A 55,097-nucleotide genomic window follows, 5' to 3' on the forward strand; every position below is an offset into this window, starting at 1 on the left:
GTGGGACATTACCCCGGAGCAGGCCATTGAGAAGGCTTTGCTCTGTGAGGCCGCGGCGTTCGATGCTGATGCGCGGATCAAGAACGCCGACGGCACCACCCTCAGCACCCATCAGGGCTGCCGGGTTTACGGCAACAGCCACGGTTTCATAGGCGGCTACGCGTCGACCCGGCACAGCCTGAGTTGCGTGATGATCGCCGAAGCTGACGGGCAGATGCAGCGCGATTACTGGTATGACGTCAATCGCCAGGGCAGTCTGCTCGCCGATCCGGTGAGCATCGGCCAGCGTGCCGCGCAACGTGCAGCCAGCCGTCTGGGCGCGCGGCCGGTGCCGACATGCGAGGTGCCGGTACTGTTTTCCGCCGAACTGGCGGGCGGTCTGTTCGGCAGCTTCCTCTCGGCAGTATCCGGCGGCAGTCTGTATCGCAAATCGTCGTTTCTCGAAGGCACGCTGGGGCAGAAGCTGTTCCCGGAATGGCTGACCATTGATGAGCGTCCGCATCTGATGCGTGCCATGGGCAGTGCTTCTTACGACGGTGATGGCCTGGCGACTTACGCGAAACCGTTCGTCGAAAAGGGCGAGTTGGTCTCCTACATCCTCGGCACCTATTCCGGACGCAAGCTGGGCATGCCGAGCACCGCCAACGCGGGCGGGGTGCACAACCTGTTCGTCACCCACGGTGATGAGGATCAGGCAGCGTTGTTGAAGCGCATGGGCCGAGGACTGCTGGTCACCGAATTGATGGGCCACGGCCTGAACATGGTCACCGGCGACTATTCGCGCGGCGCTGCGGGCTTCTGGGTGGAAAACGGCGAGATCCAGTTCGCCGTGCAGGAAGTGACCATCGCCGGCAACATGCGCGACATGTTCAAGCAAATTGTCGCGGTGGGTAATGATCTGGAGCTGCGCAGCAACATCCGCACCGGCTCGGTGTTGATCGAGCGGATGACTGTCGCCGGCAGCTAAGCCACGAATCCGCCAACAAAAAAAGGCGCGCCATCCGTTCTGGATGCCGCGCCTTTTTTATTCGCTTCGCACAAATCCCCTGTGGGAGCGAGCCTGCTCGCGAAAGCGGTGGATCAGTTGTAAATGTGCTGACTGACACAGCGCATTTCGCGAGCAGGGTCGCTCCCACAAGTGAGCAGCGCAAAACTCGAGTGCTTGTGTTGGTTCTCATTATCATCTAATAATAAATCTCATCTCCGAACGAGTCCCGGATCATGAGTTCTGCCTTGCACGAGCAGCCCTACCTCGAAAGCTGGCGCTGGATGAGCCGCCAGATCCGTTGCGCGCTGGATCCTGACGAACCGCGCCTGATCGAACACTACCTCGCCGAAGGACGCTATCTGTCCTGTTGCACGGCCACTTCGCCCTGGACCGTCGCCGAAACGTCTTTCCGTCTGCTGCTCGATACCGCCACCGACATCGCGTTGCCGTGGCACTGGCGCAGCGTCTGTCTCGATCAAGCCTGGCGCCCCTTGCGTGAAATGGAGCGCCTGTCGCTATGCCAATGCCGCTTGCGGCGCTGGCAACGCTACACCTGGCAGCTCGCCACTTGCGAGTTGCAACCGTCGATTCCTCTCATTGATTTGCTGCAAGGACATTCGCATGACCAAGACACGTATTGAGCGCGACAGCATGGGCGAACTGCAGGTGCCGGTCGATGCGCTCTATGGCGCGCAGACCCAGCGCGCCGTGGACAACTTCCCGATCAGCGGCAAGCCGATGCCGACGCAGTTCGTCCGCGCGCTGATCCTCGCCAAAGCCGCCGCTGCCCGGGCCAACGTTGAGCTGAACCAGATCAGCGCGGCCCAGGGCAAAGCCATCAGTGATGCCGCGCAAGGTCTGCTCGAAGGCGATTTCATGCAGCATTTCCCGGTGGATATCTTCCAGACCGGGTCCGGCACCAGCTCGAACATGAACGCCAACGAAGTGATCGCCACGCTGGCCAGCCGCATGCTCGGCGAGCCGGTCAACGCCAACGATCATGTCAACTGCGGGCAAAGCAGCAACGACATCATCCCGACCACCATCCACGTCAGCGCCGCGCTGGCGCTGCATGAACAACTGCTGCCGGCGCTGTTGCATCTGGTCCAGGTGATCGAGCGCAAGGCCGAGCAAGTGCATCACCATGTGAAGACCGGGCGCACCCACCTGATGGACGCGATGCCGGTGCGCATGAGCCAGGTGCTCAACGGTTGGGCGCAGCAGCTCAAGGCCAATATCGGCCATCTGCAGGATTTGCTGCCAAGCCTGCAAGCGCTGGCGCAGGGCGGCACCGCGGTCGGTACCGGGATCAATGCGCATCCGGAGTTCGCCGCGCGATTCAGTCGGCATCTGAGCCAACTGACCGACGTGCAGTTCACCCCGGGCAAGGATCTGTTCGCGCTGATTGGCTCGCAGGACACGGCAGTCTCTGTCTCCGGCCAGCTCAAAGCTACTGCGGTGTCGCTGATGAAAATCGCCAACGACCTGCGCTGGATGAACTCAGGTCCCCTGGCCGGCCTCGGCGAAATTGAACTGCAAGCACTGCAACCGGGTTCATCGATCATGCCCGGCAAGGTCAACCCGGTGATCCCGGAAGCCACTGCGATGGTCGCTGCGCAAGTGATCGGCAACGACTCGGTGATCACCGTGGCCGGTCAATCCGGCAATTTCGAACTGAACGTGATGTTGCCGATCATCGCGCACAACCTGCTGAGCAGCATCGAACTGCTGGCCAATTCCAGTCGCCTGCTCGGTGACAAGGCAATCGCTACTTTCAAGGTCAACGAATCGCGCTTGCAAGAAGCGTTGTCGCGCAATCCGATTCTGGTCACCGCACTCAACCCCATCATCGGTTACCAGAAAGCCGCCGAAATCGCCAAGCAGGCCTACAAGGAAGGCCGCGCGGTGATCGACGTCGCTCTGGAACACACCGACCTGTCGCGCAGCCAACTGGAAGAGTTGCTCAACCCCGAGAAACTCACCGCCGGCGGCGTGTAAACCCCGCAACCGCTTTGGAGGCTCACCATGGAGCACTGGAAACGCACGATCGAACGGGCCAATCGCTGCTTCATGCTGGGCGAACTGATCGACGCCCGAGAGGCTTACCTGCAAGCCCTGGCTCTGGCGCAAGTGTTGTTCGAACGCTGGGCGGATGCCGACGAAGCGGTGGCGGCCTGCGTCGTCTCTCATCACAACCTCGCCGACCTGCATTTGCGCCTGAACCAACCGGAGGAGAGCGCCGAATACCTGTGCGCTATCCATCAACGTTTGTTGCAGACCATTCAGGACGAACGCCTGCGTCCGGCCCTGCGTGAGGCGGCGTTGCGCCAGAGCAGCAAGACCTACGTCGAACTGTTGAATTTCATCAGCGAGCACGGCGAGTACCCGCGCACCCAGCGCCTGCTGCATCCGGACACCGGCAATGCCCGCCGCGCCTCAACTTCTCATCAGTATGGAGTCCATTGAAATGGCTTTTACCTTGCCTGCCTTGCCTTACGCCTACGATGCCCTCGAGCCGCACATCGATGCGCAGACCATGGAAATCCATTACACCAAGCATCACCAGACCTACATTAACAACCTCAATGCCGCCGTGGAAGGCACCGAATTCGCCGAGTGGCCGGTGGAAAAACTTGTCGCCAGCGTCCAGCAACTGCCGGAAAAGCTTCGCGCGGCGGTGATCAATCAGGGCGGCGGTCACGCCAATCACTCGCTGTTCTGGGAAGTGATGGTGCCCAACGGAGGCGGCAAGCCCGACGGCGCGCTGGCCACGGCTATTGATGAGCAACTGGGCGGACTCGACAGTTTCAAGGAAGCCTTCACCAAGGCCGCGCTGACCCGTTTCGGCAGCGGTTGGGCCTGGCTCTGCGTGACACCGGAGAAAAAACTGGTCGTGGAAAGCAGCGTCAATCAGGACAGCCCGTTGATGAACGGCAATACCCCAATCCTCGGTCTCGACGTCTGGGAGCACGCCTACTACCTGCGCTACCAGAACCGTCGCCCGGAATACATCAACGCGTTCTACAACGTGATCAACTGGCCGGAAGTTGCTGCGCGCTATCACGCCGCACTGGTTTAAGCCTTCAATAAAAACAATCCAGGGCTGACTATGGGCACGGAAACACTGGCGATTGGCAGCGGGCGCATGTTTCGTTACGCGGTGGGCTCGCTGTTGCTGCTGGCGGGGATGACTTTGCTGGTCGCCCACGGTTTGCAGTGGCTGAATCTGGAACCGCGGCTGTTGCGCGCCTTGCAGGGGGGCGCCATCTGCGCGTTGGGCACGGCGCTTGGCGCCGTGCCGGTGCTGGTGATCCGGCGCATGCCGCAGGCACTCAGCGACACTTTGCTGGGATTTGGTGCCGGGGTGATGCTGGCGGCGACGGCGTTTTCGCTGATCGTGCCGGGCATTGCTGCGGCGGAGAGTCTTGGTCTTACGCCGTGGGCCGCCAGTGGCCTGATCTGCTTCGGCATCCTGCTCGGCGCGTTCGGTCTGTATCTGGTGGATCGGCGCGTTTCGGGTGCCTCGCCGGAGATGCTCGTCGGCACTATGGAGCATCCGGTGATTCCACCACGAATCTGGCTGTTCGTGTTCGCCATCATCGCGCACAACATTCCGGAAGGCATGGCGGTCGGCGTGTCTGCCGGCGGCGGGATGGCGGACGCCGACAGTCTGGCGATGGGCATTGCGTTGCAGGATGTGCCGGAAGGGCTGGTGATTGCGTTGGTGCTGGCCGGGGCGGGGATGTCACGGTTCAGGGCGTTTCTCATCGGCGCGGCGTCTGGGCTGGTCGAACCGGTATTTGCACTGTTATGTGCGTGGCTGGTGAGTCTGGCTCAGGTGCTGTTGCCGCTGGGACTGGCATTGGCGGCCGGGGCGATGTTGCTGGTGGTGACCCACGAAGTGATCCCGGAGTCGCGTCGTCATGGGCATGACAAGCTGGCGAGTCTGGGCCTGTTGGTCGGGTTTTGTCTGATGATGGTGATGGATACGGCGTTGGGGTGAATGGAGGCGAGGAACAGTGTCCCCGCCTCGAGGATTATTCACCTTCGTCGAAATACCTTTCGATCAGATCGACCAATGCGTCCATGGCTTCCTGAGCCTGTTCGCCTTCGGTGCTCAAATGGATTTTGGTGCCTTTACCCGCCGCGAGCATCATCATCGCCATGATGCTCTTGCCGTCGACAGTCGTTTCAGGGGTGCGTCCCACCCGGATCGTGCAGTCTGGATACTGACCGGCCACGCCGACGAATTTGGCCGATGCCCGAGCATGCAGACCCAGCTTATTGATGATTTCGATTTCACGAGCAGGCATCGCGGTGTGAATCCTTTAGGTGAGGTCGCGGTGGCGAACCTGGACGTTCTTCAGGGTTTTCTGCAGGGCCTGACCCAGACGTTCGGTCAGGTAGACGGAGCGGTGGTGCCCGCCGGTGCAGCCGATGGCAATGGTCACGTAGGCGCGGTTGCTGGCGGCGAAACGTGGCAGCCACTTGTTCAGGTAGGCGTAGATGTCCTGATACATTTCTTCGACATCCGGCTGCTGCGCCAGGTACTCGGCCACAGCGGCATCGAGGCCGGACTGAGCGCGCAGCTCCGGTTTCCAGTACGGATTGGGCAGGCAGCGCACATCGAACACGAGGTCGGCGTCGACCGGCATGCCGCGCTTGAAGCCAAATGATTCAACCAGAAACGCCGTGCCGGGCTCAGGCTGATTCAACAGGCGCAACTTCAGGGTATCGCGCAGTTGATACAGATTGAGGTTGGTGGTGTTGATTTTCAGGTCAGCCAGATCGGCGATCGGGCCGAGCAGGGCGGTTTCATCGTGAATCGCCTCGGCCAGCGAGCGATTGGCGTTGCTCAGCGGGTGACGTCGCCGGGTTTCGGAAAAACGCTTGAGCAGGGTTTCTTCGTCGGCGTCCAGATACAGCACATCGCACTTGATGTGTTTGGCACGCACGTCTTCGAGCAATTCGGGAAAGCGTGACAGATGGCTGGGCAGGTTGCGCGCATCAATCGACACGGCGACCAGCGGCTGCGCCAGTTCCGTGTGAATCAGCGCACGCTCGGCCAGTTCCGGCAGCAAACCGGCCGGCAGATTGTCGATGCAGTAGTAGCCGTTGTCCTCAAGGACATTCAGGGCGGTACTTTTACCCGAGCCCGAACGGCCACTGACAATGATCAAACGCATGATTAGTGCCCGTTCTGCTCGTCCAGTACAACCTGGTACAAGGCTTCGTTGCTCGCGGCGCTGCGCAGTTTTTCACGAACTTCCTTGCGGTCGAGCATGCTGGCGATCTGGCGCAACAACTCCAGATGCGCGTCGGTTGCGGCTTCCGGGACCAGCAGCACGAACAGCAGGTCTACCGGAGCGCCGTCGATGGCGTCGAAATCGATCGGGGCTTCGAGGTGCAGCAGGGCGCTGATCGGCGCCGTGCAGCTCTTGAGGCGGCAGTGGGGAATGGCGATGCCGTTGCCAAAACCGGTGGAGCCGAGTTTTTCGCGGGCGATCAGCGCCTCGAAGACTTCCTGCATCGCCAGATCCGGCACTTCGCGGTGGATCAGGTTGGCAATCTGTTCGAGGGCTTTTTTCTTGCTGCCGCCCGGCGCGTTCACTTGGGAACGGCCGGGGGTCAGGATGGTTTCAAGTCGGATCATGGGATAGGGGTGTTAACGACCGGTCGCGCCCTGGAGGAGGCTCTGGGTCTTTTCCTTATGCTTTTTGAGTTGGCGATCCAGCTTGTCGGTAAGTGAGTCGATCGCAGCGTACATGTCGGTATTTTCTGCGTTGGCAACTACTTCTCCGCCGGGTATATGCAGTGTGGCTTCGATCTTCTGCTGCAGTTTTTCGACGCACATCGTGACTTGCACGTTAGTGATTTTGTCGAAATGCCTCTCCAATCGGTCGAGTTTTTCCTCGATGTAGGAACGCAGAGGTTCGGTCACTTCCAGTTGGTGTCCACTGATGTTGACTTGCATACAGCTTCTCCTTCGTTGCCAGTGCATAAAGCGGCAGGCCGAAAAGCCTGCCACTGGAACGCTGTAACGTGGCTTACATCAACCGCTTGCGTTCGCTCGAAGGCGCGATTCCGAGGGATTCGCGGTACTTGGCGACGGTGCGGCGAGCCACCTGAATGCCTTGTGCCTCCAGTAAACCAGCGATCTTGCTGTCACTCAACGGCTTTTTCTGATTTTCCGCGGCGACCAGTTTTTTGATGATCGCGCGGATCGCCGTGGACGAGCATTCGCCGCCTTCGGAGGTGCTGACGTGGCTGGAGAAAAAGTATTTCAGCTCATAAATACCGCGTGGGGTATGCATGAATTTCTGCGTGGTCACCCGGGAAATCGTCGATTCGTGCATGCCGACCGCTTCGGCGATGTCATGCAATACCAATGGCTTCATCGCTTCGTCGCCGTATTCGAGGAAACCGCGCTGATGTTCGACGATCTGCGTGGCCACTTTCATCAGGGTTTCGTTGCGGCTCTGCAGGCTCTTGATGAACCAGCGGGCTTCCTGCAACTGGTTGCGCATGAAAGTGTTGTCGGCGCTGGTGTCGGCACGTTTCACAAACCCGGCGTACTGGGCATTGACGCGCAGACGTGGCACCGATTCCTGGTTCAGCTCGACCAGCCAGCGCTCGTTGTCCTTGCGCACGATCACATCGGGAATGACATATTCGGCTTCGGTCGACTCGATCTGTGAGCCGGGACGCGGATTGAGGCTTTGCACCAGTTCGATGACCTGGCGCAGCTCGTCTTCCTTGAGCTTCATGCGCCGCATCAACTGGCTGTAATCGCGGCTGCCGAGCAGGTCGATGTAATCGGCGACAAGCCGCTTGGCCTCGGTCAGCCACGGCGTCTTCGCGGGCAGCTGGCGCAATTGCAGCAGCAGGCATTCGCTGAGGTTGCGGGCGCCGATCCCGGCGGGCTCGAATTGCTGGATGCGATGCAGGACGGCCTCGATCTCGTCGAGCTCGATGTCCAGTTCCGGATCGAACGCTTCAAGAATTTCTTCGAGGGTTTCGTCCAGATAGCCCTGATTGTTGATGCAGTCGATCAGGGTCACGGCGATCAGGCGATCGGTGTCGGACATCGGCGCCAGGTTCAGTTGCCAGAGCAGATGGCTCTGCAGGCTCTCGCCGGCGGATGTGCGGGTGGTGAAATCCCACTCATCGTCATCGCTGCTCGGCAGGCTGCTGGCGCTGGTCTGGTAGACGTCTTCCCAGGCGGTATCCACTGGCAGTTCGTTGGGGATGCGCTCGTTCCACTCGCCATCCTCGAGGTTGTCCACCGTCGGGGCGGTTTCCTGGTAGGAGGGTTCCTGGATTTCGGCGGGCTTCTGTTCGGCGTTGTCGGCCAGAGGATCGGCATTGTCGAAGTCGTCGCCTTCTTCCTGGCGTTCGAGCATCGGATTGGATTCCAGAGCCTCCTGGATCTCCTGTTGCAGGTCCAGGGTCGACAATTGGAGCAGGCGGATGGCCTGTTGCAGCTGCGGTGTCATCGTCAGCTGCTGGCCCATTCTCAAGACTAGCGATGGTTTCATGGCAGGGGCTTAACACCTTATTCGCCGGCGCTTTGCGCCATCCACTACAGGGCGCCGAAGCGCCAAACTTAAGCAAATTATATGCCTGAAACTGAAGTGTTTGCCTAGAGCGCTGTAACAATTAAAGCGGATAAATGCGCCTTGAATCGATACAGCGCTGTCGCGCTTACAGGCGGAACTCGTGACCCAGATACACTTCCTTGACCAGATCGTTGGCCAGGATGGTCTCGGCATCACCTTCGGCGATCAGTTGACCGTCGTTGACGATGTAAGCGGTTTCGCAGATATCCAGGGTCTCACGGACGTTGTGGTCGGTGATCAGCACACCGATGCCCTTGGCCTTGAGGTGATGGATGATCTGCTTGATGTCGCCGACCGAGATCGGGTCAACACCGGCGAACGGTTCGTCGAGCAGGATGAATTTCGGCGCAGTGGCCAGGGCGCGAGCGATTTCCACCCGGCGGCGCTCACCACCGGACAGGCTCATGCCGAGGTTGTCGCGGATGTGGCTGATGTGGAATTCCTGCAGCAGGCTTTCCAGCTCCTTGCGCCGACCGGCCTTGTCGAGTTCAGGGCGAGTTTCGAGGATCGCCATGATGTTGTCGGCGACCGACAGTTTGCGGAAGATCGACGCTTCTTGCGGCAGATAGCCGATACCGGCCTTGGCGCGGCCGTGCATCGGCTGGTGGCTGACGTCCAGATCATCGATCAGCACACGGCCCTGATCCGCCTGCACCAGGCCGACGATCATGTAGAAGCACGTGGTCTTGCCGGCGCCGTTCGGGCCGAGCAAGCCGACGATCTGCCCACTGTCGATCGACAGGCTGACGTCACGCACGACCTGGCGGCTTTTATAGGCCTTGGCCAGGTGCTGAGCTTTCAGAGTTGCCATTACTGGGATTTCTCTTCGGTTTTCTTCTTCGGCTGGATCACCATGTCGATGCGCGGACGCGCTTCGGTGACCTTGCTGCCCGTGGCGCGACCGGCGCTGGCCAGTTTCTTCACGGTGTCGTAGACGATTTTCTCGCCTTGGGTGGTGTTGTTGTCCTTGTCGACAACCTTGGCCTTGTCGATCAGCACGACGCGATTCTGCTGAGCGTGATATTGAATCGTCACGCCCCAGCCTTGAACCGGTTTGGCGTCGCCCTGGGTCTGCAACTGCTCGAAGTAGGCCAGGTTGCCCACCGAGGTCACCACATCGATGTCGCCATTGGGCGCGCGAGTCATGGTCACGGTGTTGCCTTTGACGATCATCGAACCCTGGGTAATGACCACGTCACCTTTATAGGTGGCGATGCCATTCTTGTCGTCCAGTTGGGCGTCGTCGGCCTGAATGCGGATCGGCTGCTCCTGATCGTTCGGCAGGGACCAGGCGCTCGCGCTTCCCAGTGCTGCGCCCAGACTGAGCAAAATAGGGAGGGTTTTAACGAGCCTCATACTGTCCTCTTACGTTCGATTGCAGGTGTATCCTGCTGTCCTTCAGGTACGCTTTCATTCCGACGCCAGTCGATACACCGCCAGCGCCCTCGATTCTAACGGGTTGCGCAGTCTGCGCATATTCCTGCTGCGGGAACACGGTCATGCGGGTGCTGGTGATCAGGGTGCCGCGCTGTTTCTCGTCGGTGCGCTGTACGCGTACCGAGTCGATCAATTCCACTTCGGTACCGCCGGAATTCACTTCGCCGCGCTCACTGGTCACGTGCCACGGGAAGTCGGTGCCGCGGTACATGTTCAAATCAGGCTTGGTCACCAGGGTGACATCGGTAGCCTTGACGTGCTCGGCCTTGTCGGAAGTCATCTCGTACTGCACCTTGCCGTCGGGCAGGTACTGAATGGTATGCGTGTTGGTCGCGTACCAGTCGATCGGATTTTCGGCGGCCGAGACCGGCGGCTTGTCGAGGAAGCGTTCCGGGCTGATGTTCCAATAGCCGACCGCAGCGAAAATCGCCGCGATGCAGCCGAACAGCAGGAAGTTGCGAAACTTTTTGCTAAACATGGTCAGGCTCACAGGTACGCGGCGTTGGCCGCTTCGAGGCGGCCCTGGGCGCGCAGGATCAATTCGCAGAATTCACGGGCGGCACCTTCGCCGCCACGGGCGCGGGTAACGCCGTGGGCGTGTTCGCGGACGAAATCGGCAGCGTTGGCCACCGCCATGCCCAGCCCAACACGGCGGATCACCGGCAAGTCTGGCAGATCGTCACCGAGATAGGCGACTTCTTCATAGCTTAGGCCCAGTTGCGCGAGCAGACCGTCGAGTACCACCAGTTTGTCCTCGCGCCCCTGAAACAGATGCGGGATGCCGAGGTTCTTCGCGCGGCGCTCGACCACCGGGGTCTTGCGACCACTGATGATCGCCGTCTGCACGCCGGCATTCATCAACATCTTGATGCCCTGGCCGTCGAGCGTGTTGAAGGTCTTGAACTCGCTGCCGTCTTCGAGGAAGTACAGGCGCCCGTCGGTGAGCACACCGTCGACGTCGAACACTGCCAGTTTGATCGCTTTGCCGCGTTGCAGCAGATCGTTGCTCATTACATGACTCCTGCGCGCAGCAGATCGGAGAGGTTGAAGGCGCCGATCGGGCGATCCTCCTCGTCGACGACTACCAGGGCGTTGATTCGATGGTCTTCCATGATTTTCAGGGCTTCGGCGGCGAGCATGTCGGGCCGGGCGGTCTTGCCGTGTGCAGTCATTACCTGGTCGATGGTGGCGCTGCGGATGTCGATGGCGCGATCCAGGGTGCGGCGCAAATCACCGTCAGTGAAGATCCCGGCGAGCTTGCCATCGGCTTCAATAATAGCGGTCATGCCCAGACCCTTGCGGGTCATTTCCATCAGCGCGTCTTTGAGCAGGGTGCCGCGTTGTACCTGCGGCAGCTCCTGTCCGGCGTGCATGACGTTTTCGACTTTCAGCAGCAGGCGACGGCCAAGGGCGCCGCCCGGATGCGAAAAGGCAAAATCTTCAGCGGTGAAACCACGCGCTTCCAGCAAGGCCACGGCCAGAGCGTCGCCCATGACCAGCGCGGCCGTGGTCGAAGAGGTCGGTGCCAGATTCAACGGACAGGCTTCGTGCTCGACATGCACATTGAGATTGACCTCCGCAGCCTTCGCCAATGGCGACTGCGGATTACCGGTGACGCTGATCAGCTGGATGCCGAGGCGTTTGATCAATGGCAGCAGCGTCACGATTTCGTTGGTCGAGCCAGAGTTCGACAGGGCCAGAATCACGTCGTCGCGGGTGATCATGCCCATGTCGCCATGGCTGGCTTCGGCCGGATGCACGAAAAACGCCGGGGTGCCGGTACTGGCCAGGGTGGCGGCGATCTTGTTGCCGACGTGCCCGGATTTGCCCATGCCGACTACGACCACGCGGCCCTTGCTGGCCAGAATCATCTCGCAGGCGCGTACGAAATCGGCGTCGATATGGGCCATCAAGCCTTGGACGGCTTCCACTTCGAGGCGGATGGTGCGTTGTGCCGATTGAATCAGGTCGCGGGTTTTGCTCATGTCAGAATCGTATGGGCCGATGAAAAGGCGGCGATTATAGCGGTTATGTGGCAAAGCCTCACGCAAGTTCGACGTGCTTTGTCATTACTGGTTACCAAAACACTCTGAAAGTCGCTCAGGCCCTCTTCAGTCGGCGATCTTGACCGGGTTCTCGCTTGGGCGCTCAGCCTTTGCAGTGATATAGTTCGCCGCCAGTTCGGCCTGCCCGGGATGCAGGTGTTTCCGAGGAAAGTCTGGCATCCCAGTGAGAGGCTGCATCGCAAGGAGTTTAGATGAGTGCCGATAACGCCTACGCGGTCGAGCTGAAGGGAGTCTCCTTCAAGCGCGGTGCGCGGAGCATTTTCAATAACGTCGATATCCGCATCCCGCGCGGCAAGGTCACCGGCATCATGGGGCCTTCCGGCTGCGGCAAGACCACGCTGCTGCGCCTGATGGGCGCGCAGTTGCGGCCGTCCGGCGGCGAAGTCTGGGTCAACGGGCAGAACCTGCCGACGCTGTCGCGCAGCGATCTGTTCGATGCACGCAAGCACATGGGCGTGCTGTTTCAGAGCGGTGCGCTGTTTACCGACCTCGATGTGTTCGAGAACGTGGCCTTTCCGTTGCGGGTGCACACGCAACTGCCGGAAGACATGATCCGCGACATCGTCCTGCTGAAATTGCAGGCGGTGGGGCTGCGTGGTGCCATCGAGCTGATGCCGGACGAACTGTCCGGCGGCATGAAGCGCCGCGTGGCGCTGGCCCGGGCAATTGCCCTCGATCCGCAGATTCTCATGTACGACGAGCCCTTCGTGGGCCAGGACCCGATCGCCATGGGCGTGTTGGTGCGCCTGATCCGCCTGCTCAACGATGCCCTGGGCATCACCAGCATCGTGGTCTCGCACGACCTGGCAGAAACCGCGAGCATTGCCGACTACATCTATGTAGTGGGCGATGGTCAGGTGCTGGGGCAGGGCACGCCGGATGAGCTGATGAATTCGGATGAACCGCGTATCCGCCAGTTCATGACCGGTGATCCCGATGGCCCGGTGCCGTATCACTTTCCAGCGACGGATTACCGCGCAGATCTTCTGGGGAAGCGTTGATGCGCAGAATTTCATTGATGGAACGCCTGCGTCGGTTCGGCGAATCGGCGATCGACGCGGTCGCGGTGTTTGGTCGGGCGACCCTGTTCCTGTTTCACGCCCTGCTGGGCCGTGGCGGTATCAGCGGTGGTTTTGGCCTGCTGGTCAAGCAGCTGCATTCGGTCGGCGTCATGTCGCTGGTGATCATCGTGGTCTCCGGCATTTTCATCGGCATGGTCCTGGCGTTGCAGGGCTTCAGCATTCTTTCCAGCTATGGTTCAGAGCAGGCGGTGGGGCAGATGGTCGCCCTGACGCTGCTGCGTGAACTGGGGCCGGTGGTCACGGCGTTGCTGTTTGCCGGGCGGGCCGGTTCGGCGTTGACCGCCGAAATCGGCAACATGAAATCCACCGAGCAGCTGTCCAGCCTGGAAATGATCGGTGTCGATCCGCTCAAGTACATCATTGCTCCGCGCCTGTGGGCCGGCTTCATTTCCCTGCCGGTGCTGGCGATGATCTTCAGCGTCGTCGGCATCTGGGGCGGTTCGTGGGTCGCAGTCGACTGGCTGGGCGTTTATGAAGGCTCGTACTGGGCGAACATGCAGAACAGCGTGAACTTCACCAGTGACGTGCTCAATGGCGTGATCAAAAGTGTCGTTTTCGCCTTTGTGGTGACCTGGATCGCCGTATTCCAAGGCTATGACTGTGAACCCACTTCCGAGGGGATCAGTCGAGCCACCACCAAGACCGTGGTGTTTGCCTCGCTGGCAGTGCTCGGCCTGGACTTTATTCTGACCGCTTTGATGTTTGGAGATTTCTGATGCAAAACCGCACCCTGGAAATCGGTGTCGGCCTGTTCCTGCTGGCAGGGATCCTGGCTTTGCTGCTGCTCGCCTTGCGCGTCAGCGGCCTGTCTCCGACTTCGTCCACCGACACTTACAAGTTGTATGCATATTTCGACAATATCGCCGGTCTGACGGTCAGAGCCAAAGTGACCATGGCCGGGGTGACCATCGGCAAGGTCACCGCAATCGATCTGGATCGCGACAGCTTCACCGGTCGGGTCACGCTGCAAGTGGATAAAAAGGTCGACAACCTGCCGGTCGATTCCACAGCGTCTATCCTCACCGCGGGTCTGCTGGGCGAGAAATACATCGGTATCAGCGTCGGCGGCGAAGACACCCAGTTGAAAGACGGTGGAACCATCCACGACACGCAGTCGTCACTGGTACTGGAAGACCTGATCGGTAAATTCCTGCTCAATACCGTTAGCAAAGACGCCAAATGAGGAGCTTTTGAATGATCTCTATCTTGCGACGTGGCCTGTTGGTGTTGCTCGCGGCCCTGCCGTTGATGGCTAATGCTGCACCGGGGCAATCGGCTCATGACCTGATTCAGGACACCACGAACCGGATGCTTGCCGACTTGCAGGCAAACAAAGAGAAGTACAAGCAGGATCCGCAGGATTTCTATGCGGCGCTGAACAACATTGTCGGTCCGGTGGTGGATGCCGAGGGCATCTCCAAAAGCATCATGACCGTGAAGTATTCGCGCAAGGCTACGCCTGAGCAGATGCAACGCTTTCAGGAAAACTTCAAGCGCGGCCTGTTCCAGTTCTACGGCAACGCTTTGCTGGAATACAACAACCAGGGCATCACCGTTGACCCGGCCAAAGACGAATCGGGCGAGCGCACCAGCGTCAACATGACCGTCAAGGGCAGCAACGGCGCGATCTATCCGGTGCAGTACACGCTTGAGAAGATCAGCGGCGAGTGGAAACTGCGCAACGTGATCATCAACGGCATCAATATCGGCAAGCTGTTCCGTGACCAGTTCGCCGACGCCATGCAACGCAATGGCAACGATCTGGACAAGACCATCGATGGCTGGGCCGGTGAAGTGGCCAAGGCCAAGCAGGAAACCGACAAAGCCGCCGCGAAGCCAGCGCAATGAGTGAGGCGGCAGTTCGTATGAGTGATGTCGACGAGCTGGTGCTCAGCGGCGTGCTGGATTACCGCACCGGGCCCGACCTGCGCAAGGAAGGGCAGGCGCTGATCAAGTCGAGCAAGGCATCGGCGCTGGTCATCGATTGTTCGGCGGTGCAGAAGTCCAGCAGCGTCGGCCTGTCGTTGCTGCTGTGCTTCATGCGTGATGCGCAGGCGGCCGGCAAGGCCGTCAGCATTCGCGCGATGCCTGACGACATGCGTGAAATCGCTCAGGTCAGTGAATTGACCGAGTTGTTGGCGCAACCCTGAACCATCATCTATAAAGAAGCCCCCCGTCAGAGTCCTGCGTTGCGGGGTTCGCAGGCGCGGGGCTTTTTTGTATGATGTCCGACCCGTGCGCACAGGGCGCCGATTGAGGTTGAGCATGCAGGCCGTAGAAGTGAAGAGCTTCCTTGAAGGAAAGCTGCCAGGAACGCTGGTAGAAGTTGAAGGCGAAGGCTGCAACTTCCAGCTGAACGTGATTAGCGATGAACTGGCGGCGTTGAGCCCGGTGAAGCGTCAGCAGCAGGTCTATGCCCATTTGAACCCATGGATCACCGATGGCAGCATCCATGCGGTCACTATGAAATTTTTCAGCCGCGCGGCCTGGGCCGAGCGCACCTGAGCCCTAGGGCGTCGAGATACTAATGGATAAATTGATTATTACCGGTGGCGCTCGTCTTGATGGCGAGATCCGCATTTCCGGCGCGAAGAACTCCGCCCTGCCGATTCTGGCCGCGACCTTGCTGTGCGATGGCCCGGTCACCGTCGGCAACCTGCCGCACCTGCACGACATCACCACCATGATCGAGCTGTTCGGGCGCATGGGCATCGAGCCGGTGATCGACGAGAAGCTCAGCGTCGAAATCGACCCGCGCACCATCAAGACCCTGATCGCCCCGTACGAACTGGTGAAAACCATGCGTGCGTCGATTCTGGTACTGGGTCCTATGGTCGCGCGTTTCGGTGAAGCCGAAGTCGCACTGCCTGGTGGTTGCGCCATCGGTTCGCGTCCGGTCGATCTGCACATTCGCGGTCTGGAAGCCATGGGCGCGGTCATCGACGTCGAAGGCGGCTACATCAAGGCCAAGGCACCTGAAGGTGGCTTGCGCGGCGCGCACTTCTTCTTCGACACCGTCAGCGTGACCGGTACCGAGAACATCATGATGGCCGCTGCTCTGGCCAAGGGCCGCAGCGTGTTGCAGAACGCCGCGCGCGAGCCTGAAGTGGTCGACCTGGCGAACTTCCTCAATGCCATGGGCGCCAAGGTTTCCGGCGCCGGCACCGACACCATCACCATCGATGGCGTCGAGCGCCTGGGTTCGGCTTTCTACAAGGTCATGCCTGACCGTATCGAAACCGGCACCTACCTGGTCGCTGCTGCCGTGACCGGTGGCCGCGTCAAGGTCAAGGACACCGATCCGACCATTCTCGAAGCAGTGCTGGAAAAGCTGCGTGAAGCCGGCGCGGAAATCACCTGCGGTGAAGACTGGATCGAGCTGAACATGCACGGCAAGCGCCCGAAAGCGGTCAACGTGCGCACCGCGCCGTACCCGGCGTTCCCGACCGACATGCAGGCCCAGTTCATCTCGCTCAACGCCATTGCCGAAGGCACTGGTGCGGTGATCGAGACGATCTTCGAAAACCGTTTCATGCACGTGTACGAACTGCACCGCATGGGCGCGCACATCCAGGTTGAAGGCAACACCGCGATCGTCACCGGTATCGAGAAGCTCAAGGGCGCGCCAGTCATGGCTACCGACCTGCGCGCGTCGGCCAGCCTGGTGATCTCGGCGCTGGTTGCCGAAGGCGACACGCTGATCGACCGCATCTACCACATCGACCGTGGTTACGAGTGCATCGAAGAAAAACTGCAAATGCTGGGTGCCAAGATCCGTCGCGTTCCGGGCTGATCGCTGCATCGGGACACACGGACGTGTCCACTGAATTCGTTTCGAGTCAAGGGTGTGCGCACCCTCGATGTGTGTCCGGCGCCGATTGCGACCGGGCATGAGTACCTTGATAAGGACTGACGTTTCCCATGTTGACCATCGCACTGTCCAAGGGCCGCATCCTTGACGACACCCTGCCGCTTCTCGCTGAAGCGGGCATCGTGCCGACCGAGAATCCGGACAAGAGCCGCAAGCTGATCATTCCCACGACCCAGGACGACGTGCGTCTGCTGATCGTGCGTGCCACCGACGTGCCGACCTATGTCGAGCATGGCGCGGCCGACCTCGGCGTCGCCGGTAAGGACGTGCTGATGGAGTACAGCGGCCAGGGCCTGTACGAGCCGCTGGACCTGCAGATCGCCCAGTGCAAGCTGATGACCGCTGGCAAGATCGGCGCGGCCGAGCCCAAGGGCCGTCTGCGCGTGGCGACCAAGTTCGTCAACGTTGCCAAGCGTTATTACGCCGAGCAGGGCCGTCAGGTCGACATCATCAAGCTGTACGGCTCGATGGAGCTGGCGCCGCTGATCGGGCTGGCCGACAAGATCATCGACGTGGTCGACACCGGCAACACCCTGCGCGCCAACGGCCTGGAACCCCAGGAACTGATCGCCACGATCAGCTCGCGTCTGGTCGTCAACAAGGCTTCAATGAAAATGCAGCACGCCCGGATCCAGGCGTTGATCGACACCCTGCGCAACGCAGTGGAATCGCGACACCGCGGCTGATCTACCTGCGCGGCCCGAGGCCGCGCCGTCTATCCGCCTCATAGCCAGAATTCTCAGGTGCCCAAGCGGATCGAATGCTAGTTTCGGGCGCCTGAGTTATTTGCCATTCCTATGAGGCTCTCGCTATGACCGCAACCACTGCAATTCGCCGACTCAACGCTGCTGACCCGGATTTCGCGCATCATCTGGATCATCTGCTGAGCTGGGAAAGTGTGTCTGACGACTCGGTCAATCAGCGCGTTCTGGACATCATCAAGGCTGTGCGCGAACGTGGTGACGCAGCGCTGGTCGAGTTCACCCAGAAGTTCGACGGTCTTGAAGTCGCCTCGATGGCCGACCTGATCCTGCCGCGCGAGCGCCTCGAACTGGCCCTGACCCGCATCACGGTGCCGCAACGCGAGGCCCTGGAAAAAGCTGCCGCCCGGGTGCGCAGCTATCACGAAAAACAGAAGCAGGATTCCTGGAGCTACACCGAAGCTGACGGCACGGTGCTCGGCCAGAAGGTCACGCCGCTGGATCGCGCAGGCCTGTACGTGCCGGGCGGCAAGGCTTCGTATCCGTCGTCGGTATTGATGAACGCGATTCCGGCGAAGGTGGCCGGCGTGACCGAAGTGGTCATGGTCGTGCCTACCCCTCGCGGTGAAATCAACGAGCTGGTGCTGGCCGCTGCCTGCATCGCCGGTGTCGACCGCGTGTTCACCATCGGCGGCGCGCAAGCGGTTGCCGCCCTGGCTTACGGCACCGAAAGCGTTCCGCGTGTCGACAAGGTTGTCGGCCCGGGCAATATCTATGTGGCCACGGCCAAGCGCCATGTGTTCGGCCAGGTCGGCATCGACATGATCGCCGGCCCTTCGGAAATTCTTGTGGTCTGCGACGGCCAGACCGATCCGGACTGGATCGCCATGGACCTGTTCTCCCAGGCCGAGCACGACGAAGACGCGCAAGCGATTCTGGTCAGCCCCGACGCCGAGTTCCTCGATAAGGTGGCTGCGAGCATCAACAAATTGCTGCCGACCATGGACCGCGCGACCATCATCGAAACTTCGATCAATGGCCGTGGTGCGCTGATTCAGGTGAGCGACATGGCGCAGGCCATCGAAGTCGCCAACCGCATCGCCCCGGAACACCTGGAATTGTCGGTCGCTGATCCACAAGCCTGGCTGCCGCAGATTCGTCACGCCGGTGCGATCTTCATGGGCCGCCACACTTCCGAAGCGTTGGGCGACTACTGTGCGGGCCCGAACCACGTGTTGCCGACTTCCGGCACCGCACGTTTTTCCTCGCCGCTGGGCGTCTACGACTTCCAGAAACGCTCGTCGATCATCTTCTGCTCCGAGGCCGGCGCTTCCGAGCTGGGCAAAACTGCATCGGTACTGGCCCGTGGCGAATCACTGAGCGCCCACGCGCGCAGCGCCGAATACCGCATCAAAGACCAAGACTTTTTGAAAGGGCAGGGGAACTGAGCGATGAGTAAATTCTGGAGCCCGTTCGTCAAGGATCTGGTGCCCTACGTGCCGGGCGAACAGCCGAAGCTGACCAAGCTGGTCAAGCTCAATACCAACGAAAATCCGTACGGCCCGTCGCCAAAAGCGCTGGCCGCGATGCAGGCCGAGCTCAACGACAACCTGCGCCTGTACCCGGACCCAAACAGTGACCTGCTGAAAAACGCCGTGGCCCAATACTACGGCGTGCAAACCAGTCAGGTGTTCCTTGGCAACGGTTCGGACGAAGTGCTCGCGCACATCTTCCATGGTCTGCTGCAACACGATCAGCCGCTGCTGTTCCCGGACATCAGTTACAGCTTTTATCCGGTCTACTGCGGTCTGTACGGCATTGAATTCGATGCGGTGCCACTGGATGCGCAATTCCAGATCAACCCCGCCGACTATGCCAAACCGAATGGCGGGATCATTTTCCCCAACCCGAACGCGCCGACCGGTTGCCTGCTGGCGCTGGAAGCCGTCGAGCAAATCCTCAAGGCCAGCCCGGATTCGGTGGTCGTGGTGGATGAGGCCTACATCGACTTTGGCGGCGAGACGGCGATCAGTCTGGTCGATCGTTATCCGAATCTGCTGGTGACGCAGACTCTGTCCAAGTCACGCTCGCTGGCTGGCCTGCGCGTCGGTCTGGCGGTAGGGCATGCGGATCTGATCGAGGCGCTGGAGCGGATCAAGAACAGCTTCAACTCCTATCCACTGGATCGTCTGGCGATTGTCGGTGCGGCGGCGGCTTTCGAAGATCGCGAGTATTTCGACAAGACCTGTCGTCAGGTGATCGAGAGTCGTGATTGGGTCGTTGCGCAATTGCAGGCCAAGGGCTTTGAAGTCCTGCCGTCGGCGGCCAACTTCATTTTCGCTCGCCACCCGCAGCATGACGCGGCGGGGCTGGCGGCCAAGTTGCGCGAGCAGGGCGTGATCGTGCGGCACTTCAAGCAGGAACGGATTGCGCAGTTCTTGCGGATATCGGTGGGTACGCCGGAGCAGAATCAGGCGTTGATCAACGGCCTTGGCGACCTCTAAAAGCAAAAGCCCCTCACCCTAGCCCTCTCCCAGAGGGAGAGGGGACTGAATGGGGAATATTGGAGAGGCTCACCGACTTGAACGATTTGTATTGAATCCATAATCAACTCGGTCTTTCAGGTCGATGTATCCCGCAAGACAACTCGGTCGGCCCCCTCTCCCAGAGGGAGAGGGGGCTGAATGGGGAATATTGCAGAGGTTCACCGACTTGAACGATTTGTATTGAATCCACAATCAACTCGGTCTTTCAGGTCGATGTATCCCGCAAGACAACTCGGTCGGCTCCCTCTCCCTCTGGGAGAGGGCTGGGGTGAGGGTGTGCTTTTATTCGTGATGCGGCTCGCCAAGGAATGTCAGCGAACTGAACAACCCACGACTGTCCACATCCACACTGTCCTTCACCGGCACTTCAACCTGCGCCGCAATCACATTCAACCCTTCATTACGCACCAGCACCTGCGCACGCCCATCCTTGTCGGTCTCGGTGCTCAGGGTGTTTGGCGCGCTGCGATAGTCGCCAATCAACTTCACCCCGGCCGCCGGTTTGCCATCGAGCAGCACCCGCACCGGTAACGATTTACCCGGCCCGACGGTCAGCGGATCGACCTCCGGCAGGATCAGCAGTTTGATCTGCTCCAGTTTCGGCAACTTCGCCCCCGGCTGATAGATCGCCAGGCTGTACTTGAACGTCTGCGTGGCCTCGGTAGCGCCGGGCACTTTGCTGCGTCCTTCGTTGATCCACTTCTTGTCCGCCGTCTGCGACCACATGCCGTTGTTCAGCGCCACGGCCATCAGCGCCGGCGGCTTCAATGGTTTCAAACGGGCATGATCGGCCAGGCGCTCGACGCTGACCGGGATCATTTTGCCGCTTGCGTCATAAGCCCAGGCACCGCTGATTTTCTGCGCCTTGAAGGCGTTGTCTTCGGCGCCATGGCCGTAGATCACTTCGATGTTGCCGCGTCGCTCCTCTGTCCACAGGCCGTGGGCCGACACCTGACCGGTGAACAGCGCGGCGATGAGCAGAAGGGATTTGCCGTAGTGCATGGTGACGTCCTTTTACAGGTTGAGTGTCAGGCTGACAGTGAAATTGCGTGGCTCGCCGGGGTTGACCCAGTAGTTGCTGTAGGAGCGCTCGTAGTATTTTTCGTCGAAGATGTTGTTCAGGTTCAGGCCGACCGTGACGTTGTCGCTGGCCTTGTAATGCGCGAGCAAGTCGACGGTCTGGTAGGCCGGCAATTCGAAGTCGCTGCCGGATTCGCCCGAGCGATCGCCAACATAAGTGAACGCTGCGCCGACGTCTGAACCGCGCAGTCGGCCATCCTGGAATTCATAAACACCCAGCAGACTGCCGCTGCGTTTGGCCACGCCGAGGATGCGGCTGCCGGTGGGAATGGCCGCGTCGCCCTTGGTCACCTCGGCGTCGATGTAGGCGAAGGCGCCGATGACCCGCACTGCGTCGGTCACCTGGCCGCTCACTTGCCAATCGAAACCCTGACTGCGCGCCTTGCCCATGGCGCGGCTGGTGTCGGTGCCCGGATCGAGGGCGAGAACGTTTTCCTTGTCGATGTGGAAGAAGGCGAGGGTGCTGCTCATGCGCTCATCGAACAGTTCGTTCTTGATCCCCACTTCGTAACCGACGCCTTCTTCCGGGTTGAAGGATTTGCCGGAGGCATCCAGGCCGTTGTTCGGTTTGAACGAAGTCGAGGCGTTGGCGAACAGGCCGGTGTTCGGCGTGAGCTGATAGAGCAGGCCGGCGCGTTGAGTCAGCGCGTCGTGGCGCTGTTGGCTTTTGGCGTTGCGGCTGTGATCGTCGATGCGCTGATCGAAATGCTCGAAGCGCGCGCCGACCATGCCGCGCAACTTGTCGGTGAAGATGATCTGGTCCTGCAGATTCAGCGCATGACTTTCAACGTGTTCGAAGAAGTCGGTGCCCGAGCGTGCGCCGTTGGGTTTCGGCTGGCCGTAGACCGGCTTATAGATGTCGATGGCGTAGGGGCCGCCAGCAATGGTGGTGACGCGTTCGTCCTTGCGGTAGTTCTCGTACTCGGTGCCGATCAGCAATTCATGCTGCCACGGCCCGAGGTCGAACAGACCGCGCAGTTCCAGTTGGGTGATGCTGTCGTGCCAACTCGTGTCGCGTTCGCGCAAGCGGCGGTTGACCGTGTGGCCGTCGGCGTTCAGCGCGCGTTGTTCCGTGGCGTCGCCCCAGAGCTTGCCTTCCTTGTAGTGACTGGCCAGACGCAGCTTCCAGCTGTCGTTCAGATGGTGTTCAAGAGTGGCCTGGAGCAGGTTGTTGTGGTTGTCGATGTTGCCGTCGTTGGGCTCGCCCAAGAACGTCGAGCGCGATACGCCGCTCCATTTGTTGTTCGGCGCCACGACGCCACGATCGAACGTCGAGTTGTGACGGACGATTTCGCTTTCCACCAGCAGCGAGGTGTCCGGGTTCAACTGCCAACTGATCGAAGGCGCGACGAAGACCCGCTGGCTGTCGACGTGGTCGCGAAAGCTGTTGTTGTCTTCTACGGCGAAGTTGATGCGCGAGAGCACATTGCCCTGATCATCGAGGGGCGTGTTGACATCCAGCGCGGTGCGATAGCGGTCCCAACTGCCGGCGCTGGTCTGCAGGGTAGTGAACGCTTCAGGCTGCGGTTTCTTGGTGACGATGTTCACCGTACCGCCGGGATCGCCCCGGCCGTACAGGCTGGCGGCCGGGCCCTTGAGCACTTCGATGCGTTCTATATTGGCCGCATCTGGCGTACTCGGATAACCGCGATTGGCACTGAAGCCGTCCTTGTAGAACTCCGAGCTGGTGAAGCCGCGCACGCTGTATTCGTACAGGGTCAGGCCGCCGAAGTTGTTCTGCTTCGATACGCCGCCGGCAAAATCCAGCGCGCGTTCAACGCTGGTGCTGCCCAGATCCGAGAGCACACTGGCCGGAACGACGCTGATGGCTTGTGGGATATCGCGAATCGCCGTGTCGGTTTTGGTCGCACTGGCCGAGCGAGTCGCGCGATAACCGCTGACCGGGCCGGTGGGTGATTCGTAGTCGGAAGTGACGCTGATGGCTTCCAGCTCAACGGGCTGCGGCTCATCGGCGAAGGCGGGATCGCAGAGCAAACCCAGAGTCAGGCCCAACAGCGAGGCCTTTTTGCGAGACGACATGTTATGTTGTTCCAATTGCTAGAATTGAAACAATATAACATGCCTGTTGAGAATGTCTGTTATTCGCGCCACTGGCGCGAAAACATTTTTACTCTTCTTTTTCTTTCACCGGTGCCGGTGGGGGACGCAGGCCGATTTCAGCGGTCAGCTTCAGCTCCTTGCCATTGCGCATGACCTGAATCGTCACCTTGTCGGTCGGTTTGATCCGCGCCACCTGGTTCATAGAGCGGCGACCATCGCCGGCGGGCTCGCCATCGATGCTCAGAATCACATCGCCCAGTTGCAAGCCGGCTTTCTGCGCCGGGCCGTCACGGAAGATTCCGGCAACGACAATCCCCGGGCGCCCGGACAAGCCAAACGACTCCGCCAGTTCCTGAGTCAGCGGTTGTACTTCGATGCCCAGCCAGCCGCGAATCACCTGACCGTGCTCGATGATCGATTTCATCACTTCCATCGCCAGTTTCACCGGGATGGCAAAACCGATGCCTTGCGAGCCGCCGGATTTGGAAAAGATCGCCGTGTTGATACCGGTGAGGTTGCCGTTGGCATCCACCAGCGCACCGCCGGAGTTGCCCGGGTTGATCGCCGCATCGGTCTGGATGAAGTCTTCGTAGTTGTTCAGGCCCAACTGATTGCGGCCGGTGGCGCTGATGATGCCCATGGTCACGGTCTGGCCGACGCCGAACGGGTTGCCGATGGCCAGCGCGACGTCACCGATGCGAATGCTGTCGGAGCGGCCGACGGTGATTGCCGGCAGGTTTTTCAGATCGATTTTCAGGACAGCAAGGTCGGTTTCCGGATCGCTGCCGATCACCCGTGCCAGCGTTTCGCGACCATCCTTCAACGCCACAACGATCTGGTCGGCGCCGCTGGTAACGTGGTTGTTGGTGAGGATGTAGCCTTCCGGGCTCATGATCACCCCGGAACCGAGGCTCGATTCCATGCGCTTCTGTTTCGGCGAATTGTCACCGAAGAAGCGGCGGAACTGCGGATCCTCGAACAAGGGATGCGCCGGTTTGTTGATGACCTTGGTGGTGTACAGGTTGACCACCGACGGCGCGGCGATGCCCACCGCATCCGCATAGGACACCGGCCCCTGCTGCACGATCGTGGTCTGAGGGGCCTGTTGCAGATTGACGTCGAGGCTCGGCAGCCCGACCCACTCGGGGTAACGCTGAATAATCAACAGAGCGATAAGCACACCGGCCAACAGCGGCCAGCCAAAAAAACGCAGCGCCTTGAGCATTAAGCACGTTCCTGGAAAGGTTGCAGGCGAGGTCAGACCGCCCATAATGTCGCGCATTATACGAGGCCGCGCGCGCCTCTGAACGGGATATTTAGGAGTCTTTCATGGCCGTTGCCCTCAGCACCCTCGTCGAAGAAGCCGACCGTTACCTGGGCAGTGCGAAAATTGCCGATTATTGCCCCAACGGATTACAGGTCGAAGGCCGCCCGCAGGTGATGCGCATCGTCAGTGGCGTCACCGCCAGCCAGGCGTTGCTCGATGCCGCCGTCGAAGCCGAGGCCGACCTGATCCTGGTCCACCACGGTTATTTCTGGAAAGGCGAAAACCCTTGCGTCACCGGCATGAAACAGCGCCGCTTGAAAACCCTGCTCAAGCACGACATCAGTCTGCTCGCCTATCACCTGCCGCTGGATCTGCACCCGGACGTCGGCAACAACGTGCAACTGGCGCGTCAGCTCGACATCACTGTCGAAGGGCCGCTCGACCCGAGCAATCCGAAAGTCGTCGGGCTGGTCGGCTCACTGAATGAGCCAATGACTGCGCGGGATTTCGCGCGCAAGGTGCAGGAAGTCATGGGCCGCGAGCCGCTGCTGATCGAAGGCAGTGGCATGATCCGCCGCGTCGGCTGGTGCACCGGTGGTGGCCAGGGCTATATCGACCAGAGTGTGGCGGCGGGTGTCGATCTGTTCATCAGTGGCGAGGCCTCCGAGCAGACTTTCCACAGCGCCCGGGAAAACGACATCAGCTTCATCGCCGCTGGCCACCACGCCACCGAACGCTACGGCGTGCAGGCGCTGGGTGAGTATCTGGCGAAGCGCTTTGCCCTTGAGCACATCTTCATCGATTGCCCCAACCCGATCTGAGCTCACCGCAAACTCCTGTGGGAGCGAGCCTGCTCGCGAAGGCCTCAGACCTTCAATACAAGGTGCCTGACACTCCGCCTTCGCGAGCAGGCTAGCTCCCACGTTCGGCCCTGACGGCCGAACTGGTGGGCATATTCATATACCCTTTCGATCTAGTTGGCGTCCTGATTAGAAGAGGTCGCTGTGCTAGGATTCCTCGCTCGAACACGGCCCGCTGGCCGTTCATAAGAAAGCTTTCGTGAGTAGCCATGGTCGACAAACTGACGCATCTGAAACAGCTGGAGGCGGAAAGCATCCACATCATCCGCGAGGTGGCCGCCGAGTTCGATAACCCGGTGATGCTGTACTCCATCGGTAAAGACTCCGCCGTGATGCTGCACCTGGCACGCAAGGCGTTCTTCCCGGGCAAACTGCCGTTTCCGGTGATGCACGTCGACACCCGCTGGAAATTCCAGGAAATGTACAAGTTCCGCGACAAGATGGTCGAAGACTTGGGCCTGGACCTGATTACCCACATCAACCCCGATGGCGTGGCGCAGAACATCAACCCGTTCACCCACGGCAGCGCCAAGCACACCGACATCATGAAAACCGAAGGCCTGAAACAGGCACTCGACAAGCATGGTTTCGACGCAGCGTTCGGCGGCGCCCGTCGCGATGAAGAGAAATCCCGCGCCAAAGAGCGCGTGTACTCGTTCCGTGACAGCAAGCACCGCTGGGACCCGAAAAACCAGCGTCCGGAGCTGTGGAATGTCTACAACGGCAAGGTCAACAAGGGCGAATCCATTCGTGTGTTCCCGTTGTCGAACTGGACCGAGCTGGACATCTGGCAGTACATCTATCTCGAAGGCATTCCGATTGTGCCCCTGTACTTCGCCGCCGAACGCGAAGTGATCGAGAAGAACGGCACGCTGATCATGATCGACGACGAGCGCATCCTCGAGCACCTGTCCGATGAAGACAAAGCGCGCATCGTGAAAAAGAAAGTGCGGTTCCGCACCCTTGGCTGCTACCCGTTGACGGGCGCGGTGGAGTCCGAGGCCGAAAGCCTCACGGACATCATTCAGGAAATGCTCCTGACGCGAACTTCCGAGCGCCAGGGCCGGGTCATCGACCACGATGGCGCAGGCTCGATGGAAGACAAAAAACGTCAAGGCTATTTCTAAGGGGCTGTCATGTCGCATGTTTCTGATTTGATCAGCGAGGACATCCTCGCCTACCTGGGCCAGCACGAACGTAAAGAGCTGCTGCGCTTTTTGACCTGCGGTAACGTCGACGACGGCAAGAGCACCCTGATCGGGCGCCTGCTGCACGACTCGAAAATGATCTACGAAGATCACCTCGAAGCGATCACCCGCGATTCGAAGAAAGTCGGCACCACCGGTGACGACATCGATCTGGCGTTGCTGGTCGACGGTCTGCAGGCCGAGCGTGAGCAGGGCATCACCATCGATGTGGCTTACCGCTATTTCTCCACCGCCAAGCGCAAATTCATCATCGCCGACACCCCCGGCCATGAGCAGTACACCCGCAACATGGCCACCGGTGCGTCCACCTGTGACCTGGCGATCATTCTGGTCGACGCCCGTTACGGCGTGCAGACCCAGACCCGTCGCCACAGCTTCATCGCTTCCCTGCTGGGTATCAAACACATCGTCGTCGCCATCAACAAGATGGACTTGAAGGACTTCGACGAAGGCGTGTTCGAATCGATCAAGGCTGACTACCTGAAGTTCGCCGAAGGCTTGAAGATGAAGCCGACCAGCATGCACTTCGTGCCGATGTCTGCCCTTAAAGGCGACAACGTGGTGAACAAGTCCGAGCGCTCGCCGTGGTACACCGGCCAGTCGCTGATGGAGATTCTGGAGACTGTGGAAGTCGCCGGCGATCGCAACTTCACCGATCTGCGTTTCCCGGTGCAGTACGTCAACCGTCCGAACCTGAACTTCCGTGGTTTCGCCGGCACCCTGGCCAGCGGCATTGTGCATAAGGGCGACGAAGTCGTGGTGCTGCCGTCGGGCAAGAGCAGCCGCGTGAAGTCCATCGTCACTTTTGAAGGTGAGCTGGAACACGCAGGTCCCGGCCAGGCGGTAACGCTGACCATGGAAGACGAAATCGATATCTCCCGTGGCGACCTGTTGGTGCATGCCGACAACGTGCCGCCGGTCACCGACAGCTTCGAAGCGATGCTGGTGTGGATGGCTGAAGAGCCGATGCTGCCGGGCAAGAAATACGACATCAAACGCGCCACCAGTTACGTGCCGGGCTCGATCGCCAGCATCGTCAACAAGGTCGACGTCAACACGTTGGAAGAAGGCCCGGCGAGCGCGTTGCAGCTCAACGAAATCGGCAAGGTGAAAATCGCGCTCGACGCGCCGATCGCCCTCGACGGTTACGAAAGCAACCGCACCACCGGCGCGTTCATCGTCATCGATCGCCTGACCAACGGCACCGTTGGCGCCGGCATGATCGTCGCTCAGCCTGTAGCGCATGGCACTGCAACCCACCACGGCAAATTGGCCCACGTGGCGACTGAAGAGCGTGCCCAGCGCTTCGGCCAGCAACCGGCCACCGTGCTGTTCAGCGGTCTTTCGGGCGCGGGCAAAAGCACCCTGGCTTATGCGGTCGAGCGCAAGCTGTTCGATATGGGCCGCGCGGTGTTTGTACTGGATGGCCAGAACCTGCGTCATGACTTGAACAAAGGTCTGCCACAGGATCGCGCCGGGCGTACCGAGAACTGGCGTCGTGCTGCGCACGTGGCGCGTCAGTTCAACGAAGCGGGGCTGCTGACCCTGGCCGCGTTCGTCGCGCCAAGTGCCGAAGGTCGCGAGCAGGCCAAGGAACTGATCGGCAAGGATCGCTTGCTGACGGTCTATGTGCAGGCGTCGCCGACCGTGTGCGCCGAGCGTGATCCGCAAGGTCTGTACGCCGCTGGCGGCGACAACATCCCGGGCGAGTCCTTCCCGTACGATGTGCCGCTCAATGCCGACCTGGTGATCGACACGCAGTCGCTGAGCCTGGAAGAAAGCGTCAAGCAAGTGCTGGAGCTGTTGCGTCAGCGTGGTGCGATCTAAGGTGGAAGCAGCGACAAGCTTCTAGCTGCAAGCGGCAAGAAAAAGCCCGCCGGTGAGTGATCATCGGCGGGCTTTTTTTGGCCGGGTGATCGTTCCCACGCGCAGCAAAGGAATGCCTCATTGGACGCTCCGCGTCCGCTTCGGCAGGGACGCGGAGCGTCCCGGGCTGCATTCCCACGCGGAGCGTGGGAACGATCAATCCACCGCTTTCGCGAGCCTGCTCGCTCCCACAGGGGTCAGTGTTTGGGTGGATATTCGCGGTGCATCTGCTCCAGCAACGCATCCTTGTCCAGCCACAGTTGATTGATCCAGCCCTGAAACTGCAAACGGTACTCGCCGTCCTGGTCGTAGTTTTTGCCGATGAAGGCCGGCGGGATTTTGATTTCTTCAAAATGCACCACCACATCGCGCACATTGCCGCAGAGCAAATCCCAGAACCCCGGACGCCCGGCCGGGTAATGAATCGTCACGTTGACGATCGACTCCAGCTGTTCACCCATCGCATCGAGCACAAAGGCGATCCCGCCGGCCTTGGGCTTGAGCAGGTATTTGAACGGTGACTGCTGCTGCGCATGCTTGCCTTCGGTGAAGCGTGTGCCTTCGACGAAGTTGAAAATTCCCACCGGGTTATGGCGGAATTTCGCGCAGGTCTTGCGCGTGGTTTCCAAGTCCTTGCCTTTCTTCTCCGGGTGTTTTTCCAGGTACGCCTTGGAGTAGCGCTTCATGAACGGAAAGCCCAGCGCCCACCAGGCCAGGCCAATCACCGGCACCCAGATCAGCTCCTGCTTGAGGAAGAATTTCAGCGGTTGGATCTTGCGGTTGAGCACGTATTGCAGCACCAGAATATCCACCCAGCTCTGGTGGTTGCTGGTGATCAGGTACGAGTGCTGATAATCGAGACCTTGCAGACCGCTGACGTGCCAGCGGGTGCGCCGTACCAGATTCATCCAGCCCTTGTTGTTGCTGATCCACGCCTCGTGGGTGTGGCTCATCAGCCAACCGGCGATGCGCTGGGTAAAGGCAAACGGCAAAGCCTTGACCAGCGCCACACAGAACAGGAACGAGCAGAGCAGAATCGTGTTGAGCGCCAACAGCAGCGAGGCGATCACGCCGCGCACGGGGGCGGGTAGAAAATCCAGCATTTACACATCCATAGGTCGGTTGGCGGCTTGAATCGCGGTGAGCGCGATGGTGTAGACGATGTCATCGACTTGCGCACCGCGCGGCAGGTCGTTCACCGGTTTGCGCAGGCCTTGCAGCATCGGCCCGAGGCTGACGCAATCAGCGCTGCGCTGTACGGCTTTGTGCGTGGTGTTGCCGGTGTTCAGATCGGGGAACACAAACACCGTGGCGCGCCCGGCGACCTGACTGTTCGGCGCCAGTTGCCGCGCCACGTCGGCGTTGGCGGCGGCGTCGTATTGCAACGGGCCGTCGATCAACAGCGAGTTTTGTTGCTCATGAGCGAGCAGAGTCGCCTCGCGGACTTTCTCGACTTCTTCACCGCGCGCCGATTCGCCGCTGGAATAGCTGATCATCGCCACCCGTGGAGTGATACCGAATGCGGCCGCCGAGTCAGCGCTTTGCAGGGCGATCTCGGCCAGTTCGGCAGCGCTCGGGTGTGGATTCATCACGCAGTCGCCGTAGACCAGCACTTCTTCCGGAAAGAGCATGAAGAATACCGACGACACCAGCGTGCAGCCCGGTGCGGTCTTGATCAGTTGCAAGGCCGGGCGGATGGTATTGGCGGTGGTGTTGATCACACCCGAAACCAAGCCGTCGACCTCATCCAGCGCCAGCATCATGGTACCGATCACCACCGTGTCTTCCAGTTGCTGCTCAGCCATCGGAGCGTTGAGGCTTTTGCTCTTGCGCAGAGCGACCATCGGCTCGACGTAGCGCTCGCGGATATGGTCCGGGTCAAGGATTTCCAGACCCGGCGGCAGCACGATGCCTTGGGCGCGGGCGACCGCTTCGACATCTTCGGGTTTGGCCAGCAATACGCAGCGGGCGATCCCGCGTTCCTGACAGATCGCCGCTGCTTGCACGGTGAACGGCTCGCTGCCTTCGGGCAACACGATGCGCTTGTTCGCCGCTTGCGCACGCTGGATCAATTGATAGCGGAACACCGCCGGCGACAGGCGCATCTCCCGAGGCGTACCGCAGCGCTGATGCAGCCAGTTGGCGTCGAGGTGGCTGGCGACGAAATCAGTGATGATCTCCGCGCGCTCGCGGTCATCGATCGGGATTTCCTTGTTCAGGCCATTGAGCAGATTGGCGGTGTCGTACGAGCCGGTGCTCACCGACAACACCGGCAAACCGGCCTGCAAGGCGCCACGGCACAGGTCCATGATGCGCGGGTCGGGCAGGGTGTCACTGGTCAGCAGCAGGCCGGCCAGCGGCACGCCGTTGATTGCTGCGAGGCTGACGGCGAGGATGATGTCGTCGCGATCGCCCGGTGTCACCACCAGCACACCAGGCTTGAGCAGTTCGACGGTGTTGCGCATGGTCCGTGCGCAAATGATGATTTTGCTCATGCGCCGGGTTTCGTAGTCGCCGGCATTGAGCACTTGCGCGCCCATCAGGTCGGCGACGTCGCGGGTGCGCGGCGCATTGAGTTCCGGCTGAAACGGGATGCAGCCAAGCAAGCGGAAATCACCGCTGCGCAGCAACGGCGAATGCTCCTTCAGACGCGTGGCGAAGGCGTCCATGCTCTCGTCGGTCTTGACCTTGTTAAGGATCACTCCGAGGACTTTCGGATCTTTCGGGCCGCCGAACAATTGCGCTTGAAGCTCGACGCGGCCAGAAAGCTCGGCGAGCACTTCGTTTTCCGGCGCCGAGACCAGAATCACCTCGGCATCCAGGCTCTTGGCCAGATGCAGATTGACCCGCGCGGCGTAACTGGCGCTGCGCGTCGGCACCATGCCTTCTACCACCAGCACGTCTTTGCCGACCGCCGCCTGCTGATACAGGGTGATGATTTCTTCGAGCAATTCGTCGAGCTGACCGTCGCCGAGCATGCGTTCGACGTGCGCCAGCCCCAACGGTTGTGGCGGTTTCAGGCCATGGGTGCGCGCCACCAGTTCGGTGGAACGTTCAGGGCCGGTGTCGCCGGGATGCGGCTGGGCGATCGGTTTGAAGAAGCCGACTTTGAGGCCGGCGCGTTCAAGCGTGCGCACCAGCCCGAGGCTGATGGAGGTCAGACCCACGCCAAAATCGGTGGGGGCGATAAAAAAAGTTTGCATGGGAATTCTCTATGCAAGGGTGTCAGCCTATGTCTGGCCGACTACCGAAATTCAGTCGCCAAGGTTAGCGCTAACCGAGCCTTGTGCACACCAACCGCAGGCAAAGGGTTGACCTGTTTTTTCAATACGTTGCGCCGGATCCAGGACCCAGGCGCGGGTTTGCCACGGCGGCTGGTGGCGCAGGTGCTGGGTGTGGCCACAGGAAAGCTCGACCACCCAATGGCCATCTTCGTCCTGATGGAAGCCGGTGATGGTCGAAACCCGTTTGTCCGGGTTGTGGTCGCTTTCACGCGATTGCTTCGCTAAACTTGGCCTTTCTATATTCTTATGCAAAAGGTCTCGCCCCATGCTGATCGCCGCCAATAAGGCTGTCTCCATCGACTATACCCTGACCAACGACGCTGGTGAGGTCATCGACAGCTCCGCCGGCGGCGCTCCGCTGGTTTACCTGCAAGGCGCAGGCAACATCATCCCGGGCCTGGAAAAAGCCCTTGAAGGCAAAGCTGTCGGCGACGAGCTGAAAGTAGCCGTTGAGCCTGAAGACGCTTACGGCGAATACGCCGCCGAGCTGGTCAGCACCCTGAGCCGCAGCATGTTCGAAGGCGTTGACGAGCTGGAAGTCGGCATGCAGTTCCACGCTTCGGCGCCGGACGGCCAGATGCAGATCGTCACCATCCGTGATCTGGACGGCGACGACGTCACCGTTGATGGCAACCACCCTCTGGCCGGTCAGCGCCTGAACTTCGAAGTGAAGATCGTTGATATCCGTGACGCCAGCCAGGAAGAAATCGCTCATGGTCACGTCCATGGCGAAGGTGGCCATCACCACTGATTTTCTGCGCTAAGCTTCGAGTACTGGAGAGGCGCCTGTGGGCGCCTTTTTAGTCCGCGGCTGTCCTTGGTGGCCTCGCCAAGTGGCTGTTTCGAGTAGAACACGAGAATCCTGGAGTTCGGCATGAGTGCTTTTCACGACCTTAAGTTGACAGCCCTGGATGGTCAGGAGCTACCGCTGGCGCCGTTCAAGGGCCAAGTCGTGCTGGTGGTCAATGTGGCCTCCAAATGCGGCTTGACCCCTCAGTACGCGGCACTGGAAAACCTCTACCAGCAATACAAAGATAAAGGCTTTGCTGTGCTGGGCCTGCCGTGCAACCAGTTTGCCGGTCAGGAGCCAGGCTCGGAGAAAGAAATCCAGGAGTTTTGCAGCCTCAACTATGGCGTGACCTTTCCGTTGTCGAGCAAGCTCGAAGTCAATGGTCACGAGCGGCATCAGTTGTATCGCCTGCTGGCGGGCGAGGGCGCCGAGTTTCCCGGTGACATCACCTGGAACTTCGAAAAGTTTCTGCTCGGCAAGGATGGCCGGGTGCTGGCGCGCTTCTCGCCGCGCACGGCGCCGGATGATCCGACAGTGATTGCCGCGATCGAAAAAGCCTTAGCCTGAATCAGAAAATCGCAGCATTGAGCTGCGATTTTTTTTGCCTGCCTTTTGACCCTTAATCATTCAGATCAATAGTGCTGTCACGCTAAGAACGTGGCGGATATTATCGCCGTCATATCGATTAATGTCCGTCGCCAATGTTTTCGTGGAGCCTCTCGATGCCTGTTCAAGCCCTGTTCAAACCGTTCCACCTCGGTGCCCTCGAACTGCCGACCCGCGTGGTCATGGCGCCAATGACCCGTTCGTTTTCGCCGGGCGGTGTGCCGAATTCCAAAGTCATTGAGTACTACCGTCGTCGTGCGGCCGCCGGGGTTGGTTTGATCATCACCGAAGGCACCACCGTCGGCCACGTCGCGTCCAATGGCTATCCAAACGTGCCGCAATTTTTCGGTGACGCGCCGCTCGCCGGCTGGAAAAAAGTTGTCGACGCCGTGCACGCCGAGGGCGGCAAGATCGTCCCGCAACTGTGGCATGTCGGCAGCGTACGTCGCCTCGGCACCGAGCCGGACGCCAGCGTGCCGGGCTACGGTCCATCGGAGAAACTCAAGGACGGTCAGGTCGTGGTGCACGGCATGACCAAACAGGACATTCAGGACGTGATCGCCGCGTTCGCCCAGGCTGCCAAAGATGCGCAAAGCATCGGCATGGACGGTGTGGAAATCCATGGCGCCCACGGCTATCTGATCGACCAGTTCTTCTGGGAAGGCAGCAACCAGCGCACCGACGAATACGGTGGCAGCCTGGCCAACCGTTCGCGTTTTGCCATCGAGTTGATTCAAGCAGTGCGCGCAGCCGTCGGTGAGGGTTTCCCGATCATCTTCCGCTTCTCGCAATGGAAGCAGCAGGATTACACCGCGCGTCTGGTACAAACCCCCGAAGCGCTGGGCGAGTTTCTCAAGCCGCTGTCAGACGCTGGCGTGGACATTTTCCACTGCTCGACCCGACGCTTCTGGGAGCCGGAGTTCGACGGTTCGGATCTGAACCTTGCTGGCTGGACCCGCAAGCTGACCGGCAAACCGACCATCACCGTGGGCAGCGTCGGCCTGGACGGCGAGTTCTTGCAGTTCATGGTCAACACCGACAAGGTCGCGCAACCGGCCAGCCTGGAAAATCTGCTGGAGCGTCTGAACAAAGAAGAGTTTGACCTGGTAGCAGTGGGCCGTGCGCTGCTGGTCGATCCGGACTGGGCGCAGAAAGTCCGTGAAGGGCGTGAGCAGGACATTCTGCCGTTCAGCCGTGAGGCGTTGATGTCGCTGGTCTAAGCTGCGCCAGTTCGAACCATTCGCGAGCAGGCTCGCTTCCACCTTCGACCGCATTCCATCTGAAAGAATGCAGTACCCATGTGGGAGCGAGCCTGCTCGCGAAAGCTGTTTCTATGTCGCCGAAAATCTAAGGTTGTGTCTGCGCCCCAGGCACCACCAGCTCCCCCGCACAAGCCCCACGCAAATACCCCTCGAACTGCTCGATAATCGCCGCCCAGCCCTGGCGACTGCCATGCTGCCGCGCATTCAGCCGCACACAGCGCAACCGCTCATCCTCCTCCAGCAACCACGCCGCCGCCTCGCAAAATGCCTGCTCATCGCCGGGCATGGCTGACACGCCGTTGTAGCCGTGGCGAATATGCTGCGCCGCGGCTGCCTGATCATAGGCAACGACGCCGAGTCCCGAAGCCAAGGCTTCCAGCACCACATTGCCGAAGGTTTCGGTCAGGCTGGGAAATACGAACAGATCTCCTGAGGCGTAGTGCGCCGCGAGTGCTTCTCCCCGTTGCGCGCCGCAGAAGATCGCCTCCGGCAGTTCTTTTTCCAGCGCCGAACGCTGCGGGCCATCTCCGACCACGATCAGCTTCAGATGGCGCTGTGGATAAGTCTGCTGCAGGGTTTCAAAGCAGCGTTTGAGCAGGCCCAGATTTTTCTCCGGGGCGAGCCTTCCTACGTGGATGACCGCGATATCTTTATCAGAGAGTCCCCATTGCTCACGCAACGCGCTCTGACGCTTGCTTGGATGAAACAACTGGCTGTCCACACCCCGCGACAACAACGCCAGCCGCTCGAAATGCCGCCGCTCCAGTTCCAGGCGCTGACTGACGCTCGGCACCAGAGTCATTGCCGAACGATTGTGAAACCAGCGCAGGTAATGGGTGAGCATCCGCGTCAGCAGACCGAGGCCGTACTGGCTGGTGTATTGCTGGAAGTTGGTGTGAAAACCGCTCACCACCGCAATCCCCAGGCGCCGTGCGGCGCGCAGTGCCGACAACCCGAGCGGGCCTTCCGTGGCGATGTACAGCACATCCGGGCGCTGGCGTTTCCAACGGCGCAGCAATTTATGCATCGACGACTGGCCCCATTGCAGTCCCGGATAGCCCGGTAGTGGCCATCCGCGACACAGCAACAGTGCATCGTCTTCGCTGCGTTGCGGATCGGTGGCCTGGCGCGGGCGTACAAGCTCTACCTGATGCCCACGTGTGCGCAAACCCTCGCACAAGCGGCCAAGGGTATTGGCCACGCCGTTGATTTCCGGTGGGAAGGTTTCGCTGATGAGGGTGATATGTAGAGCTGTCGTCATGACCTCAGTGTCGGCTGAGGCCATGTCGAGCTTGTTACGGTCGGATGATGGATTTGTGACGCGGTCAGTGCTGGATCACCAGATTTTCGGCACCACGCTCGCGCACCCAGAACAACGTCGCCCCGGCTACCGCCGCCGGCATCATCAGGATGTTGACCACCGGAATCAGCAACACCAGATAGACGATCCCGCCAAAGCTCATGCTCTGCCAGCGCTTTTGCCGCAGCCAGGCGAGCATCTCGTTCCAGCCCAGTTTGTGGTTATCCGCCGGGTAGTCGATGTACTGGATGGCCATCATCCACACGCCGAATAGCAGCCATAACGGCGCGGCGACGATATTCACCACTGGGATGAACGACAGGATGAACAGGCCGATAGCGCGCGGCAGGAAATAGCCGAGCTTGCGCATTTCACGGGAGAGGGTGCGCGGGATCATCGCGATCAGTTCGCCCCAGCTGAACGCCGGGAAATCATCAGTGCCGCGCACCACCACTTCGACTTTTTCCGCAAGGAAGCCGTTGAACGGTGCGGCAATGATGTTGGCGAGCATGGTGAAGGTGAAAAACACCATCAAGGCCACCAGGACCACGAACAATGGCCAGAGGATATAGCTGAGGAAACTCAGCCACTCAGGCAACGAGCGCATCAGCGTGTCGACCCACAGGCTGAACTGGTGGCCGGCCAGATAGATCAATCCGACGAACAGCACCAGGTTGATCGCCAGCGGCAACAACACGAACAGGCGCAGGCCAGGGCTCAGGACCAGTTTGAGGCCTTCGCGCAGGTATTGCGGGCCGGACAGAACAGGGGCGGGCATAAGGTGCTCCGAAGCAAGGGAAAACGCGCCGACGTTACCGGCTTTGCCCCAGCGGCGAAAGCGCGGCAGAGCAATCGACATTCACTGTAACAAAGAGGTCTATCTCGTCAGCGTCTCGGCATAGAGACCACCTATGAGCTGGATTGTTAAACCGTATTTCCTTAATCTTGCCCCCCTCGATACGCTGCACCCAACTTTTTACAGGACTGTCGAGTTCAAGCCTTCCCCAAGGTGTCCACGGTCCTTTTTTATTCCGCCGGCCGTCCGGCGTCCGCGCCAGATTTTTCATGGCCGGCCAACAGGAGCAGATTCATGTCTGAAGTCCGTCATTCGCGAGTGATCATTCTCGGTTCCGGCCCCGCCGGCTACAGCGCTGCGGTCTACGCGGCCCGCGCCAACCTCAAGCCACTGCTGATCACCGGCATGCAGGCCGGCGGTCAACTGACCACCACCACCGAAGTCGACAACTGGCCGGGTGATGTTCATGGTCTGACCGGCCCGGTGCTGATGGAGCGCATGCGCGAGCACGCCGAGCGTTTCGAGACCGAGATCGTTTTCGATCACATCAACGCCGTGGACTTCGCTGCCAAGCCATACACCCTGACCGGCGACAGCGCCGTCTATACCTGCGATGCACTGATCATCGCCACCGGTGCCAGTGCCCGCTACCTGGGTCTGCCGTCCGAAGAAGCGTTCATGGGCAAAGGCGTGTCGGCCTGCGCGACCTGCGACGGTTTCTTCTATCGCAACAAGCCGGTCGCTGTGGTTGGCGGTGGCAACACCGCTGTCGAAGAAGCGCTGTACCTGGCCAACATCGCCAGCACCGTGACCCTGATCCACCGTCGTGAAACTTTCCGCGCCGAGAAGATCCTGATCGACAAGCTCAACGCCCGTGTGGCCGAAGGCAAGATCATCCTCAAGTTGAACGCCAACCTGGACGAAGTCCTCGGCGACAACATGGGCGTCACCGGTGCGCGTCTGCGCAACAACGATGGCAGCTTCGACGAAATCAAAGTCGACGGCGTGTTTATCGCCATCGGCCACACCCCGAACACTTCGCTGTTCGAGGGCCAGTTGACGCTGAAAGACGGTTACCTGGTTGTGCAGGGCGGCCGCGAAGGCAATGCGACGGCCACCAGCGTCGAAGGCATCTTCGCTGCCGGTGACGTGGCTGACCACGTTTACCGTCAGGCCATCACCTCGGCCGGCGCCGGTTGCATGGCGGCACTGGACACCGAGCGTTACCTGGACGGCCTGCAGAACGCCACGTTCTAATAGCGCAGGGCACAAAAAAACCGGCCAGAGATTGGCCGGTTTTTTTGTGCACGCTCTTCCTGCTCCAACGCAATTCGATCGTTCCCACGCGGAGCGTGGGAACGATCCGAATCCCGTTGTTAGCGGCGGGTCAGGGGTTGTGCGGTGAATTTCACCCCGGCCAGGCCGTGCTTGATCAACGCGCGGATATTGCCGTGATCGCTGCCCTCAGGCGTCGCCAGCACCGAACGGTAATGCTCGCCGAAAGCCAGCAGTGCTTCTTCATCGCTCAGACCTTCCAGCAGTGCCAGACCCAGGGTCTTGCAGGAGCCTTCGTTCTGCCCTTCAGCGTTTTCCACGCCGCCGTTGTTGAATGCTTGCGGCTGGTAGTCGTAACCGGCGGCGATGAACGCCAGGGTGTCGGCGAAAGCATGCTCGCCACTCTTGAGGCTGGCGCGCAGGGTGTTCAGATCAGTCATTGGGTTTTCCTTTGGCAAACGCCGCTTGTTGTTCGGCGCTGGCTTCTTGCTGGTATTGGGCTTTCCACTCGGCGTAGGGCATGCCGTACACCACTTCGCGGGCGTCATCGAGGCTGACCTCGATCTGGCGCTGATCGGCTTCGGCCTTGTACCACTTCGACAGGCAGTTGCGGCAGAACCCGGCAAGGTTCATCAGGTCGATGTTCTGCACGTCCTTGCGGCTGTCGAGGTGGGCGACCAGTCGGCGAAAGGCGGCGGCTTCGAGTTCCAGGCGTTGTTGATCAGTCATGGGGGGTCTCTTCGAGACAGCTTCAAGCGGCAAGCTGCAAGCTGCAAGATGGATCGGGGTCGGCCGTTAGCTTACCGTTTGAAGCTTGAAGCTTGAAGCTTGAAGCTTGAAGCTTGAAGCTCAGCGACTCGCCGCGAGCGTAATCGATACCGACTCGGCGAAGCGCAGGGCGTGCGGTTTGTCGACTTCGACTTCGGCGTACAGCACCGATGCATTGGTCATCACCAGGTCGAGCAATTCCTGGGTCAGGCGTTCGAGCAGCGCGAAGCGGTTGCCTTCGACGTGGGCGATGATCGCTTTGGTGATGGTGCGGTAATTCAGTGCGTGGTCGATGTCATTGTCACGCACCGCCTCCTGCGCTGCGTACAGGATGGTCAGGTTGATCAGCACATCCTGCTTGTTGAGGATTTCGTCCTCGTTGATGCCGATAAAGGTGCGCAGGCGCAGATCCTTGACCCGGATGCGCGCCATCCCCGGTTGAAGTTGTGGCATTGATTTGCTCCGTCCAGTCTATTGCAGGCGTTCTGGTGGATCTTACTCGACTCGCGGCCGAAGCGGGACGGCCTATTTGACGTGCCGTCCACCGTTGACGGTGAGGGTCGTGCCGGTGACATAGGGATTGTCGAGCAGATAGCGCAGGCTCTGATAGATCACCTCGCTGCCCGGCTCGATACCCAGCGCGGACTTGGCCAACGCCTTGGCGCGGTACGCCGTGTCATCTTCGGGGTTGAACAATAACAGCGCCGGGGCGATGCCGTTGACCTTGATGGCCGGCGCAAAGCGCGCGGCAAACGACAGGGTCAGACTGTCGAGCCCGGCCTTGCTGGCGCAATAACCGATGTGCTTGCTGCTGCCTTTGCGGGTGACATCGTCGCTGATGTGGATGATGTCGGCAGGCGCCGAGCGCTGCAGCAACTCGGCGCAGTGCAGGTTGATCAGGTAAGGCGCGAGCATGTGAATGTTGAACATGCGATTGAAGGCTTGTGCTTCGCTGCCCTGGGTTTCTGCCAGCCATTCGGAGGCGTTGTGCACGACGGCGCGCAAGCTGTCGGTGTGGGCTTTCAGCGCGTCGATGAAGGCAAGAATCCCGGCCTCGCTGGAAAAGTCCGCGAACAGCGCTGTCGCGCCAAGATCGCGAAGGGCCTGCACGCCCGGTCGCTCGGTGCGGTAAGTGAAAATCAGCGGGTGGCCGTCCTCGATCAAGCGCTGCGCGCAGTGCAAGCCGACACGCTGGCCGGCGCCGGTGATGAGGATCGGGGCTGCGGAATCTGGCATGGGCGGCTCGCATCGCGGTTGAAGCGAAAACTATAACAGGCTCGCCGCCCGCTGCAGATCAGCGATTTTGCGCCGACGGTGTGGCCGCCAGTGGCCGGGTCGGCGTGCTGTTCAGCCAGTTCGCCAGCAGACGCGTCGACAACGGGATGAAGAAATACACCATCAGCGGCGTCAGGCACGCCGTGCCGATCAATATCCGCGGCAACAGGCTCAACTCAGCGAGCAGTGGGCCGAGGATAAAGTTGAAAATCAGCGACACCGGGAAAAACGCCAGCCAGATCGCCACGGCCTGTTTCCAGCGCGGTGGACGTTGTCCGGCAGCACCAAACCAGCCTTCAATGCCGCTGACCCGGTGCTCTTTAGGATGTTCGAACAAATCGCTGCCGCGGTTAAGCCAGGCGGTACGCGACGCCGAGTATTCCCAAGCATGCAGCGTCTGCTCATCGACAAAGCGAAAGATAATCTGGAATTCGTTGTCACCTGGCGGTGGCGCAAGGACGCCGGAGCCGAGGTAGCCGGGGAAGTCGGTGGCCAGTTGCTCGCCTTCGCGCAACCATGCAATGAGATCGTGATAGCGGCCATCAGCGACGCGACGCGCTACCATCAACGTAACGGGGGAAGTAGACATTTTGTATCTCCGTATTTCGAGTGCGTCGTTCCGGGTAAGAACTTCGCCTGACGCAGGCCGGGGTAGAGGCTTGCGCTTTGCAGCAAGCAAGGATTATTCCTGATTTTGTCGATTAAACCAGCCACATTCGTCGTAGATCACTACTTGAAGGTTTCCAGTCCATCATGTTTAAAATGGGATCCAATGAACCGACATAGAAGTTGACCGCCAGATGCCTGTAATCACGGACCCTCGCCCGGCTTCGACAGCACTCGGCACGCTCGAGCGCGAAGAGCTGTTTCCCATCCGCGAAGTGGCGCGCCTGACTGGCGTCAACCCGGTGACCCTGCGTGCCTGGGAGCGCCGTTACGGACTCATCCAGCCGACGCGCACCGAAAGCGGGCATCGTTTGTATTCCATGAACGATATCGAGCGCGTGCGCAGCATCGTCGACTGGATTGATCGCGGCGTGGCCGTGAGCAAAGTCGGCAAGATCCTGGCGAAAACAGAGCCTTTGAAGGTGCTGGCAAACTTTATCCCCGATGACCATGTGCAGGCCGATTACAAGCAATGGCAGGAGCAGGTTCAGCAGGCGGTCAGTGCGTTCGACGATCAGCAGCTGGATCGCGTCTACGGGCAGATTTTCTCGTCGTACGCGCTGCCGGTGGTGTTCGAAGCCATTCTGATGCCGTTGTGGCGTCAACTGCTGCAGCGCCAGGACGCTTTCGGGCAAACCAGCGAATGGTTGTTTCTCGACGGATTTCTCAGGGCGCGCGTGCTGCAGCGCATCGTCATGCTGCGGGGGGCTCAACCGCGCCGGGTGGTCGTCAGTGCGCTTGCGGGGCAATGCAGAGAGCTTGAGTTGCTGGTCGCGGCGCTGTTTCTCAGCGGCAACGAGTCTGGCGTGCGTGTGCTCACCACGGGCCAGCCTTTCGATGAATTGACGCTGGTCTGCGAAAAGGTCAAGCCTGACGCACTTGTGCTGTTTTCCAATCATGCCCCCGGTCCAGAGCTGCCCCGGCGCCTGAATCGTCTGGCACTGAGTCTGGATTGCCAATTGATGTTGGCCGGCGATGCCTCGGAACTGGCCGAAGAGAGTCTGGCCGGTTCATCGGTGGCATGCCTGGGAAATGAGGGCGCGACAATGCGTCAACGCATGAAGCAATTCATGGCAGGCAAACTGGATACCTGAAACTCAGGCGTGCAGGGCGGGGTGGGTCAGGCGATGCTGTTGCAGGATGAACTGGCGCAAGCGCTCGGTTTCGTCGGCATCGGTCTGGCTCAGTTCGTAGGCGAAGAAACCTTGCTCGGTCTCACGCTCGAAATGGCCGCGCAACGAGATGCGCTCATAACCGGAAGGGCTGAACCACAGGGCGAAATGTTTCGGTGGTTTGGTCTTGTTGCGCACTTCCAGCAACACGCCTTTGTGCGACACCTCGTGTACCCAAAGCGTGCCGGGCTGGCCTTTGGCGTTTTCCAGCGCCACGGGCTCTTCAAGAACCAGGCGCCATGGGCGCACCATCGGGCCGTCTTCGTAGATGCTCGGCACACCGAGACGCAGATGCAGCGCGTGGAACTCGTCTTCCACCAGATGCAGCGGAAAAGTCATCTGTTGATTTTCGAAGTTGGCCTGGATCGTCACCTGCTCGTGAGCAGCCAGACGTGTCAGCAGGTCACGGATCTGCGAACCACCATTAACCAGCAGACTCGACGTTGCATCCCGCACGTTAAGTTGCGGGTTGTGCTGCATGGTCTGGATAAAATCCAGCTCGTCCTGAGTGAGGAGGGCGTCGCGCTGCATGGCTAACTCGAAGTGAATAGTTACAAAGTCATTGGTGATTGTAGTTAATGACCATCAGTTCGCGGTTTTGTTTGCGCCGTTCGTCGCTTTCAACGCCGCTAGCTCGCTTTGCAGCGCCGCCACTTGTGCTTCCAGCTGCGCAACCCGCTGCTGCGCCTTGACCTGAACCGTCACATCTTTTTGCACGCCGATGAAATAAGTCTGCCCGTCATCGGCATTTTTTATCGTCGACAATGACAATTCGTTCCAGAACGGCGTGCCATCCTTGCGATAGTTGCGCAGGATTTCCCGGCAGGAACCGCCTTTACGCAATGTCTCGCGAATGAGCTGCAGACTTGGTTGATCACGGTCTCCCGCCTGCAAAAAACGACAGTCCTGGTAGAGGATCTCCTCACTGCTATAACCGGTCATGCGCTCGAAGGCAGGGTTGACGTAAATAAGGATGTTGTCCTGCTCGCCTTCCTTTTCAGCAACCACGATCCCGTCGTTTGACGCGTTGATCACCATTTGCAGCAGGCTGGCGTTGATCATCCGAGAATCCCTTCCGTTATGGCAGTGGCAGGCATTCTAGAAGAAAGCCGCAGACTGTCTATAGGTCAGCAGCTTGCATTGAGAGCCAATCGCAACTTCGCGGCATGGGCTGTTACTATCGCGGCTCTTTTTTTCAGTTCCAGGATCAGATTGATGAAAGTCGCCATCCTCTCCGGTTCGGTCTACGGCACCGCCGAAGAAGTCGCCCGCCACGCCCAGAACCTGCTGAAAGCCGCCGGCTTTGAAACCTTCTACAACTCGCGCGTCGCGTTGGCCGATATCCAGGCGTTCGGTCCCGAGGCCCTTCTCGCTGTGACTTCGACCACTGGCATGGGCGAGCTGCCGGACAACCTGCAACCGTTGTATTCGACCCTGCGCGATCAGTTGCCTGCTTCGTTGCGGGGCCTGCCCGGCGCGGTGATTGCCCTCGGTGACGCAAGCTACGGCGACACCTTCTGCGGCGGTGGCGAGCAGATGCGCGAACTGTTTGCCGAACTGGGGGTAAACGAGGTTCAGGAAATGCTGCGCATCGACGCCAGCGAAAGCGTCACGCCGGAAACCGATGCCGAGCCGTGGCTGGCGCAGTTGATTGAAGCGCTCAAGGGCTGATTGCGGGCAGTAATCGCTGCACCTTTTAAGCGTTGTTGCGTTGAAACGGGTCAAGGCTGTTTGCCCGGCTGACTCGTTCAGTCATCAAGCTGGCTGCCAATGCAACTACGCGATGCCCTGCGCCTGACTAGACTGCTGACACGAGCAGAACAAGAAGAACGCAGAGGTGCATACAGTGAGCGTAGCCCCCGTCCAATCGTCACCGAACGTCAAAGATCAGGTCAGCGCTGCCGAGTGGCAGACCCGTGTCGATCTTGCCGCCTGTTATCGCTTGGTCGCGCTGCACGGCTGGGACGATCTGATCTTCACGCATATCTCGGCCAAGGTGCCCGGCACCGAAGATTTCCTGATCAATCCGTTTGGCCTGATGTTCCACGAGATCACCGCTTCGAGCCTGGTGAAAGTCGATCAGGCCGGCAACAAACTCATGGACAGCCCGTACGAAATCAACCCCGCCGGCTACACCATTCACAGCGCCGTCCACGAAGTGCGCCACGATGTGGTTTGCGTGCTGCATACGCACACTGCGTCAGGCGTTGCGGTGTCGGCGCAAAGGCAGGGGGTGCTGCCGATCAGTCAACAGTCACTGTTTGTGTTGTCGAGCCTGGCCTATCACGCCTACGAGGGCGTGGCCCTGAACCATGAAGAAAAGGCGCGCCTGCAAGCCGACCTCGGCGACAATAATTTCCTCATGCTGCACAACCACGGTCTGCTCACCTGTGGTGGCACCATTGCCGATACGTTTCTGATGATGTTCACCTTCCAGCGAGCCTGCGACATTCAGGTCATGGCGCAGACGGGAGGTGCCGAACTGATCGCCATCGAACCGCAGATTCTCGCCGGCGCCAAGGCAATGATTGCCGGCGTCACCAAGAGCGCGCAGGGCATGGGCGGCGCGCTGGCGTGGCCGGCGCTGTTGCGCAAACTCGATCTTCAAGACCCGGGGTATAAATTCTAATGCCGCTCGCCGAGATTCCTCTGAGTGTCTGGCGCAAGCGCAGCCGGACATTCGTTTTTCATGGCCAGTCGATCCGCTACTGGACAGTCGGGCAGGGTGAACCGTTGCTGTTGATTCATGGTTTTCCCACCGCCAGTTGGGATTGGCATTACCTGTGGCAGCCACTGGCGCAGCGTTATCAGGTGATCGCTTGCGACATGCTCGGTTTCGGCGATTCGGCAAAACCGCGCAATCACACCTACAGCCTGCTGGAACAGGCCGATCTGCAACAGGCACTGCTCGCCCATCTGCAGGTTGAACAAGCGGTGCATATTCTCGCTCACGACTACGGCGACAGCGTCGCTCAGGAACTGCTCGCGCGGCATTACGAAAAACGCATCGAAGTGGCCAGTTGCGTGTTCCTTAATGGCGGTCTGTTTCCGGAAACCCATCGTCCGCTGCTGATGCAGAAACTGCTGCTCAGCCCGATTGGCTGGCTGCTTGGCCGCGCCTTCAGCCGTGAGGCGCTGGTCAAAGGTTTCCGGCAGATCTTCGGCCCGCAGACCCAGCCATCTGAAAGCGAACTGGATGATTACTGGAGCCTGGTCGACAGCAACCATGGCCCGCGCATCCTGCACAAATTGATCACTTACATTCCTGAGCGCCGGGTGCAGCGCGAGCGCTGGGTGGCGGCCATGCAGCGTGGTGATATCCCTTTGCGGGTCATTGACGGTGCAGTCGATCCGATCTCCGGCGTGCACATGGTCGAGCGTTATCGCGAATTGATCCCCGATCCGGACACTGTGCTGCTGCCGGGCATCGGCCACTATCCGCAAACCGAGGCGCCGGCGCTGGTGCTCAAGCACTATCTGGCGTTTCGCGATCGTCTGGTATTGCCTCCACGCAAAGTGGCGTACTCCTGATTCTCGCCAAGAGCACAGGCTCTCGGCGACCGGACACTTGATCATCCCTCAGCCTTATCGCGCACCATTCAGCCGCAGCCGTGTTCGTTGTGACCCAAAGCGCCGTGCCTGACACTCGGGGCAATATCCCTTGGCCTGCTGGAGTTGTTGCGATGAATGAGCCTGTGCGTTTCGAAGATAAAGTCGTGATTGTCACCGGCGCCGGTGGCGGCCTCGGTCGTGCGCATGCGCTGCTGTTCGCCAGACAGGGAGCCAAAGTGCTGGTCAACGATCTCGGTGGCTCGACGCAGGGCGAGGGCGCCAACGCTTCGGCTGCCGACCGCGTAGTGGCGGAAATCCGCGAGGCCGGCGGTATTGCCGAAGCCAACCACGACTCGGTGACTGACGGCGACAAACTGGTACAGAACGCCCTGGATGCCTTCGGCCGCGTCGACGTCGTGGTGAACAATGCCGGGATCCTGCGCGACAAGTCATTTCACAAGATGGACGACGCCGACTGGGATCTGGTCTATCGCGTCCATGTTGAAGGCGCCTACAAAGTTACCCGTGCTGCCTGGCCGCATTTGCGCGAGCAAAACTACGGTCGCGTGATTTTCACTGCGTCGACTTCTGGCATTTACGGCAATTTCGGTCAGTCCAACTACGGCATGGCCAAACTCGGGCTTTACGGGTTGACCCGAACGCTGGCGATAGAAGGGCGCAAGAACAACATTCTGGTCAACGCCATCGCCCCGACCGGCGGCACGCGCATGACCGAGGGCCTGATCCCGCCGCAAGTATTCGAGCAACTGAAGCCGGAACTGGTCAGCCCGCTGGTGGTGTATCTGGCCAGCGAGCAATGCCAGGAAACGTCCGGCCTGTTCGAAGTCGGCGGCGGCTGGATGGGCAAGGTGCGCTGGGAACGCAGCCTCGGTGCCGGCTTCGATCCGCGCGAGGGGTTCTCGCCGGAAGACGTCGCGGCGCACTGGCAGCAGATTTGTGATTTCGAAGGGGCGGCGCACCCGAAGGACAATATTGAAGCATTGAAGGAAATGATGGCGAATTTGCAGAAGTATTCGATTTGAGTGAAGAGGCCACCAGGCTCAGGCTTGGTGGCCTCGTGAATTCATGAGTATCTACGTTCAGTAATAAACTTCGGCGCCTTCCAATTTGGTCCCTTGATTGGAATTGGACCATCACCATTTGCCAGCACGCCTTCTTTGAAAAGTTGTGCATATGTCGTTAATAGCTCGCCGCTCGCGATAAGCTCGAATTTATATCGCCCAATCATTCTATCCAAGGATGGGTATGCCATGCCGATGCCGAAAGCCGTCAGTACATCAGCAATTGGTTCGTGCTTGAGAATTTCTTCGATAGGAATCATTGGCCTGTTCCTTTAAGCAATTGTTCATATATGCGTTGCATTTGCTTGTTTCCCGCCCGCAGCGCGTCAGGTGAATAAAGGACATGATCCTCGCTTCCGAGCTTGAAGTCCTCCAGCGTGGCGGTATGGGCATTATTCCAGGCGGGAGATCCGTTTTCGGGCTTGAAGTCATCGCTAAGTCCCATCGCTCGAAATCTTTCCAGTTCACGAATCTCATGTGTGTAATAACGTAAGTCCGTATCAGTAAGCTCCCAGTGGCCGCTTAAGATCTTTTCCAGCCGCTGAATCATGATGTCGTTGGCGTCTGATTGATCGAGCCGACTGATGTGCAGTTTTACCAAGTCTATACCTGACTTTGTAATAACCGCCGTACGCCAATCCAGATCGAGAATCGCTCCTCCCGCCGCCTCTGGATTGAAGTAGCGGCCGCTGTATTTGCCTCTGACCGAAGCTCCTTCATAGGGATTGCTGAACACCACATACAGCGGTGCAATCCCGGAGTCATCAGGGAATACGATAATGAATCTCTCCCAGCCTTCGACGAGGATCGGGTTCAGGTCCAGTCGCCCTTCAAGCGGAAGAATCGGAGCCCCCGAGTACGCGGATGGTCTTTTCCCAAAGATGGGCAATTCAGTCGAGCTGTCTTGCGGTGAAATGGCGGGCGTCCATGTCAGGAAGTCAGTGGGAGAGTCCGGTAACGCGACTTCATAAACATCATTGAGCGAGTCATACGCCGCATTCAGGACAGGGATGCTTGAGCGAATATGAAAGTCATCGTTGGTCGCAACAAAGATTTGTACACCGGCATCGATTTGCCGGGCGCCCAAGCCGATATGCATCTCAAATATGCCCCGTTGATCGGCAATTTCACGCAATGCTCCCGCGGGCTCCGACGATAATTCAGCAAGTGGAACGCTCACCACAAACCGCTCGCCGTTGCCCAAGCGTGATGGCATGAGCAGCGCCGCAAACCCGACCAATGCCGGACTGCTCAACAGCGCGGGGCCGCCCGCTTCGAGTGTATGCAGGGCGGTACGCAGCGCTGCGAGAATTGACGAGGATTTTTCCGGACTCAGTACAGCAGCGACTGACGCAAATGAAAAAGCCGGACCAGTCGTTGCCTGCGCGCCGGATGCGGGAAATTCACGCTGAGTTTCGGGTGTTTCCACCCGCTGATCGCGCGATTGCTTTTCGCGTTCAGCCTGGAGGTTCTCTCTCTGGCGCTGAGCCTCTGCCAGTGCCTCCAACTGAGCGCGCTCCGCTGCCTGTTGTCGCTGCGCAGCTCGCGCCGCAAGCCTTGCTTGTTCTGACTCCAGACGCCTTGCTTCTGTCCTTGCCGCCTGTTGAATGCGCGCACGGATTCGTTGTCGCTTGGCCTCGGCGACTGCCATTTGGCGCTTTTGCTCGGCATCTGTTTGCACTACCTGCTCCCGGCGCATCGCTTCGGCAATGTCACGCTGGCGCTGTTGCTCAGCGGCAATGCGGGCACGTTCTGCAGCTTGGCGTTGCGCCTCTGCCGCTGCCGCCTGGGCCTGATCCTGGGCTTGTACGGTGGCCAGCCAATTGAGTACGCCAGCCTGTTGCTGGTTGAGCAGCGCCAATGTCTGGCCCAGCAGCCGCGCTTCGTGGGCGGCCCGAAGGGACTCGCTCCACAATGCTCTGCTGCGGACCGCTGCGCCCTGCGCGCGCCGATTGGCCGATGCCTGATTCAGGTAATCCTTGAAGGTTTTTCCCAGTGGATCGCTGCCATAAAAGCGGTTGGCGATGGCAGTCTGCCGTTGAAACTCGGCGCTCTTGCGCTGAATCAAGGTGTTCCTGACGCCCACTTCGCGGGCCAGTGCTGCGGCCGGTGGCAGAGGATTGGTCGGTCCTTCCAGCCTGGTTGCCGCCAGTTCGACCTCAATGGTTTGGGGAATCGAGGCGGTTCTTGCGTTGAATTCCTGTTCCACGGCGACTTGCGTTTCATGCATCAATTCACGCGTCTGCGGATTGGCGCCGGCAGGGCCGAACATGCCGCTGTAGGAGTAATTCATGTCGCGTTCTTTGAATGGTTCGAAGCCATCAGGACCGAACTCCCTGATATGTACTGGATCCAGTTCCAACGGTGGAGGCTTTGGCATATTCATGTCCTTTTGAATGTGCGTTTTCACTCGCTCGAAAAGTGCGCACGGGTGGCGATGACATCCGTGTCACCAGCGAATGGTTGAGGTGTTTCAAGTTACCTCAGAGTGGCGGTTATCAAATCCGAGAAGCCCGTCAGTAACAGGGCGTTATGTCGAAAGGGTTTTCGCGGGTTTTTATCGATGCAGAGGGTATTCATCCGAGCTTCGAAGAAATGTCTGACGCGCTGATCGCAAGCTTTGCCGAACCGCTATCCAGCCTTTTTGAACGCCCATAAAAAAGGCCGCTGCAAACGCAGCGGCCAAGGTAAGACGTTGGATCAAGGAGCTACAAATCAACGTCAGTGAACAGCGGGGCGGTAAACCGAAAACATCGATTTATCCAGAATCTGTAGCCAGTCGCTCGCGATTCAGCGTAGCGGGCTTCGCGCTTTGCGGCGTGTGCCGGGAAAGCGCGCTCAGAATAAGGTCTCAAGCCTGTAGGAAAAATACCGATTCCAGACATGCACTGTTACGGGGCGCGCAACAGTGAGGTGCCCATGAATGGCGCTGATGATGCGCCATCCAGCCAGCCCATGAACCGCTCAAGGCCCCGCCGTGCGAGGCCATTCATCCTTTCGAGCGACAACGCAAATACCTCCTTGGTGCGCTTATCGACCGCAGCGACCGGCAGTAGGGTGGGGCCTTCTGTCACTCACCGGGGAAGACGCATGACAAAAACAACAATGCGCGCCATCTTCACACCGCAGGCGCTGGCCGCTGCGGTGGCTCTGGGTTGCGGCGCCCAGGCGCACGCGGTCGCCTTCAATATCGGCGAAATCGAAGGCACCTTCGACTCGTCACTTTCGGTCGGCGCGAGCTGGGGCCTGCGCGATGCCGACAGTTCGCTGGTCGGCACGGTCAATGGCGGCAGCGGACAATCGTCCACCGGTGATGACGGGCGCCTGAATTTCAAGAAGGGCGAAACCTTCTCGAAAATCTTCAAGGGTATCCACGACCTCGAACTGAAGTACGGCGATACCGGCGTGTTCGTGCGGGGCAAATACTGGTACGACTTCGAACTCAAGGACGAAGACCGCGAGTTCAAACAGATCAGCGACAGCGGCCGCAAGGAAGGCGCCAAGTCTTCCGGCGCGCAGATCCTCGATGCTTTCGTCTATCACAACTACGCCATCGCTGATTTGCCCGGCACTTTGCGGGCCGGCAAGCAGGTGGTGAGCTGGGGCGAAAGTACCTTTATCGGCAACTCGATCAACAGCATCAACCCGGTTGACGTCTCAGCATTTCGCCGTCCCGGTGCCGAGATCAAGGAAGGCCTGATTCCGGTGAACATGCTGTTTGGTTCGCAGAGCCTGACCGACAAACTTTCGGTCGAAGGCTTCTACCAACTGGAGTGGGACCAGACCGTTCTCGACAACTGCGGCACCTTCTTTGGCGTCGACGTCGCGGCGGATGGTTGCAACAACGGCTACACCGTCGGCAGTCCGGCGGTGGCGCCACTGGTGCCGCTGACCACCGCGTTCGGCCAAGGCATTCAGGTCACCCGCGAGGGCGTGGTGATCCCCCGTGGCGGTGATCGCGATGCGCGCGATTCCGGGCAGTGGGGCACGGCGCTGCGCTGGCTCGGCGAAGACACCGAGTACGGCCTCTACTTCATGAACTACCACAGCCGTACGCCGACGGTCGGCACCACCACGGCGGGGCTGTCGACACTGGCGGCATTGCCAGGCATGGTCGGCATTGCCAACGGCCTCGCGCCTGGCAGCGGTGCGGGGCTGGCGCAAAGCGTGATGCTCGGGCGCGGTCAGTATTACCTCGAATATCCGGAAGACATTCGTCTGTACGGCGCGAGTTTCTCCACCACGCTGCCCACCGGCACCGCGTGGACCGGCGAGGTCAGCTACCGGCCGAACGCGCCGGTGCAGGTCAACACCAACGACCTGACCCTGGCGCTGGTCAACCCGATTGCCGGCGGCACCGCATCGCCACTCGCTACTTCGCCGGGTGCCGACAACAAAGGCTACCGGCGCAAGGAAGTCACGCAGATCCAGAGCACCCTCACACACTTCTTCGATCAGGTGCTCGGCGCCGAACGCTTGACCGTGGTCGGCGAAGCAGCGGTGGTGCATGTCGGTGGTCTGGAGTCACGCAGTGAGCTGCGTTATGGCCGTGATTCGGTCTACGGCCAGTATGGTTTCGGCGGCGATACCGACGGCTTCGTCACCTCGACTTCGTGGGGCTATCGCGCCCGGGCGATTCTCGATTACGCCAACGTCATCGGCGGGATCAACCTCAAGCCCAACCTGTCGTGGTCCCATGACGTCGCCGGTTACGGCCCCAACGGTCTGTTCAACGAAGGTGCGAAAGCCATCAGCTTCGGCGTCGATGCCGACTACCGCAACACCTACACCGCAAGCCTGAGTTACACCGACTTTTTCGGTGGCGACTACAACGTCCTCGAAGACCGTGACTTCGTGGCCCTGAGCTTCGGCGTGAACTTCTGATCTGCCCGAGAAGGATGACTGCAATGCGCAAAACGATTCTGCAATGTGGCGTGCTGGCCTTGAGTCTGCTGGCCGCCAACGTGATGGCGGCGGTGTCGCCGGATGAGGCGAACAAACTTGGCACCAGCCTGACCCCGCTCGGCGCCGAGAAGGCCGGCAATGCGGACGGTTCGATCCCGGCCTGGACCGGCGGCATCCCGAAAAACGCCGGTGCGGTGGACAGCAAGGGCTTTCTCGCCGACCCGTTTGCCAACGAAAAACCGTTGTTCACCATCACCGCCGCGAACGTCGAGCAGTACAAAAGCAAGCTCTCCGATGGCCAGGTGGCGATGTTCAAACGCTACCCGGAAACCTACAAGATCCCGGTCTACCCGACCCACCGCACCGTGGGGGCGCCAGCGGAAATCTATGAGTCGGCCAAGCGCAGCGCGCTGAACGTCAACGCGATCAACGATGGCAACGGCCTGGCCAATTTCACTGGCAATCGCTACTACGCTTTCCCGATTCCGAAGAACGGCGTCGAGGTGCTGTGGAACCACATCACCCGTTATCACGGTGGCAATCTGCGGCGGATCATTACCCAGGTCACGCCGCAGACCAACGGCAGCTACACGCCGATCCGCTTCGAAGAAGAGATCGCCGTGCCGCAATTGATGAAAGACATCGACCCGGATAAAGCCGCCAACGTGCTGACCTTCTTCAAGCAATCGGTGACCGCCCCGGCGCGGCTGGCCGGTAACGTGCTGCTGGTGCACGAAACCCTCGATCAGGTGAAGGAACCGCGTCTGGCGTGGATCTATAACGCCGGTCAACGCCGGGTCCGGCGCGCACCGCAAGTGGCCTATGACGGCCCGGGTACAGCGGCCGATGGCCTGAGGACTTCCGACAACTTCGACATGTTCTCCGGAGCGCCGGATCGCTATGACTGGAAACTGGTCGGCAAGAAGGAAATGTACATTCCCTACAACAGCTACAAACTCGACTCGCCGAAGCTCAAGTACGACGACATCGTCAAGGCCGGGCACATCAATCAGGACCTGACCCGTTACGAACTGCACCGCGTCTGGGAAGTGATCGGCACGGTGAAACCGAACGAGCGGCACATCTACGCCAAGCGCCACATGTACATCGACGAGGACAGCTGGCAAGTGGCACTGGCCGATCACTACGACGGTCGCGGGCAACTGTGGCGCGTCGCCGAAGGTCACGCCCAGTACTACTACGATCATCAGGCCCAGGCTTACACGCTGGAAGCGCTCTACGACATCATTGCCGGCCGGTACATTGCGTTGGGCATGAAGAACGAAGAGAAGCACAGCTTCGAATTCGGCTTCGAAGCCAAGGCTGCCGATTACACTCCGTCGGCCCTGCGCGCCGAGGGCGTGCGGTAACGGGTCTGCTGCACCGCTGGACAAAAGGCGACCGCACGGTCGCCTTTTTTATGGCCATCGATCAGCGTGCTGAATACTCGTCAACAAGGGTGCGTGAGAGGGCTAGGGTGAGCGCACAACGATAAGAAGGCTCACCCGATGACCGCCATGACCCCGTGCCTGGATCGACCCGGATTTTTGCCCAGGCTTTCTTCGCATCATCAACCTCGCAGCCGTTTGAGCGCACCTTTGCTGGCATCCAGCGCGCGGGTGAAGCTGTTGTGCGCGCCCGCGGGCAGTGGCAAAACCGCACTGCTCACCGAATGTCTTCTTCAGGCGCGTGCAGAGTGCGAGGCAATCTGGCTGCCGCTGGCGGGAGCGGCGCTCAGCGCCGATGAATTTTGCCGGCGTCTGACGCGGGCGCTCGGGCTGGTCGAAGGCCTTGATGATACGCAGCTGATGGCGGAGCTGGCCCATTGGTCGAGGCCGACGTCGCTGTTTATCGACGATTACAGTCGGCTGCCGGATCCGGCTGTGGATGCTCTGCTGGATCGCTTGCTGGCGGTCAGCAGCCCGGCGCTCACTTGGTGGATCAGCACTCGCCGCCGGCCGCAGTGCAACTGGCCGCGCCTGTTGCTCGATGACGAACTCTACGAATTCGAAAGCGCCAGCCTGGCGCTGACTCACGATGAAGTGGTATCGGTCCTGCACCATTTGCCGCCAGACCAGGCGGAGCGTGTCGCTGCCCGTATCATCCAGCGTACCGGCGGCTGGTGCGCGGGGGCGCGCATAGCGCTCCTGCAACAGTGCGACTGGTCGCAAAACCTGCAACCGCAGCAGCGTGTCGACACTCTGCTCGATTATCTGCAGCACGAACTGTTCAGCAACCTGACCCCGGAACAGGACGAGGCATGGCGTGTGCTGGCTCACCTGCCACGGTTCAACGCGCCGTTATGCGAGCATTTGTTCGGCCCTGGCGAAGGCGCTCAGCTGCTGCGTGATTTGCAAGTGCTGGGCTGCTTCATCGAGCCTTGGCAAGCGTCCGCTGACTGGCTCCAGGTGTTCCGCCCGCTGTCGCGAATCATCCAGGAGTCGCACTGGCCGTGTGCGCGTTCCTGGCACCGGCGCGCCTGTCAGTGGTTCAGCGCGACGCAGGATTGGCGAGCGGCGTTCGAGCAAGCGTTGTTGGCCGAGGAATACGAAACTGCCGTCAGCCTGTTGCAGCATTTCGGCTTCGAAGACTTGTTCGAAGACCAGACGGTCGTCCTGCTGTTGCGTTTGCACGAGCAGCAAAGCCAGCAGCTGACCCTGATGACACCCCAGCTGATCGTGCTGGTCACGGGCGCCTTATTGTTTGCCGGCCGGTTCGAACAGGCCGGGCAATGCCTGGCTCATCTCGGCCGCTTCATGCCACAACCGACAGCGCAGCTGGAGCAGCAGCTGCTGGCCCGCTGGCAGGCGCAACAGGGATGGCTGTTTCACCTGCAAGGGCAAATGGAGCCGGCACGCGCCTGCTTTCAGGAGGCGTTGTCTGCGCTGGCTGACGAGGCCTGGCAGGCCCGTGTGATGTGCCTGTCGGGACTGACCCAGCAGGCGTTGCTGTGCGGTGAGCTCGATCAGGCCCATGCCCTCAACCGCGAGGCGCTGTGCCTGGCGCGGGCTCACGGCTCGTTGCTGTTCGAAGGCTTGCTTGAGCTTGACCATGCGCAATGGCTCGAGCAGCGAGGCGCGCCTTTGCGTGCGGAAAGCCTGCTGGTGGAGATCGAGCACTTGCTGCGTCAACGCAGCATGGTGCCCACGCCGCTGCTCGGCCGTATCGCCCTGCGACGCGGACGACTCGCGCTGTGCATGGGCCTTGAAGAGCAGGCTGCGCAGCTGTTCAGCCAAGGCCTTGAAGATTGCTTGCGCAGCCAGGACAAGCGGGTCCTGTATGGTTATCTGGGGCAGGCGCAACTGGCCGGCAATCGCGGCGATTATGCCTGTGCTTTCGAGCGCCTGCGCGAGGCCGAAAGGGTCATGCAGCAGCGGCAGATTCCCGATACGGTCTATCGCGGTGTTGTGTTGCAGGTCAGCAGCCAGTTCTGGTTGCAGCAGGGGCGACCGCATCTTGTCCAAGAAGCGTTGAGCCGACTGTTACGGCATTATCGGGGACCTTCTGCGTTGCAGGCGCCACCCGCGACGTTTGAGCTGATTATTCGCATCGAATACCTGCTGGCCTGCGCGAATGCGCAATCGGTCCCTGACGAAGCCGCTCTGCCCATCATTGAACGATTGCTGAAACGCGCTCAGGCCAAGGGCATGTTGGCGGCAGAAACAGAGTTGCTGCTGGCCTTCGCCCAGTTGGCCGAATCGAACGGTGATGC

General features: G+C 60.0%; 58 protein-coding genes (2 of these 58 running past the window's edge). 31 read left to right on the forward strand and 27 right to left on the reverse strand.

The genetic code is table 11. The annotated features are described in order from the left end of the window. The 6 genes from pmbA to QMX86_RS02665 all read left to right on the forward strand — a co-directional run. Window positions 1-967, forward strand: the 3' portion of a protein-coding gene (pmbA, locus tag QMX86_RS02640; RefSeq protein ID WP_172834015.1) for a metalloprotease PmbA. The gene continues 386 nt to the left of window position 1, outside the view; only the last 967 of its 1,353 coding nucleotides appear in the window; its start codon lies beyond the left edge, outside the window; its stop codon occupies window positions 965-967. Between the two features lie 254 nt (window positions 968-1,221). After that, window positions 1,222-1,629: a hypothetical protein gene (locus QMX86_RS02645; protein ID WP_016771690.1), complete on the forward strand. Its 408-nt coding sequence runs from the start codon at window positions 1,222-1,224 to the stop codon at window positions 1,627-1,629. Further along, on the forward strand, window positions 1,610-2,986 hold the full coding sequence (locus tag QMX86_RS02650; protein WP_110646352.1) for a class II fumarate hydratase: 1,377 nt from the start codon (window positions 1,610-1,612) through the stop codon (window positions 2,984-2,986). The genes QMX86_RS02645 and QMX86_RS02650 overlap by 20 nt, the downstream gene beginning before the upstream one ends. 27 nt (window positions 2,987-3,013) lie before the next feature. Further along, entirely contained in the window at window positions 3,014-3,454 is a 441-nt protein-coding gene (locus QMX86_RS02655) for a hypothetical protein (protein WP_073473792.1), read from the forward strand. A gap of 1 nt (window position 3,455) precedes the next feature. After that, complete coding sequence (locus QMX86_RS02660; protein ID WP_282383904.1) at window positions 3,456-4,067, forward strand: superoxide dismutase; 612 nt, start codon at window positions 3,456-3,458, stop codon at window positions 4,065-4,067. Window positions 4,068-4,097: 30 nt separating this feature from the next. Next, on the forward strand, window positions 4,098-4,991 hold the full coding sequence (locus QMX86_RS02665) for a ZIP family metal transporter (protein WP_282383906.1): 894 nt from the start codon (window positions 4,098-4,100) through the stop codon (window positions 4,989-4,991). A 34-nt stretch (window positions 4,992-5,025) separates the two neighbouring features. Here the strand turns inward: QMX86_RS02665 and QMX86_RS02670 are convergent, their stop codons facing one another. The 10 genes from QMX86_RS02670 to QMX86_RS02715 all read right to left on the reverse strand — a co-directional run bounded on the left by QMX86_RS02670 (window position 5,026) and on the right by QMX86_RS02715 (window position 12,029). Further along, a complete protein-coding gene (locus tag QMX86_RS02670) occupies window positions 5,026-5,301 on the reverse strand; it encodes an HPr family phosphocarrier protein (RefSeq protein WP_016771685.1) in 276 nt (91 codons plus the stop codon). A gap of 15 nt (window positions 5,302-5,316) precedes the next feature. After that, entirely contained in the window at window positions 5,317-6,174 is an 858-nt protein-coding gene (gene rapZ / locus QMX86_RS02675) for an RNase adapter RapZ (RefSeq protein WP_282383908.1), read from the reverse strand. A gap of 2 nt (window positions 6,175-6,176) precedes the next feature. Then, window positions 6,177-6,641 (reverse strand): PTS IIA-like nitrogen regulatory protein PtsN, encoded by a 465-nt coding sequence (ptsN, locus tag QMX86_RS02680; protein WP_073473788.1) that lies wholly within the window; start codon window positions 6,639-6,641, stop codon window positions 6,177-6,179. 12 nt (window positions 6,642-6,653) lie between these two features. Then, entirely contained in the window at window positions 6,654-6,962 is a 309-nt protein-coding gene (raiA, locus tag QMX86_RS02685) for a ribosome-associated translation inhibitor RaiA (RefSeq protein WP_073473786.1), read from the reverse strand. Window positions 6,963-7,035: 73 nt separating this feature from the next. Beyond that, window positions 7,036-8,526 (reverse strand): RNA polymerase factor sigma-54, encoded by a 1,491-nt coding sequence (locus QMX86_RS02690; protein ID WP_016771682.1) that lies wholly within the window; start codon window positions 8,524-8,526, stop codon window positions 7,036-7,038. A gap of 166 nt (window positions 8,527-8,692) precedes the next feature. Next, window positions 8,693-9,418, reverse strand: coding sequence for an LPS export ABC transporter ATP-binding protein (lptB, locus tag QMX86_RS02695; protein ID WP_024011621.1), 726 nt, complete (start codon window positions 9,416-9,418; stop codon window positions 8,693-8,695). Then, on the reverse strand, window positions 9,418-9,963 hold the full coding sequence (gene lptA / locus QMX86_RS02700) for a lipopolysaccharide transport periplasmic protein LptA (protein WP_073473782.1): 546 nt from the start codon (window positions 9,961-9,963) through the stop codon (window positions 9,418-9,420). The genes lptB and lptA overlap by 1 nt, the downstream gene beginning before the upstream one ends. Next, window positions 9,950-10,522 carry an LPS export ABC transporter periplasmic protein LptC gene (gene lptC, locus QMX86_RS02705; protein WP_024011622.1) on the reverse strand — a complete coding sequence of 191 codons (573 nt, stop codon included), beginning with the start codon at window positions 10,520-10,522 and terminating at the stop codon, window positions 9,950-9,952. Before lptC ends, lptA begins: the two co-directional genes overlap by 14 nt. Window positions 10,523-10,530: 8 nt before the next feature. Continuing rightward, window positions 10,531-11,055: an HAD family hydrolase gene (locus QMX86_RS02710; protein ID WP_016771677.1), complete on the reverse strand. Its 525-nt coding sequence runs from the start codon at window positions 11,053-11,055 to the stop codon at window positions 10,531-10,533. Continuing rightward, the gene (locus QMX86_RS02715; protein WP_041477981.1) at window positions 11,055-12,029 is read right to left on the reverse strand and encodes a KpsF/GutQ family sugar-phosphate isomerase; all 975 of its coding nucleotides are present in this window, start codon (window positions 12,027-12,029) and stop codon (window positions 11,055-11,057) included. Before QMX86_RS02715 ends, QMX86_RS02710 begins: the two co-directional genes overlap by 1 nt. A 272-nt stretch (window positions 12,030-12,301) precedes the next feature. Between QMX86_RS02715 and QMX86_RS02720 the strand changes: the two genes are divergently transcribed. From QMX86_RS02720 to hisC, 10 genes are all read left to right on the forward strand, one after another. After that, window positions 12,302-13,111: an ATP-binding cassette domain-containing protein gene (locus tag QMX86_RS02720; protein WP_122508228.1), complete on the forward strand. Its 810-nt coding sequence runs from the start codon at window positions 12,302-12,304 to the stop codon at window positions 13,109-13,111. Further along, the gene (gene mlaE, locus QMX86_RS02725) at window positions 13,111-13,908 is read left to right on the forward strand and encodes a lipid asymmetry maintenance ABC transporter permease subunit MlaE (RefSeq protein WP_073473777.1); all 798 of its coding nucleotides are present in this window, start codon (window positions 13,111-13,113) and stop codon (window positions 13,906-13,908) included. Before QMX86_RS02720 ends, mlaE begins: the two co-directional genes overlap by 1 nt. Further along, entirely contained in the window at window positions 13,908-14,375 is a 468-nt protein-coding gene (gene mlaD, locus QMX86_RS02730) for an outer membrane lipid asymmetry maintenance protein MlaD (protein ID WP_016771673.1), read from the forward strand. The genes mlaE and mlaD overlap by 1 nt, the downstream gene beginning before the upstream one ends. Window positions 14,376-14,386: 11 nt before the next feature. Further along, complete coding sequence (locus QMX86_RS02735) at window positions 14,387-15,040, forward strand: ABC transporter substrate-binding protein (RefSeq protein WP_110603726.1); 654 nt, start codon at window positions 14,387-14,389, stop codon at window positions 15,038-15,040. Continuing rightward, the gene (locus tag QMX86_RS02740) at window positions 15,037-15,342 is read left to right on the forward strand and encodes an STAS domain-containing protein (RefSeq protein WP_016771671.1); all 306 of its coding nucleotides are present in this window, start codon (window positions 15,037-15,039) and stop codon (window positions 15,340-15,342) included. The genes QMX86_RS02735 and QMX86_RS02740 overlap by 4 nt, the downstream gene beginning before the upstream one ends. Window positions 15,343-15,457: 115 nt before the next feature. Further along, entirely contained in the window at window positions 15,458-15,697 is a 240-nt protein-coding gene (locus QMX86_RS02745) for a BolA family protein (protein ID WP_016771670.1), read from the forward strand. 22 nt (window positions 15,698-15,719) lie between these two features. Further along, entirely contained in the window at window positions 15,720-16,985 is a 1,266-nt protein-coding gene (murA, locus tag QMX86_RS02750; protein ID WP_016771669.1) for a UDP-N-acetylglucosamine 1-carboxyvinyltransferase, read from the forward strand. 128 nt (window positions 16,986-17,113) lie between these two features. Beyond that, window positions 17,114-17,749: an ATP phosphoribosyltransferase gene (gene hisG, locus QMX86_RS02755; RefSeq protein ID WP_016771668.1), complete on the forward strand. Its 636-nt coding sequence runs from the start codon at window positions 17,114-17,116 to the stop codon at window positions 17,747-17,749. A gap of 125 nt (window positions 17,750-17,874) precedes the next feature. Beyond that, complete coding sequence (gene hisD, locus QMX86_RS02760) at window positions 17,875-19,212, forward strand: histidinol dehydrogenase (RefSeq protein ID WP_282383922.1); 1,338 nt, start codon at window positions 17,875-17,877, stop codon at window positions 19,210-19,212. Window positions 19,213-19,215: 3 nt separating this feature from the next. Continuing rightward, window positions 19,216-20,268: a histidinol-phosphate transaminase gene (gene hisC / locus QMX86_RS02765; RefSeq protein WP_282383924.1), complete on the forward strand. Its 1,053-nt coding sequence runs from the start codon at window positions 19,216-19,218 to the stop codon at window positions 20,266-20,268. 324 nt (window positions 20,269-20,592) lie between these two features. Here hisC and QMX86_RS02770 read toward each other — a convergent pair whose 3' ends face one another. The 3 genes from QMX86_RS02770 to algW all read right to left on the reverse strand — a co-directional run bounded on the left by QMX86_RS02770 (window position 20,593) and on the right by algW (window position 24,676). Next, window positions 20,593-21,312, reverse strand: coding sequence for a DUF4198 domain-containing protein (locus QMX86_RS02770; protein ID WP_282383926.1), 720 nt, complete (start codon window positions 21,310-21,312; stop codon window positions 20,593-20,595). A 12-nt stretch (window positions 21,313-21,324) separates the two neighbouring features. Then, window positions 21,325-23,430: a TonB-dependent siderophore receptor gene (locus QMX86_RS02775; RefSeq protein ID WP_282383928.1), complete on the reverse strand. Its 2,106-nt coding sequence runs from the start codon at window positions 23,428-23,430 to the stop codon at window positions 21,325-21,327. Window positions 23,431-23,518: 88 nt separating this feature from the next. Then, on the reverse strand, window positions 23,519-24,676 hold the full coding sequence (algW, locus tag QMX86_RS02780) for a Do family serine endopeptidase AlgW (RefSeq protein ID WP_016770590.1): 1,158 nt from the start codon (window positions 24,674-24,676) through the stop codon (window positions 23,519-23,521). Window positions 24,677-24,780: 104 nt separating this feature from the next. Between algW and QMX86_RS02785 the strand changes: the two genes are divergently transcribed. The 3 genes from QMX86_RS02785 to cysN all read left to right on the forward strand — a co-directional run bounded on the left by QMX86_RS02785 (window position 24,781) and on the right by cysN (window position 28,613). Continuing rightward, a complete protein-coding gene (locus QMX86_RS02785) occupies window positions 24,781-25,539 on the forward strand; it encodes a Nif3-like dinuclear metal center hexameric protein (protein ID WP_110646360.1) in 759 nt (252 codons plus the stop codon). A gap of 248 nt (window positions 25,540-25,787) precedes the next feature. Beyond that, a complete protein-coding gene (gene cysD / locus QMX86_RS02790; RefSeq protein ID WP_016771664.1) occupies window positions 25,788-26,705 on the forward strand; it encodes a sulfate adenylyltransferase subunit CysD in 918 nt (305 codons plus the stop codon). A gap of 9 nt (window positions 26,706-26,714) precedes the next feature. Continuing rightward, the gene (gene cysN / locus QMX86_RS02795) at window positions 26,715-28,613 is read left to right on the forward strand and encodes a sulfate adenylyltransferase subunit CysN (RefSeq protein ID WP_073473760.1); all 1,899 of its coding nucleotides are present in this window, start codon (window positions 26,715-26,717) and stop codon (window positions 28,611-28,613) included. A gap of 236 nt (window positions 28,614-28,849) precedes the next feature. On the opposite strand, the gene QMX86_RS02800 is transcribed toward cysN, so the two are convergent. From QMX86_RS02800 to QMX86_RS02810, 3 genes are read right to left on the reverse strand one after another with little or no spacing between them, the layout of a single operon-like run. Further along, window positions 28,850-29,755 (reverse strand): acyltransferase, encoded by a 906-nt coding sequence (locus QMX86_RS02800; RefSeq protein ID WP_056782964.1) that lies wholly within the window; start codon window positions 29,753-29,755, stop codon window positions 28,850-28,852. After that, complete coding sequence (pta, locus tag QMX86_RS02805) at window positions 29,756-31,855, reverse strand: phosphate acetyltransferase (protein WP_282384090.1); 2,100 nt, start codon at window positions 31,853-31,855, stop codon at window positions 29,756-29,758. Window positions 31,856-31,906: 51 nt separating this feature from the next. Next, window positions 31,907-32,233: a DUF3565 domain-containing protein gene (locus QMX86_RS02810; protein ID WP_073473919.1), complete on the reverse strand. Its 327-nt coding sequence runs from the start codon at window positions 32,231-32,233 to the stop codon at window positions 31,907-31,909. Here QMX86_RS02810 and QMX86_RS02815 point away from each other — a divergent pair. The 3 genes from QMX86_RS02815 (at window position 32,202) to QMX86_RS02825 (ending at window position 34,552) form a co-directional block, all read left to right on the forward strand. Beyond that, on the forward strand, window positions 32,202-32,687 hold the full coding sequence (locus QMX86_RS02815; protein ID WP_016771661.1) for a peptidylprolyl isomerase: 486 nt from the start codon (window positions 32,202-32,204) through the stop codon (window positions 32,685-32,687). The two genes, QMX86_RS02810 and QMX86_RS02815, sit on opposite strands and share 32 nt — an antisense overlap. Window positions 32,688-32,810: 123 nt before the next feature. Beyond that, entirely contained in the window at window positions 32,811-33,293 is a 483-nt protein-coding gene (locus QMX86_RS02820; RefSeq protein WP_016771660.1) for a glutathione peroxidase, read from the forward strand. A gap of 155 nt (window positions 33,294-33,448) precedes the next feature. Next, a complete protein-coding gene (locus QMX86_RS02825; protein WP_122750878.1) occupies window positions 33,449-34,552 on the forward strand; it encodes an NADH:flavin oxidoreductase in 1,104 nt (367 codons plus the stop codon). Window positions 34,553-34,679: 127 nt separating this feature from the next. On the opposite strand, the gene QMX86_RS02830 is transcribed toward QMX86_RS02825, so the two are convergent. Together QMX86_RS02830 and cysZ are read right to left on the reverse strand one after the other, a co-directional pair. Beyond that, entirely contained in the window at window positions 34,680-35,879 is a 1,200-nt protein-coding gene (locus tag QMX86_RS02830) for a glycosyltransferase family 1 protein (protein WP_243242897.1), read from the reverse strand. Between the two features lie 40 nt (window positions 35,880-35,919). Beyond that, window positions 35,920-36,672: a sulfate transporter CysZ gene (gene cysZ / locus QMX86_RS02835; RefSeq protein ID WP_243242898.1), complete on the reverse strand. Its 753-nt coding sequence runs from the start codon at window positions 36,670-36,672 to the stop codon at window positions 35,920-35,922. Window positions 36,673-36,984: 312 nt separating this feature from the next. Between cysZ and trxB the strand changes: the two genes are divergently transcribed. Then, window positions 36,985-37,947 carry a thioredoxin-disulfide reductase gene (gene trxB / locus QMX86_RS02840; RefSeq protein ID WP_016771656.1) on the forward strand — a complete coding sequence of 321 codons (963 nt, stop codon included), beginning with the start codon at window positions 36,985-36,987 and terminating at the stop codon, window positions 37,945-37,947. 119 nt (window positions 37,948-38,066) lie between these two features. On the opposite strand, the gene QMX86_RS02845 is transcribed toward trxB, so the two are convergent. From QMX86_RS02845 to QMX86_RS02865, 5 genes are all read right to left on the reverse strand, one after another. Further along, window positions 38,067-38,405: a HopJ type III effector protein gene (locus tag QMX86_RS02845; protein WP_110646373.1), complete on the reverse strand. Its 339-nt coding sequence runs from the start codon at window positions 38,403-38,405 to the stop codon at window positions 38,067-38,069. Then, on the reverse strand, window positions 38,398-38,694 hold the full coding sequence (locus QMX86_RS02850; RefSeq protein WP_056782977.1) for a DUF1244 domain-containing protein: 297 nt from the start codon (window positions 38,692-38,694) through the stop codon (window positions 38,398-38,400). Before QMX86_RS02850 ends, QMX86_RS02845 begins: the two co-directional genes overlap by 8 nt. 120 nt (window positions 38,695-38,814) lie before the next feature. Then, entirely contained in the window at window positions 38,815-39,186 is a 372-nt protein-coding gene (gene folX, locus QMX86_RS02855; protein ID WP_016771653.1) for a dihydroneopterin triphosphate 2'-epimerase, read from the reverse strand. 72 nt (window positions 39,187-39,258) lie between these two features. After that, complete coding sequence (gene folM / locus QMX86_RS02860) at window positions 39,259-39,969, reverse strand: dihydromonapterin reductase (RefSeq protein ID WP_282384074.1); 711 nt, start codon at window positions 39,967-39,969, stop codon at window positions 39,259-39,261. Window positions 39,970-40,027: 58 nt separating this feature from the next. Further along, window positions 40,028-40,597, reverse strand: a complete 570-nt coding sequence (locus QMX86_RS02865) for an antibiotic biosynthesis monooxygenase (RefSeq protein WP_073473745.1) — start codon at window positions 40,595-40,597, stop codon at window positions 40,028-40,030. 211 nt (window positions 40,598-40,808) lie between these two features. Between QMX86_RS02865 and QMX86_RS02870 the strand changes: the two genes are divergently transcribed. Continuing rightward, window positions 40,809-41,768 (forward strand): MerR family transcriptional regulator, encoded by a 960-nt coding sequence (locus QMX86_RS02870; RefSeq protein ID WP_122707658.1) that lies wholly within the window; start codon window positions 40,809-40,811, stop codon window positions 41,766-41,768. A 3-nt stretch (window positions 41,769-41,771) separates the two neighbouring features. Here the strand turns inward: QMX86_RS02870 and QMX86_RS02875 are convergent, their stop codons facing one another. Both QMX86_RS02875 and QMX86_RS02880 read right to left on the reverse strand, forming a co-directional pair. Then, complete coding sequence (locus QMX86_RS02875; protein ID WP_024011639.1) at window positions 41,772-42,377, reverse strand: hypothetical protein; 606 nt, start codon at window positions 42,375-42,377, stop codon at window positions 41,772-41,774. Window positions 42,378-42,431: 54 nt separating this feature from the next. Next, on the reverse strand, window positions 42,432-42,908 hold the full coding sequence (locus tag QMX86_RS02880) for a PAS domain-containing protein (RefSeq protein ID WP_122707517.1): 477 nt from the start codon (window positions 42,906-42,908) through the stop codon (window positions 42,432-42,434). A gap of 153 nt (window positions 42,909-43,061) precedes the next feature. Between QMX86_RS02880 and QMX86_RS02885 the strand changes: the two genes are divergently transcribed. The 4 genes from QMX86_RS02885 to QMX86_RS02900 all read left to right on the forward strand — a co-directional run bounded on the left by QMX86_RS02885 (window position 43,062) and on the right by QMX86_RS02900 (window position 46,441). Further along, complete coding sequence (locus QMX86_RS02885; RefSeq protein WP_122610814.1) at window positions 43,062-43,517, forward strand: flavodoxin; 456 nt, start codon at window positions 43,062-43,064, stop codon at window positions 43,515-43,517. A 175-nt stretch (window positions 43,518-43,692) separates the two neighbouring features. Next, window positions 43,693-44,475, forward strand: a complete 783-nt coding sequence (locus tag QMX86_RS02890) for a class II aldolase/adducin family protein (protein WP_016771646.1) — start codon at window positions 43,693-43,695, stop codon at window positions 44,473-44,475. Next, the gene (locus QMX86_RS02895) at window positions 44,475-45,377 is read left to right on the forward strand and encodes an alpha/beta hydrolase (RefSeq protein ID WP_282384067.1); all 903 of its coding nucleotides are present in this window, start codon (window positions 44,475-44,477) and stop codon (window positions 45,375-45,377) included. Before QMX86_RS02890 ends, QMX86_RS02895 begins: the two co-directional genes overlap by 1 nt. A 152-nt stretch (window positions 45,378-45,529) precedes the next feature. After that, on the forward strand, window positions 45,530-46,441 hold the full coding sequence (locus QMX86_RS02900; protein ID WP_056782986.1) for an SDR family oxidoreductase: 912 nt from the start codon (window positions 45,530-45,532) through the stop codon (window positions 46,439-46,441). Window positions 46,442-46,482: 41 nt separating this feature from the next. Here the strand turns inward: QMX86_RS02900 and QMX86_RS02905 are convergent, their stop codons facing one another. After that, the gene (locus QMX86_RS02905) at window positions 46,483-46,740 is read right to left on the reverse strand and encodes an immunity protein (RefSeq protein ID WP_122508245.1); all 258 of its coding nucleotides are present in this window, start codon (window positions 46,738-46,740) and stop codon (window positions 46,483-46,485) included. After that, the gene (locus tag QMX86_RS02910; RefSeq protein ID WP_282384064.1) at window positions 46,737-48,773 is read right to left on the reverse strand and encodes an S-type pyocin domain-containing protein; all 2,037 of its coding nucleotides are present in this window, start codon (window positions 48,771-48,773) and stop codon (window positions 46,737-46,739) included. Before QMX86_RS02910 ends, QMX86_RS02905 begins: the two co-directional genes overlap by 4 nt. 797 nt (window positions 48,774-49,570) lie before the next feature. On the opposite strand from QMX86_RS02910, the gene QMX86_RS02915 reads away from it, so the two are divergent. From QMX86_RS02915 to QMX86_RS02925, 3 genes are all read left to right on the forward strand, one after another. Continuing rightward, entirely contained in the window at window positions 49,571-51,364 is a 1,794-nt protein-coding gene (locus QMX86_RS02915) for a DUF1302 domain-containing protein (protein ID WP_282384062.1), read from the forward strand. A 23-nt stretch (window positions 51,365-51,387) separates the two neighbouring features. Continuing rightward, on the forward strand, window positions 51,388-52,755 hold the full coding sequence (locus QMX86_RS02920; RefSeq protein WP_016771641.1) for a DUF1329 domain-containing protein: 1,368 nt from the start codon (window positions 51,388-51,390) through the stop codon (window positions 52,753-52,755). A 138-nt stretch (window positions 52,756-52,893) separates the two neighbouring features. Further along, window positions 52,894-55,097 carry the 5' portion of a LuxR C-terminal-related transcriptional regulator gene (locus QMX86_RS02925; protein ID WP_282384060.1) on the forward strand. Its footprint extends 352 nt past the window's final position, so the window shows 2,204 of its 2,556 coding nt (coding positions 1-2,204); it begins with the start codon at window positions 52,894-52,896; its stop codon lies beyond the right edge, outside the window.

Source organism: Pseudomonas sp. PS01270 (assembly GCF_029959775.1).
Lineage (GTDB): Bacteria > Pseudomonadota > Gammaproteobacteria > Pseudomonadales > Pseudomonadaceae > Aquipseudomonas > Aquipseudomonas atacamensis.

Bases quoted from the DNA above. Each gene is read 5' to 3' on its own strand.
- QMX86_RS02645 (WP_016771690.1), top strand. From the start codon at position 1,222: ATGAGTTCTGCCTTGCACGAGCAGCCCTACCTCGAAAGCTGGCGCTGG.
- QMX86_RS02650 (WP_110646352.1), top strand. From the start codon at position 1,610: ATGACCAAGACACGTATTGAGCGCGACAGCATGGGCGAACTGCAGGTG.
- QMX86_RS02655 (WP_073473792.1), top strand. From the start codon at position 3,014: ATGGAGCACTGGAAACGCACGATCGAACGGGCCAATCGCTGCTTCATG.
- QMX86_RS02660 (WP_282383904.1), top strand. From the start codon at position 3,456: ATGGCTTTTACCTTGCCTGCCTTGCCTTACGCCTACGATGCCCTCGAG.
- QMX86_RS02665 (WP_282383906.1), top strand. From the start codon at position 4,098: ATGGGCACGGAAACACTGGCGATTGGCAGCGGGCGCATGTTTCGTTAC.
- QMX86_RS02670 (WP_016771685.1), bottom strand. From the start codon at position 5,301: ATGCCTGCTCGTGAAATCGAAATCATCAATAAGCTGGGTCTGCATGCT.
- rapZ (WP_282383908.1), bottom strand. From the start codon at position 6,174: ATGCGTTTGATCATTGTCAGTGGCCGTTCGGGCTCGGGTAAAAGTACC.
- ptsN (WP_073473788.1), bottom strand. From the start codon at position 6,641: ATGATCCGACTTGAAACCATCCTGACCCCCGGCCGTTCCCAAGTGAAC.
- raiA (WP_073473786.1), bottom strand. From the start codon at position 6,962: ATGCAAGTCAACATCAGTGGACACCAACTGGAAGTGACCGAACCTCTG.
- QMX86_RS02690 (WP_016771682.1), bottom strand. From the start codon at position 8,526: ATGAAACCATCGCTAGTCTTGAGAATGGGCCAGCAGCTGACGATGACA.
- lptB (WP_024011621.1), bottom strand. From the start codon at position 9,418: ATGGCAACTCTGAAAGCTCAGCACCTGGCCAAGGCCTATAAAAGCCGC.
- lptA (WP_073473782.1), bottom strand. From the start codon at position 9,963: ATGAGGCTCGTTAAAACCCTCCCTATTTTGCTCAGTCTGGGCGCAGCA.
- lptC (WP_024011622.1), bottom strand. From the start codon at position 10,522: ATGTTTAGCAAAAAGTTTCGCAACTTCCTGCTGTTCGGCTGCATCGCG.
- QMX86_RS02710 (WP_016771677.1), bottom strand. From the start codon at position 11,055: ATGAGCAACGATCTGCTGCAACGCGGCAAAGCGATCAAACTGGCAGTG.
- QMX86_RS02715 (WP_041477981.1), bottom strand. From the start codon at position 12,029: ATGAGCAAAACCCGCGACCTGATTCAATCGGCACAACGCACCATCCGC.
- QMX86_RS02720 (WP_122508228.1), top strand. From the start codon at position 12,302: ATGAGTGCCGATAACGCCTACGCGGTCGAGCTGAAGGGAGTCTCCTTC.
- mlaE (WP_073473777.1), top strand. From the start codon at position 13,111: ATGCGCAGAATTTCATTGATGGAACGCCTGCGTCGGTTCGGCGAATCG.
- mlaD (WP_016771673.1), top strand. From the start codon at position 13,908: ATGCAAAACCGCACCCTGGAAATCGGTGTCGGCCTGTTCCTGCTGGCA.
- QMX86_RS02735 (WP_110603726.1), top strand. From the start codon at position 14,387: ATGATCTCTATCTTGCGACGTGGCCTGTTGGTGTTGCTCGCGGCCCTG.
- QMX86_RS02740 (WP_016771671.1), top strand. From the start codon at position 15,037: ATGAGTGAGGCGGCAGTTCGTATGAGTGATGTCGACGAGCTGGTGCTC.
- QMX86_RS02745 (WP_016771670.1), top strand. From the start codon at position 15,458: ATGCAGGCCGTAGAAGTGAAGAGCTTCCTTGAAGGAAAGCTGCCAGGA.
- murA (WP_016771669.1), top strand. From the start codon at position 15,720: ATGGATAAATTGATTATTACCGGTGGCGCTCGTCTTGATGGCGAGATC.
- hisG (WP_016771668.1), top strand. From the start codon at position 17,114: ATGTTGACCATCGCACTGTCCAAGGGCCGCATCCTTGACGACACCCTG.
- hisD (WP_282383922.1), top strand. From the start codon at position 17,875: ATGACCGCAACCACTGCAATTCGCCGACTCAACGCTGCTGACCCGGAT.
- hisC (WP_282383924.1), top strand. From the start codon at position 19,216: ATGAGTAAATTCTGGAGCCCGTTCGTCAAGGATCTGGTGCCCTACGTG.
- QMX86_RS02770 (WP_282383926.1), bottom strand. From the start codon at position 21,312: ATGCACTACGGCAAATCCCTTCTGCTCATCGCCGCGCTGTTCACCGGT.
- QMX86_RS02775 (WP_282383928.1), bottom strand. From the start codon at position 23,430: ATGTCGTCTCGCAAAAAGGCCTCGCTGTTGGGCCTGACTCTGGGTTTG.
- algW (WP_016770590.1), bottom strand. From the start codon at position 24,676: ATGCTCAAGGCGCTGCGTTTTTTTGGCTGGCCGCTGTTGGCCGGTGTG.
- QMX86_RS02785 (WP_110646360.1), top strand. From the start codon at position 24,781: ATGGCCGTTGCCCTCAGCACCCTCGTCGAAGAAGCCGACCGTTACCTG.
- cysD (WP_016771664.1), top strand. From the start codon at position 25,788: ATGGTCGACAAACTGACGCATCTGAAACAGCTGGAGGCGGAAAGCATC.
- cysN (WP_073473760.1), top strand. From the start codon at position 26,715: ATGTCGCATGTTTCTGATTTGATCAGCGAGGACATCCTCGCCTACCTG.
- QMX86_RS02800 (WP_056782964.1), bottom strand. From the start codon at position 29,755: ATGCTGGATTTTCTACCCGCCCCCGTGCGCGGCGTGATCGCCTCGCTG.
- pta (WP_282384090.1), bottom strand. From the start codon at position 31,855: ATGCAAACTTTTTTTATCGCCCCCACCGATTTTGGCGTGGGTCTGACC.
- QMX86_RS02815 (WP_016771661.1), top strand. From the start codon at position 32,202: ATGCTGATCGCCGCCAATAAGGCTGTCTCCATCGACTATACCCTGACC.
- QMX86_RS02810 (WP_073473919.1), bottom strand. From the start codon at position 32,233: ATGGAGACAGCCTTATTGGCGGCGATCAGCATGGGGCGAGACCTTTTG.
- QMX86_RS02820 (WP_016771660.1), top strand. From the start codon at position 32,811: ATGAGTGCTTTTCACGACCTTAAGTTGACAGCCCTGGATGGTCAGGAG.
- QMX86_RS02825 (WP_122750878.1), top strand. From the start codon at position 33,449: ATGCCTGTTCAAGCCCTGTTCAAACCGTTCCACCTCGGTGCCCTCGAA.
- QMX86_RS02830 (WP_243242897.1), bottom strand. From the start codon at position 35,879: ATGGCCTCAGCCGACACTGAGGTCATGACGACAGCTCTACATATCACC.
- cysZ (WP_243242898.1), bottom strand. From the start codon at position 36,672: ATGCCCGCCCCTGTTCTGTCCGGCCCGCAATACCTGCGCGAAGGCCTC.
- trxB (WP_016771656.1), top strand. From the start codon at position 36,985: ATGTCTGAAGTCCGTCATTCGCGAGTGATCATTCTCGGTTCCGGCCCC.
- QMX86_RS02845 (WP_110646373.1), bottom strand. From the start codon at position 38,405: ATGACTGATCTGAACACCCTGCGCGCCAGCCTCAAGAGTGGCGAGCAT.
- QMX86_RS02850 (WP_056782977.1), bottom strand. From the start codon at position 38,694: ATGACTGATCAACAACGCCTGGAACTCGAAGCCGCCGCCTTTCGCCGA.
- folX (WP_016771653.1), bottom strand. From the start codon at position 39,186: ATGCCACAACTTCAACCGGGGATGGCGCGCATCCGGGTCAAGGATCTG.
- folM (WP_282384074.1), bottom strand. From the start codon at position 39,969: ATGCCAGATTCCGCAGCCCCGATCCTCATCACCGGCGCCGGCCAGCGT.
- QMX86_RS02865 (WP_073473745.1), bottom strand. From the start codon at position 40,597: ATGTCTACTTCCCCCGTTACGTTGATGGTAGCGCGTCGCGTCGCTGAT.
- QMX86_RS02870 (WP_122707658.1), top strand. From the start codon at position 40,809: ATGCCTGTAATCACGGACCCTCGCCCGGCTTCGACAGCACTCGGCACG.
- QMX86_RS02875 (WP_024011639.1), bottom strand. From the start codon at position 42,377: ATGCAGCGCGACGCCCTCCTCACTCAGGACGAGCTGGATTTTATCCAG.
- QMX86_RS02880 (WP_122707517.1), bottom strand. From the start codon at position 42,908: ATGATCAACGCCAGCCTGCTGCAAATGGTGATCAACGCGTCAAACGAC.
- QMX86_RS02885 (WP_122610814.1), top strand. From the start codon at position 43,062: ATGAAAGTCGCCATCCTCTCCGGTTCGGTCTACGGCACCGCCGAAGAA.
- QMX86_RS02895 (WP_282384067.1), top strand. From the start codon at position 44,475: ATGCCGCTCGCCGAGATTCCTCTGAGTGTCTGGCGCAAGCGCAGCCGG.
- QMX86_RS02900 (WP_056782986.1), top strand. From the start codon at position 45,530: ATGAATGAGCCTGTGCGTTTCGAAGATAAAGTCGTGATTGTCACCGGC.
- QMX86_RS02905 (WP_122508245.1), bottom strand. From the start codon at position 46,740: ATGATTCCTATCGAAGAAATTCTCAAGCACGAACCAATTGCTGATGTA.
- QMX86_RS02910 (WP_282384064.1), bottom strand. From the start codon at position 48,773: ATGAATTACTCCTACAGCGGCATGTTCGGCCCTGCCGGCGCCAATCCG.
- QMX86_RS02915 (WP_282384062.1), top strand. From the start codon at position 49,571: ATGACAAAAACAACAATGCGCGCCATCTTCACACCGCAGGCGCTGGCC.
- QMX86_RS02920 (WP_016771641.1), top strand. From the start codon at position 51,388: ATGCGCAAAACGATTCTGCAATGTGGCGTGCTGGCCTTGAGTCTGCTG.